Annotated in this window: 80 protein-coding genes, 1 tRNA gene and 1 pseudogene (1 of these 82 running past the window's edge); 62 read left to right on the top strand and 20 right to left on the bottom strand. The window is 57.8% G+C overall.

Annotated elements, in window-relative coordinates; genetic code table 11:
• The 12 genes from ACFU4Z_RS05650 to ACFU4Z_RS05595 all read left to right on the top strand — a co-directional run.
• A protein-coding gene (locus ACFU4Z_RS05650; protein ID WP_379060021.1) for a hypothetical protein crosses the window boundary here: on the top strand, positions 1-175 show its 3' portion. 104 nt of this gene lie to the left of the window's left edge; 175 of the gene's 279 nt are visible here — the last part of the coding sequence; its start codon lies beyond the left edge, outside the window; its stop codon occupies positions 173-175.
• Positions 176-241: 66 nt separating this feature from the next.
• Positions 242-5050 (top strand): transglycosylase SLT domain-containing protein, encoded by a 4809-nt coding sequence (locus ACFU4Z_RS05645; RefSeq protein WP_379060019.1) that lies wholly within the window; start codon positions 242-244, stop codon positions 5048-5050.
• Positions 5051-5126: 76 nt separating this feature from the next.
• Positions 5127-6068 carry a hypothetical protein gene (locus ACFU4Z_RS05640; protein WP_379060018.1) on the top strand — a complete coding sequence of 314 codons (942 nt, stop codon included), beginning with the start codon at positions 5127-5129 and terminating at the stop codon, positions 6066-6068.
• A gap of 13 nt (positions 6069-6081) precedes the next feature.
• Positions 6082-7179, top strand: coding sequence for a hypothetical protein (locus ACFU4Z_RS05635; protein ID WP_379060016.1), 1098 nt, complete (start codon positions 6082-6084; stop codon positions 7177-7179).
• Between the two features lie 9 nt (positions 7180-7188).
• Positions 7189-7770 (top strand): hypothetical protein, encoded by a 582-nt coding sequence (locus tag ACFU4Z_RS05630; RefSeq protein WP_379060015.1) that lies wholly within the window; start codon positions 7189-7191, stop codon positions 7768-7770.
• Between the two features lie 106 nt (positions 7771-7876).
• Complete coding sequence (locus ACFU4Z_RS05625; protein ID WP_379060013.1) at positions 7877-8365, top strand: DUF2744 domain-containing protein; 489 nt, start codon at positions 7877-7879, stop codon at positions 8363-8365.
• Positions 8362-9210 carry a hypothetical protein gene (locus ACFU4Z_RS05620; protein WP_379060011.1) on the top strand — a complete coding sequence of 283 codons (849 nt, stop codon included), beginning with the start codon at positions 8362-8364 and terminating at the stop codon, positions 9208-9210. The genes ACFU4Z_RS05625 and ACFU4Z_RS05620 overlap by 4 nt, the downstream gene beginning before the upstream one ends.
• Positions 9211-9213: 3 nt before the next feature.
• On the top strand, positions 9214-9735 hold the full coding sequence (locus tag ACFU4Z_RS05615) for a hypothetical protein (RefSeq protein ID WP_379060009.1): 522 nt from the start codon (positions 9214-9216) through the stop codon (positions 9733-9735).
• A 10-nt stretch (positions 9736-9745) separates the two neighbouring features.
• A complete protein-coding gene (locus tag ACFU4Z_RS05610; protein WP_379060007.1) occupies positions 9746-10813 on the top strand; it encodes an N-acetylmuramoyl-L-alanine amidase in 1068 nt (355 codons plus the stop codon).
• Positions 10814-10825: 12 nt separating this feature from the next.
• Complete coding sequence (locus ACFU4Z_RS05605) at positions 10826-11074, top strand: hypothetical protein (protein ID WP_379060006.1); 249 nt, start codon at positions 10826-10828, stop codon at positions 11072-11074.
• Positions 11071-11358, top strand: a complete 288-nt coding sequence (locus ACFU4Z_RS05600) for a hypothetical protein (protein WP_379060005.1) — start codon at positions 11071-11073, stop codon at positions 11356-11358. Before ACFU4Z_RS05605 ends, ACFU4Z_RS05600 begins: the two co-directional genes overlap by 4 nt.
• Before the next feature lie 513 nt (positions 11359-11871).
• Positions 11872-11940: transfer RNA gene (locus ACFU4Z_RS05595), tRNA-Pro, on the top strand.
• Between the two features lie 97 nt (positions 11941-12037).
• Here ACFU4Z_RS05595 and ACFU4Z_RS05590 read toward each other — a convergent pair.
• Entirely contained in the window at positions 12038-12244 is a 207-nt protein-coding gene (locus ACFU4Z_RS05590; protein ID WP_379060004.1) for a DUF397 domain-containing protein, read from the bottom strand.
• Positions 12241-13125 carry a helix-turn-helix domain-containing protein gene (locus ACFU4Z_RS05585; RefSeq protein ID WP_379060002.1) on the bottom strand — a complete coding sequence of 295 codons (885 nt, stop codon included), beginning with the start codon at positions 13123-13125 and terminating at the stop codon, positions 12241-12243. The genes ACFU4Z_RS05590 and ACFU4Z_RS05585 overlap by 4 nt, the downstream gene beginning before the upstream one ends.
• 463 nt (positions 13126-13588) lie before the next feature.
• Here ACFU4Z_RS05585 and ACFU4Z_RS05580 point away from each other — a divergent pair, with 463 nt between their 5' ends.
• Positions 13589-13840, top strand: coding sequence for a hypothetical protein (locus tag ACFU4Z_RS05580; protein ID WP_379060001.1), 252 nt, complete (start codon positions 13589-13591; stop codon positions 13838-13840).
• Positions 13841-14558: 718 nt separating this feature from the next.
• On the opposite strand, the gene ACFU4Z_RS05575 is transcribed toward ACFU4Z_RS05580, so the two are convergent.
• Positions 14559-15155, bottom strand: coding sequence for a hypothetical protein (locus ACFU4Z_RS05575; RefSeq protein ID WP_379059999.1), 597 nt, complete (start codon positions 15153-15155; stop codon positions 14559-14561).
• A gap of 175 nt (positions 15156-15330) precedes the next feature.
• Between ACFU4Z_RS05575 and ACFU4Z_RS05570 the strand changes: the two genes are divergently transcribed.
• The 46 genes from ACFU4Z_RS05570 to ACFU4Z_RS05345 all read left to right on the top strand — a co-directional run bounded on the left by ACFU4Z_RS05570 (position 15331) and on the right by ACFU4Z_RS05345 (position 38110).
• Positions 15331-15612 carry a helix-turn-helix domain-containing protein gene (locus ACFU4Z_RS05570; protein WP_379059998.1) on the top strand — a complete coding sequence of 94 codons (282 nt, stop codon included), beginning with the start codon at positions 15331-15333 and terminating at the stop codon, positions 15610-15612.
• 79 nt (positions 15613-15691) lie between these two features.
• Positions 15692-15985 carry a WhiB family transcriptional regulator gene (locus ACFU4Z_RS05565; protein WP_379059996.1) on the top strand — a complete coding sequence of 98 codons (294 nt, stop codon included), beginning with the start codon at positions 15692-15694 and terminating at the stop codon, positions 15983-15985.
• Positions 15982-16341, top strand: coding sequence for a hypothetical protein (locus ACFU4Z_RS05560; RefSeq protein WP_379059995.1), 360 nt, complete (start codon positions 15982-15984; stop codon positions 16339-16341). Before ACFU4Z_RS05565 ends, ACFU4Z_RS05560 begins: the two co-directional genes overlap by 4 nt.
• Positions 16341-16667 carry a hypothetical protein gene (locus ACFU4Z_RS05555; protein WP_379059994.1) on the top strand — a complete coding sequence of 109 codons (327 nt, stop codon included), beginning with the start codon at positions 16341-16343 and terminating at the stop codon, positions 16665-16667. The genes ACFU4Z_RS05560 and ACFU4Z_RS05555 overlap by 1 nt, the downstream gene beginning before the upstream one ends.
• Positions 16664-16972 carry a hypothetical protein gene (locus ACFU4Z_RS05550; protein ID WP_379059992.1) on the top strand — a complete coding sequence of 103 codons (309 nt, stop codon included), beginning with the start codon at positions 16664-16666 and terminating at the stop codon, positions 16970-16972. The genes ACFU4Z_RS05555 and ACFU4Z_RS05550 overlap by 4 nt, the downstream gene beginning before the upstream one ends.
• Complete coding sequence (locus ACFU4Z_RS05545; protein ID WP_379059990.1) at positions 16969-17220, top strand: multiprotein-bridging factor 1 family protein; 252 nt, start codon at positions 16969-16971, stop codon at positions 17218-17220. The genes ACFU4Z_RS05550 and ACFU4Z_RS05545 overlap by 4 nt, the downstream gene beginning before the upstream one ends.
• A 12-nt stretch (positions 17221-17232) precedes the next feature.
• Complete coding sequence (locus ACFU4Z_RS05540) at positions 17233-17655, top strand: hypothetical protein (RefSeq protein ID WP_379059988.1); 423 nt, start codon at positions 17233-17235, stop codon at positions 17653-17655.
• A complete protein-coding gene (locus tag ACFU4Z_RS05535; RefSeq protein ID WP_379059987.1) occupies positions 17655-18179 on the top strand; it encodes a hypothetical protein in 525 nt (174 codons plus the stop codon). Before ACFU4Z_RS05540 ends, ACFU4Z_RS05535 begins: the two co-directional genes overlap by 1 nt.
• Positions 18176-18547, top strand: coding sequence for a hypothetical protein (locus ACFU4Z_RS05530; RefSeq protein WP_379059986.1), 372 nt, complete (start codon positions 18176-18178; stop codon positions 18545-18547). The genes ACFU4Z_RS05535 and ACFU4Z_RS05530 overlap by 4 nt, the downstream gene beginning before the upstream one ends.
• Positions 18544-18678 carry a hypothetical protein gene (locus ACFU4Z_RS05525; RefSeq protein ID WP_379059985.1) on the top strand — a complete coding sequence of 45 codons (135 nt, stop codon included), beginning with the start codon at positions 18544-18546 and terminating at the stop codon, positions 18676-18678. The genes ACFU4Z_RS05530 and ACFU4Z_RS05525 overlap by 4 nt, the downstream gene beginning before the upstream one ends.
• The gene (locus tag ACFU4Z_RS05520) at positions 18678-19010 is read left to right on the top strand and encodes a hypothetical protein (RefSeq protein WP_379059983.1); all 333 of its coding nucleotides are present in this window, start codon (positions 18678-18680) and stop codon (positions 19008-19010) included. Before ACFU4Z_RS05525 ends, ACFU4Z_RS05520 begins: the two co-directional genes overlap by 1 nt.
• Positions 19011-19447: 437 nt before the next feature.
• Positions 19448-19732, top strand: coding sequence for a hypothetical protein (locus ACFU4Z_RS05515; protein ID WP_379059981.1), 285 nt, complete (start codon positions 19448-19450; stop codon positions 19730-19732).
• Positions 19729-20061, top strand: a complete 333-nt coding sequence (locus tag ACFU4Z_RS05510; RefSeq protein WP_379059980.1) for a hypothetical protein — start codon at positions 19729-19731, stop codon at positions 20059-20061. Before ACFU4Z_RS05515 ends, ACFU4Z_RS05510 begins: the two co-directional genes overlap by 4 nt.
• Positions 20058-20369 carry a hypothetical protein gene (locus ACFU4Z_RS05505; RefSeq protein ID WP_379059978.1) on the top strand — a complete coding sequence of 104 codons (312 nt, stop codon included), beginning with the start codon at positions 20058-20060 and terminating at the stop codon, positions 20367-20369. Before ACFU4Z_RS05510 ends, ACFU4Z_RS05505 begins: the two co-directional genes overlap by 4 nt.
• Entirely contained in the window at positions 20366-20548 is a 183-nt protein-coding gene (locus ACFU4Z_RS05500) for a hypothetical protein (protein ID WP_379059977.1), read from the top strand. Before ACFU4Z_RS05505 ends, ACFU4Z_RS05500 begins: the two co-directional genes overlap by 4 nt.
• On the top strand, positions 20548-20829 hold the full coding sequence (locus ACFU4Z_RS05495) for a hypothetical protein (RefSeq protein ID WP_379059975.1): 282 nt from the start codon (positions 20548-20550) through the stop codon (positions 20827-20829). Before ACFU4Z_RS05500 ends, ACFU4Z_RS05495 begins: the two co-directional genes overlap by 1 nt.
• Positions 20826-21239, top strand: a complete 414-nt coding sequence (locus ACFU4Z_RS05490; protein ID WP_379059974.1) for a hypothetical protein — start codon at positions 20826-20828, stop codon at positions 21237-21239. Before ACFU4Z_RS05495 ends, ACFU4Z_RS05490 begins: the two co-directional genes overlap by 4 nt.
• Positions 21236-21550, top strand: a complete 315-nt coding sequence (locus tag ACFU4Z_RS05485) for a hypothetical protein (protein ID WP_379059972.1) — start codon at positions 21236-21238, stop codon at positions 21548-21550. Before ACFU4Z_RS05490 ends, ACFU4Z_RS05485 begins: the two co-directional genes overlap by 4 nt.
• Positions 21551-21561: 11 nt before the next feature.
• The gene (locus ACFU4Z_RS05480; protein ID WP_379059970.1) at positions 21562-21864 is read left to right on the top strand and encodes a hypothetical protein; all 303 of its coding nucleotides are present in this window, start codon (positions 21562-21564) and stop codon (positions 21862-21864) included.
• The gene (locus ACFU4Z_RS05475) at positions 21851-22138 is read left to right on the top strand and encodes a hypothetical protein (RefSeq protein ID WP_379059969.1); all 288 of its coding nucleotides are present in this window, start codon (positions 21851-21853) and stop codon (positions 22136-22138) included. Before ACFU4Z_RS05480 ends, ACFU4Z_RS05475 begins: the two co-directional genes overlap by 14 nt.
• A gap of 219 nt (positions 22139-22357) precedes the next feature.
• Positions 22358-23146 (top strand): hypothetical protein, encoded by a 789-nt coding sequence (locus ACFU4Z_RS05470; protein WP_379059968.1) that lies wholly within the window; start codon positions 22358-22360, stop codon positions 23144-23146.
• 4 nt (positions 23147-23150) lie between these two features.
• Positions 23151-23555, top strand: a complete 405-nt coding sequence (locus ACFU4Z_RS05465; RefSeq protein WP_379059966.1) for a DUF6915 family protein — start codon at positions 23151-23153, stop codon at positions 23553-23555.
• Complete coding sequence (locus ACFU4Z_RS05460) at positions 23552-24031, top strand: hypothetical protein (RefSeq protein ID WP_379059964.1); 480 nt, start codon at positions 23552-23554, stop codon at positions 24029-24031. Before ACFU4Z_RS05465 ends, ACFU4Z_RS05460 begins: the two co-directional genes overlap by 4 nt.
• 116 nt (positions 24032-24147) lie before the next feature.
• Positions 24148-24345, top strand: coding sequence for a hypothetical protein (locus tag ACFU4Z_RS05455; protein ID WP_379059962.1), 198 nt, complete (start codon positions 24148-24150; stop codon positions 24343-24345).
• Between the two features lie 202 nt (positions 24346-24547).
• The gene (locus tag ACFU4Z_RS05450) at positions 24548-24919 is read left to right on the top strand and encodes a hypothetical protein (protein WP_379059961.1); all 372 of its coding nucleotides are present in this window, start codon (positions 24548-24550) and stop codon (positions 24917-24919) included.
• Positions 24920-24991: 72 nt separating this feature from the next.
• Positions 24992-25585, top strand: a complete 594-nt coding sequence (locus ACFU4Z_RS05445; protein ID WP_379059959.1) for a hypothetical protein — start codon at positions 24992-24994, stop codon at positions 25583-25585.
• A gap of 124 nt (positions 25586-25709) precedes the next feature.
• Positions 25710-25943: a hypothetical protein gene (locus ACFU4Z_RS05440; RefSeq protein ID WP_379059958.1), complete on the top strand. Its 234-nt coding sequence runs from the start codon at positions 25710-25712 to the stop codon at positions 25941-25943.
• A gap of 249 nt (positions 25944-26192) precedes the next feature.
• Entirely contained in the window at positions 26193-26849 is a 657-nt protein-coding gene (locus tag ACFU4Z_RS05435; RefSeq protein ID WP_379059956.1) for a dATP/dGTP diphosphohydrolase domain-containing protein, read from the top strand.
• Positions 26846-27214 (top strand): hypothetical protein, encoded by a 369-nt coding sequence (locus tag ACFU4Z_RS05430; RefSeq protein WP_379059955.1) that lies wholly within the window; start codon positions 26846-26848, stop codon positions 27212-27214. The genes ACFU4Z_RS05435 and ACFU4Z_RS05430 overlap by 4 nt, the downstream gene beginning before the upstream one ends.
• 232 nt (positions 27215-27446) lie before the next feature.
• On the top strand, positions 27447-27821 hold the full coding sequence (locus ACFU4Z_RS05425) for a hypothetical protein (protein ID WP_379059953.1): 375 nt from the start codon (positions 27447-27449) through the stop codon (positions 27819-27821).
• Complete coding sequence (locus ACFU4Z_RS05420; RefSeq protein WP_379059951.1) at positions 27818-28150, top strand: glutaredoxin family protein; 333 nt, start codon at positions 27818-27820, stop codon at positions 28148-28150. The genes ACFU4Z_RS05425 and ACFU4Z_RS05420 overlap by 4 nt, the downstream gene beginning before the upstream one ends.
• A gap of 2 nt (positions 28151-28152) precedes the next feature.
• A complete protein-coding gene (locus tag ACFU4Z_RS05415) occupies positions 28153-28521 on the top strand; it encodes a hypothetical protein (RefSeq protein WP_379059950.1) in 369 nt (122 codons plus the stop codon).
• Between the two features lie 20 nt (positions 28522-28541).
• Positions 28542-28904 (top strand): hypothetical protein, encoded by a 363-nt coding sequence (locus ACFU4Z_RS05410; RefSeq protein WP_379059948.1) that lies wholly within the window; start codon positions 28542-28544, stop codon positions 28902-28904.
• 4 nt (positions 28905-28908) lie between these two features.
• Positions 28909-29253, top strand: coding sequence for a WhiB family transcriptional regulator (locus ACFU4Z_RS05405; protein WP_379059946.1), 345 nt, complete (start codon positions 28909-28911; stop codon positions 29251-29253).
• 34 nt (positions 29254-29287) lie between these two features.
• On the top strand, positions 29288-29587 hold the full coding sequence (locus ACFU4Z_RS05400) for a hypothetical protein (protein WP_379059945.1): 300 nt from the start codon (positions 29288-29290) through the stop codon (positions 29585-29587).
• A complete protein-coding gene (locus ACFU4Z_RS05395; RefSeq protein WP_379059943.1) occupies positions 29577-30080 on the top strand; it encodes a hypothetical protein in 504 nt (167 codons plus the stop codon). The genes ACFU4Z_RS05400 and ACFU4Z_RS05395 overlap by 11 nt, the downstream gene beginning before the upstream one ends.
• Complete coding sequence (locus ACFU4Z_RS05390; RefSeq protein ID WP_379059941.1) at positions 30077-30343, top strand: hypothetical protein; 267 nt, start codon at positions 30077-30079, stop codon at positions 30341-30343. Before ACFU4Z_RS05395 ends, ACFU4Z_RS05390 begins: the two co-directional genes overlap by 4 nt.
• Complete coding sequence (locus ACFU4Z_RS05385; RefSeq protein ID WP_379059940.1) at positions 30340-30900, top strand: hypothetical protein; 561 nt, start codon at positions 30340-30342, stop codon at positions 30898-30900. The genes ACFU4Z_RS05390 and ACFU4Z_RS05385 overlap by 4 nt, the downstream gene beginning before the upstream one ends.
• Entirely contained in the window at positions 30897-31220 is a 324-nt protein-coding gene (locus ACFU4Z_RS05380) for a hypothetical protein (protein ID WP_379059938.1), read from the top strand. The genes ACFU4Z_RS05385 and ACFU4Z_RS05380 overlap by 4 nt, the downstream gene beginning before the upstream one ends.
• Entirely contained in the window at positions 31213-31548 is a 336-nt protein-coding gene (locus ACFU4Z_RS05375; protein WP_379059937.1) for a hypothetical protein, read from the top strand. The genes ACFU4Z_RS05380 and ACFU4Z_RS05375 overlap by 8 nt, the downstream gene beginning before the upstream one ends.
• 205 nt (positions 31549-31753) lie before the next feature.
• A complete protein-coding gene (locus ACFU4Z_RS05370) occupies positions 31754-34069 on the top strand; it encodes a bifunctional DNA primase/polymerase (RefSeq protein ID WP_379059935.1) in 2316 nt (771 codons plus the stop codon).
• A 1040-nt stretch (positions 34070-35109) separates the two neighbouring features.
• Positions 35110-35544, top strand: a complete 435-nt coding sequence (locus tag ACFU4Z_RS05365) for an endonuclease VII domain-containing protein (RefSeq protein WP_379059933.1) — start codon at positions 35110-35112, stop codon at positions 35542-35544.
• Positions 35541-36152, top strand: a complete 612-nt coding sequence (locus ACFU4Z_RS05360) for a metallophosphoesterase (RefSeq protein WP_379059931.1) — start codon at positions 35541-35543, stop codon at positions 36150-36152. Before ACFU4Z_RS05365 ends, ACFU4Z_RS05360 begins: the two co-directional genes overlap by 4 nt.
• The gene (locus ACFU4Z_RS05355; RefSeq protein WP_379059930.1) at positions 36149-36397 is read left to right on the top strand and encodes a hypothetical protein; all 249 of its coding nucleotides are present in this window, start codon (positions 36149-36151) and stop codon (positions 36395-36397) included. The genes ACFU4Z_RS05360 and ACFU4Z_RS05355 overlap by 4 nt, the downstream gene beginning before the upstream one ends.
• Positions 36398-36620: 223 nt before the next feature.
• Positions 36621-36866, top strand: coding sequence for a hypothetical protein (locus tag ACFU4Z_RS05350; RefSeq protein WP_379059928.1), 246 nt, complete (start codon positions 36621-36623; stop codon positions 36864-36866).
• A 485-nt stretch (positions 36867-37351) separates the two neighbouring features.
• Entirely contained in the window at positions 37352-38110 is a 759-nt protein-coding gene (locus ACFU4Z_RS05345) for a hypothetical protein (protein ID WP_379059926.1), read from the top strand.
• On the opposite strand, the gene ACFU4Z_RS05340 is transcribed toward ACFU4Z_RS05345, so the two are convergent.
• From ACFU4Z_RS05340 to ACFU4Z_RS05260, 17 genes are all read right to left on the bottom strand, one after another.
• On the bottom strand, positions 38100-38594 hold the full coding sequence (locus ACFU4Z_RS05340; RefSeq protein ID WP_379059924.1) for a hypothetical protein: 495 nt from the start codon (positions 38592-38594) through the stop codon (positions 38100-38102). The two genes, ACFU4Z_RS05345 and ACFU4Z_RS05340, sit on opposite strands and share 11 nt — an antisense overlap.
• 772 nt (positions 38595-39366) lie before the next feature.
• Positions 39367-39873, bottom strand: coding sequence for a hypothetical protein (locus ACFU4Z_RS05335; protein ID WP_379059922.1), 507 nt, complete (start codon positions 39871-39873; stop codon positions 39367-39369).
• A gap of 28 nt (positions 39874-39901) precedes the next feature.
• On the bottom strand, positions 39902-40138 hold the full coding sequence (locus ACFU4Z_RS05330; RefSeq protein WP_379059921.1) for a hypothetical protein: 237 nt from the start codon (positions 40136-40138) through the stop codon (positions 39902-39904).
• A gap of 245 nt (positions 40139-40383) precedes the next feature.
• Complete coding sequence (locus ACFU4Z_RS05325) at positions 40384-40542, bottom strand: hypothetical protein (protein ID WP_379059919.1); 159 nt, start codon at positions 40540-40542, stop codon at positions 40384-40386.
• 480 nt (positions 40543-41022) lie between these two features.
• Complete coding sequence (locus ACFU4Z_RS05320; protein WP_379059917.1) at positions 41023-41283, bottom strand: hypothetical protein; 261 nt, start codon at positions 41281-41283, stop codon at positions 41023-41025.
• Positions 41284-41567: 284 nt separating this feature from the next.
• Positions 41568-41765 (bottom strand): hypothetical protein, encoded by a 198-nt coding sequence (locus ACFU4Z_RS05315; RefSeq protein ID WP_379059914.1) that lies wholly within the window; start codon positions 41763-41765, stop codon positions 41568-41570.
• Positions 41766-42209: 444 nt separating this feature from the next.
• Positions 42210-42443: a cold-shock protein gene (locus ACFU4Z_RS05310; RefSeq protein ID WP_379059913.1), complete on the bottom strand. Its 234-nt coding sequence runs from the start codon at positions 42441-42443 to the stop codon at positions 42210-42212.
• Positions 42440-42745, bottom strand: coding sequence for a hypothetical protein (locus ACFU4Z_RS05305; RefSeq protein WP_379059911.1), 306 nt, complete (start codon positions 42743-42745; stop codon positions 42440-42442). The genes ACFU4Z_RS05310 and ACFU4Z_RS05305 overlap by 4 nt, the downstream gene beginning before the upstream one ends.
• Positions 42745-42906 carry a hypothetical protein gene (locus tag ACFU4Z_RS05300; protein WP_379059909.1) on the bottom strand — a complete coding sequence of 54 codons (162 nt, stop codon included), beginning with the start codon at positions 42904-42906 and terminating at the stop codon, positions 42745-42747. The genes ACFU4Z_RS05305 and ACFU4Z_RS05300 overlap by 1 nt, the downstream gene beginning before the upstream one ends.
• A gap of 276 nt (positions 42907-43182) precedes the next feature.
• Positions 43183-43578, bottom strand: coding sequence for a hypothetical protein (locus ACFU4Z_RS05295; protein ID WP_379059907.1), 396 nt, complete (start codon positions 43576-43578; stop codon positions 43183-43185).
• A gap of 23 nt (positions 43579-43601) precedes the next feature.
• The gene (locus ACFU4Z_RS05290) at positions 43602-43859 is read right to left on the bottom strand and encodes a hypothetical protein (protein ID WP_379059905.1); all 258 of its coding nucleotides are present in this window, start codon (positions 43857-43859) and stop codon (positions 43602-43604) included.
• Positions 43860-44677: 818 nt separating this feature from the next.
• Positions 44678-44968 carry a hypothetical protein gene (locus ACFU4Z_RS05285; protein WP_379059904.1) on the bottom strand — a complete coding sequence of 97 codons (291 nt, stop codon included), beginning with the start codon at positions 44966-44968 and terminating at the stop codon, positions 44678-44680.
• A gap of 931 nt (positions 44969-45899) precedes the next feature.
• Positions 45900-46670 carry a hypothetical protein gene (locus ACFU4Z_RS05280; protein WP_379059903.1) on the bottom strand — a complete coding sequence of 257 codons (771 nt, stop codon included), beginning with the start codon at positions 46668-46670 and terminating at the stop codon, positions 45900-45902.
• A gap of 4 nt (positions 46671-46674) precedes the next feature.
• Positions 46675-46878, bottom strand: coding sequence for a hypothetical protein (locus ACFU4Z_RS05275; RefSeq protein ID WP_379059901.1), 204 nt, complete (start codon positions 46876-46878; stop codon positions 46675-46677).
• 89 nt (positions 46879-46967) lie between these two features.
• Positions 46968-47210: a hypothetical protein gene (locus ACFU4Z_RS05270; RefSeq protein ID WP_379059900.1), complete on the bottom strand. Its 243-nt coding sequence runs from the start codon at positions 47208-47210 to the stop codon at positions 46968-46970.
• Between the two features lie 3 nt (positions 47211-47213).
• On the bottom strand, positions 47214-47372 hold the full coding sequence (locus tag ACFU4Z_RS05265) for a hypothetical protein (RefSeq protein WP_379059898.1): 159 nt from the start codon (positions 47370-47372) through the stop codon (positions 47214-47216).
• Positions 47373-47756: 384 nt separating this feature from the next.
• Positions 47757-48371 (bottom strand): hypothetical protein, encoded by a 615-nt coding sequence (locus ACFU4Z_RS05260; protein ID WP_379059897.1) that lies wholly within the window; start codon positions 48369-48371, stop codon positions 47757-47759.
• 734 nt (positions 48372-49105) lie between these two features.
• Here ACFU4Z_RS05260 and ACFU4Z_RS05255 point away from each other — a divergent pair.
• The 3 genes and pseudogenes from ACFU4Z_RS05255 to ACFU4Z_RS05245 form a co-directional block, all read left to right on the top strand.
• Complete coding sequence (locus ACFU4Z_RS05255) at positions 49106-49873, top strand: recombinase family protein (protein ID WP_379059895.1); 768 nt, start codon at positions 49106-49108, stop codon at positions 49871-49873.
• Positions 49870-50223, top strand: coding sequence for a hypothetical protein (locus ACFU4Z_RS05250; protein ID WP_379059894.1), 354 nt, complete (start codon positions 49870-49872; stop codon positions 50221-50223). Before ACFU4Z_RS05255 ends, ACFU4Z_RS05250 begins: the two co-directional genes overlap by 4 nt.
• Positions 50224-50247: 24 nt before the next feature.
• Positions 50248-51321, top strand: a pseudogene (locus ACFU4Z_RS05245) (glycosyl transferase); the annotation flags it as partial.
• Positions 51322-51498 lie beyond the last annotated feature (177 nt).

The raw sequence follows: 51498 nt of genomic DNA, 5'->3' as shown, positions 1-51498 counted from the left end.
TGTCTTGGCGAGCATTCTCGAAGCGCTCCATACCAATACCTTTGTCGCAGGATTGCAGTACGACCCGAACCCGGTCCCTGAACCGAAGCGTGTCCCCCGGCCTCCCGAGGTCATGCAAGGGGAAGAGGTCCAGTTCGGGTTCGACGCGCTCGGTGATGCATTGCCCGGCGGATGATCGGCGCACCAGGCCCCTAGTTGTCTTAATCCACAGCTAGGGGCTTTCTTTTTTGGGGAGGTTGCCGTGGCGACGATTACGCGGCTCAAGTTCGATATCGATTCGAAGTACAACCCGGCAGGTATCAACGCGGCTCGGGCCGATATTCGTGCTTTCAACGAAGAACTTCGCCGGATGTCCAACAAGGCCGTGAAAGTCAAGGTTGAAACCGAGGTCGATCCAGATTTCGGCACCGATTTCCAGGCCCGTCTTAACGCGATCGCCATTACTCGCAACTACCACATCACCTTGCCCGTCGACCTTGACGAAGCCCATGCACGCGCCGCTCTTGAGGAGTTTGCCCGGGAGCGCCGTCGAGTCACGGTCAACGTAGATGCCGACACAGCAGCTGCACGAGCCAACATCGACACGGCCGCGCGTAACCGTCAAGCACACATCGATGTTGATACCGACCTGGGCATTATGCGGCTCGTCCAGCTGACCCGGGCTAGTCGGTACGCCGCGATCGGTGTGGCTGGTGTCGCTGCCGCGTTCTACCTGATCGGCCCTGCTGCCGCCGTTGCTGGTGCTGCCGTGATGACCGCCATGACTGGTGGTGTTATCGCTGCCGGTATCGCGGCCATCGTCATCAACGACAAGCTGACCGCGAGCCACCAAAAGGCCACCACAGCAGCACTTCGACAGGCCGATTCAGCCAAGACCGCGCTGGGCAACGCCTACACCAATGTGACTCAGGTTGCTGCCGATGGTGCCGCTCGTATTACGCAGGCGGAGAAGCAGGTTGAGCAGGCTACCCGGTCCAGCAAGCAGGCGCGCGATGCACTGACCGAGGCTTACAGGTCGGCTGGGCGCGAGTACGAGGACATGGTTCTCAAGCTCAAGGGCGCACCAATCGATGAGCGTGGCGCTGTCCTAGCTATCGAGCGTGCACGTCAGCGCCTCCGTGAGCTGGGCAAGAACGGTGAGTCGTTCAACTGGATCGATGTCGCTGAAGCTCAGAACAACGTTGATCAGGCTATTCAGAGCCTGGAAGAGATCCGAGTCCGGAACCGTCGTCTCGCTGAGGATTTCGTTGATTCCGACGAGAAAGGCATCGAGGGCAGCAAGAAGGTTGTCGATGCCAAACAGAACATCATCGACGCTGAGGATCGCGAAAAGGATTCGATCACTGCCCTGACCAAGGCTCGTAACGACGCAGCTGAGGCCAATCGTCGTGCCGCCGAAGAAGTCACTCAAGCTCAGATGCGCGTGGCCGAAGCTCAGGAAGCCGTCAATGAAGCGCTGAAAAAGCAGAACGGTCTCGCGGCTCAGGCGGCGAAGTTCTTCTCGGACATGGCTGCTCCGATGCGCGGTGAACTGGCGGCGGCGATGGACAAGATTCGCGCCAAGATGAACGACTTGGCTCCACTGCTCCAAGACACATTCCGGAATGCGACACCCCTGGTCCAGCCCTACGCGGATTCGTTGTTGCGGCTCACCGAGAACGTCCTGCCCGGCATGAACAACGGCATCAAAAAGAGCCAGCCGATCGTTCTCGGTTTCTCGGATGGACTTGCCACGTTTGGCACCCGGCTCGGCAACATGTTCGATTTGATGGGCGATGGAGCCGAGGGCCTGGGCAATACCTGGCGCGTTGTCGGCGATGAAGTTGGCCGCTGGTTCGAGCTTATCGGTGGTGGCGCTGCCCGAATGAGCCAGACAGGTTCGGAGTCGCTTCGCCTATTCTTGGGCGGGCTCAACAACCTGTGGGCCGGAATGATCGATGGCGCTGCTCCCGCGATGGAGGCCATGGCTGGTCGGACCTCGATCCTGAATTCCATCTTCTCGGAACTCGGTAATTTCTTCCGCATCGCGGGTCCGGCTATCGGGCAATTCACGGAGGCTATCTCCGGCGCGCTCGACCCGGCTATTCGTGCGATTGCTCCAGCCCTGGCCAGCGTGCTCGGCGCGTTTCTCCAGAGCATTACTCCGATTATCATTGCGGTGACCCCGGCCATTGTCGCCATATCGAACGGTTTCGCCACCCTGGTCCAGCAACTGAACCCGATCATGCCAGTTTTGGGTCCGGTCATCGCTGGTGTTTGGGCGCTCAACGTCGCATTGGCGGCGAACCCGATCGGATTGGTCGTTGTCGCGGTTGCCGCACTGGCTGGCGGGATCACTTATCTCGCGACGAAGACCCAGTTCTTCCAGAATATGTGGGCCAACTTCGCGCCGGATGGAATGAAGAATTTCTTCAAAGCGGGCGAGGACGGTACCAGCGGATTCTCTCGGGCACTGGATACGGTGGTCGGCTGGGGCAAGAAATTGTGGGAGCTTTTCGGTCCTTCTATTTCTCGCATTGGCGATGCCCTCAAAGGTGCCTGGTCCGCCATCACTGAACAATGGAATAACAGCCTCCGCCCAGCACTGGAACAGCTCGGCGAAAAGATCGGCCCTTTGCTAGAGGTACTGAAACCGATCGGCGCTGTTATCGGCGGAATCATTCTCGCGCTGGTTAATTCCATCCTGGGAATCGTTGAGCATCTGATCAAGCCGGTCGTGAATTTCGTCATGGAATTCGTCACTGCGATTATCAACGCGATCTCCTCTTTGATCCAATTCATCACCGGTTTTATCGGCGGACTGATGAAGATGATCGAGATAGTCGTAGCCGCCGGTAAAGTGCTCTTCGAATTCGTCGATGGCATTTTCACGGGTGACTTCTCCGGGCTGTGGGAGAGTCTGCGCAATCTCGGTAGTAAAATTGTCGAGCTGATCACCGGCCCTCTCAAGACCATGGGTGAAGGAATCCTCGGAATCGTCAACGCCCTGTGGGATGCGGTGTTTGCGATTTTCCGTGGCGTGTTCGGCGTTATTCACGGAATTGTGCGTGGCTTCATTCAGGGAATCATCGGATTCTTTCAATGGCTCTTTGACGTGCTGGTCGGACATTCCATCGTGCCCGACCTGATCGACAAAATCCACGAACTGTTCATGTGGCTGCCACGAAAAGTGATCGCGCTTGTTCAGGGCCTCGTCGAAGGAGTGGTCAAGCTCTGGGACTTCCTGAAGAACAAGTGGGAATCCTACCTTGACGGCATCAAAGTCATTCTCGAGAATGTGTCCACGATTATTCAGGCCATCTGGGAGAAATTCTGGAACAAGGTCAAGGAGATCGGCACATCCATCTGGGATTCGATCAAGTCCGCGTTCACCAATTTCTCGGAGGGCGTGAAGTCCACCCTGGAAGGCGTCGTCCATATAGCGGAAAACGTCTGGAATGGGATCAAGGGAATCTTTGCTCGTCCGATCAACGCGGTCATTGGATTCTGGAATGACACCATCGCCGACAAGATCGGTTTGGGTGACAAAAAGATCCCGGTCATTCCCGGATATCGCGATGGCGGTCCCATCTCGGGCGCTGGTGGTGGTCGGCAAGACGCGATCAATGCCAATCTGAGCCACGGTGAATACGTCGTCAATGCAAGGGCCGCGTTCCTTAACCGGCGCATCTTGGACCGTATGAACTTTGGCGGCGAAGTTGTTCCGGCGTATGCGGATGGCGGGCCCGTTGAATGGATGAAAGGCTGGGTTTCCCAGAACCATCCGGCGATGCAGGTCACCTCGGATTACCGCGATTCCAACGACTACCACGGCATTGGCAGGGCTGTGGACTTTGCCGCTTCCATGCAAGAAATGATGTCCACCGCAACCGACATCGCGTCCACGTGGGGCAAGAACTCCTTGGAACTGATCCACGGCAACGGCTTCCAGCACAACATCAAGGATGGCCGCGACGTCGGAGACGGAATGTCGGTCTACAAACCTGGCACGATGGCGGAGCACAACAACCATCTGCACTGGGCCGTCGATAAGGCGCTCGGGGAAGACGATGCCGGTCAGGGCTTTTTCGGCCGGATCGGGGACGCGGTCAGTGGTGTCGTCAGTGGCGCTCGGGAACTGGTCTCGGGATTGTTTAGCAGGTTCACCGATCCACTCCTGAGCAAGATCCCAGATCCGTTCGCGGGTGGCATGGGTGGCCCGATGGGTTCTATGCCCAAGGGTGCGGCCACCAAGGTTCGTGACAACATCGCCGATCTGATCCGGGGCAAGGAAAGCACTGCTGGCGGGGTCGGTGATATCGGTGGGGTTGTGCCAGACGGAGATCGTCTCAGGATTATCGATGAGGCGCTGAAGATCACCAACACGCCTCCACCGGAAACCTTGGATGCGTGGCGGCGCGGTCTCAATACCCTGATCGGTAGAGAGTCCGGCTGGAACGCGGGTGCTGTCAACGACTGGGACGTCAACGCCAGAAACGGGGTTCCCTCCAAGGGCCTTGCTCAGGTGATTCCGCCGACGTTCCAGACCCACAAGGTTCCGGGTTACGACAATATCCTTGACCCGGTGTCCAACGTTGCAGCGAGCGTGAACTACATCAAGGCACGGTACGGCACCATCTCAAAGGTTCAGCAGGCAAACGAGAATCTGCCACCCCAGGGATACGCAGACGGCACCGATTACGCCAAGCCAGGCTGGAACTTGGTCGGCGAAAACGGGCCCGAAATGGTGAAGTTCCGTGGCGGCGAAGAAGTTCACAGCTTCGACGAGATCATCGAGCGCATCAAGAGCGTGAACGTGGAAGGCCGGACGCAGCAGGCTGTTCAAGGCGCTGTGAAGTCCACCCTGGATACGTTCATGTCGGACTTGACCGGTGGTTCCGTGGGTGATGGCTTCCTCGGTCAGTTGTTGCAGCAATCCGTTGACTATGGCGGCAAATTGGCGAACTGGTCCGCTAGTAAGGGCGACACCCATTACCACGTGTCCAGCGCCGAAGAGCTTATCCGCCTGGAAAAGCAGAAACGACGCGAGCAGTCCATAGGCTTCGACTAGCCACTAAATAGAGAACGAGCCGGGGCATCGGTGGGAGCAATCCTGCTGGTGCCCCGGCTTTTTCGGAGGTGCATAAATGGCGACCCCTCGTGAAGACATGTCCATCACATACGAAGGCTGGAACGGGGTCTTCTACGACATCTGTGGCGGCGACAACGAAGGACTTCAAGGGGTCAGGCTCGCCACGGATTCTCACGGTACCGCCTGGGAAGACTTGTATGAGGCGCAGATCGAAACCATCTACAACTCAACGGCTTTCGAGATCGGTGGGCGTTACGGCGGACTTCGCGAGCACATGATGGAGTTCACGCTCGCCTTCCACATCAAAGCCACCCACGATCGGCCGTGGCGCATCAATGACAGCCGGTTCCGTAAGGCCATGAGCTTCAAGAAGGAATCGAAGCTTCGCGTCAAAATCAAGGAACAGTCCGAGCGCTGGCTCAACGTGAGGCTCAAGTCAACGCCCAAGCTCAAGGTTCAGGTCGATCCCAACGGATTGAAGTATGGCCTGCTCCTGGTGCCGTTCGTAGCTGCTTACCCGCGCTGGGTCGAGGACGACTTCACCCAGACCCTCACCACCGCAACGAATACGACCGTCACGGGCACTGAAACGCTGTGGTTCAACCTGAGCAATCCCACCAACAATGAAGTGTGGGTCCGCTGGGTGCTACAGGCCGGTAACGCGGGGATCATCTACACCTTGCCCGATTGGTCTTTGGGTGACGACCGGTTCGACCTGGCAGAAGAGCACGACGACCGCATGATCATCATGCCCCCATTGCTTCTGAATGAGCACGTCGTTGTCGACACAGACGAGATGACAATGCAGGGCCAGGTCAATTCGAGCCTGGACACCCAGATTTATCAGCGCATGAACAGCAAAGAGTTCCTGTACCCACTTCCCGCGTATATGGAAGAGGTTGTTTCGGTGCCGGTCATGGTCACTGAGGCGGATATCGGGAACGTGGTTCAGCTGAGAATTCCGCGCAGTTGGTCAAGGCCATGGGGCCTAGAATAGCCGAGGAGGTGACATGGCAGTCACTTCAATTGATCCGGACGTCGAATTCTTCAATATTGTCAACCGGATCAAAGATGAGCGAGACAAACGGGTACGTCAGCCCGTAGTAAGGCTTCACGACGGCAACTGGGTCCTGCGCGGCAGAGCGGCTCATCTTTACGAAGCCAGTTTCTCGGAAATCGAGAACGAGACCGGTGTGGGCACAATTGAGATGCCCTATGAGTATTACCTGTCTCAATGGATCGTCGACCACGACAACCGCGACACCAAGAACGTCCACATCTCGGTAGAGAAAGATGGTGTTCGTTGGACCGGTCGAATGTGGCAATACGAGATCGACCGAAACGCCGAAGGCAAAACAATTGTCCGGGCAATCTTCAAACACGACTATGAGGAATTCAAGCACATCCTCTGTTGGGCAAATCCGTTCTTGCCCGCCGAAGTGCAGTTCCCCAGGTTATGGTTACTCTTCGGAACAGCAAAATGGTGCCTTAAAACCACCCTTTTCGTCAATATTCTCCGGCTAGAGGCATCGCTCTGGTCTTTGCCCGATGATCCGATGGATGCCAGCCAATGGTTCGATCTGAATCAGGCGAACTGGAGTATGGTTGTCGCGCCCGACTCGGGTGTAGATCATTCTCCGCTCGCGGTGGTTCACAGTCGATTCAAGGACTTTCACAGCGTCCAAAAGAGTGTTGCCGAAGATGCGCAGCTCACACCTGTTTTCCGGCGCTGGTTCGAGGGCGATGATGCCCCCTGGGTCGGTGCCGACCTACGCCATGGCTGCCTCATCATCGATTACGAGGATAAATCGGCCTGGACCGAGGGTACGTCGTTTGGTGGCTCCATCTTTACGGGCCTTATTCACGCGCTCATCGGTATCGGAAGCGATGGTCTCACTCAAGATGTAGACGTTCTTCCAGATCCGATCTTCCCGGATGAGTACTTCGAACCCGGATACAAAGGCACCACCGCTAAGGTCCCCTCGATTCTTTATCGAGAAGGCGAACACACAGGTATCCAGACCTCGCTATTCATTGGAAGCCCGGCGAAAGATGCTCGGCACGTGACCGGTGGACATTCGATGCCGGGGGTCGTTTCGCCCCGTTGAGTTAATAGCTTGGCGGGGCGGAACGATCTACATTTCAATGAATTAATTTCGGCCACAATTCAAATGGCCGGGGACCTGATCGCCATGATGATTGGTGTTCCCCCTATTGGCGGTGCTGTTGATGCAGTACTGCGTCCGCTGTATACAGATGTGTTCCTGGCATTTATGTCGTGGAGCGATCCGGGGCGTGCGACAAGTCTTGGCTTCTCGCATTACCATGAACGATTCGCATCCGGCGCAGATCGGGCCTATACCTTAAAAGCCTTGATTGCTCTCCGAGCTTCTATCTGGGCAACTCGGGAAACTTTCACACATAAACTCACCGTTGCAGACGGAATGCCCTGGCTCATTGGTCAGCGCGGTAAAGGTCACTTCTACCTGGGCGATAGAATCGGTTCGACAGTTCGGGGTGCGCCGAAAGGCAAGATCTATGTAGACCGGGTTTCCGAGATCACTCTCACCTGGAACCGCACCACTTCTCCTACATGGAAAATCACCATTGGTCAGCGCAAGCAAGAGGACCCGGTTCTCAAGGCGCTGGAAAAGATCCAGGAATTGTTCGGCATTGCCCGCGATCTGGGCGTTCTGTGATCCATTGGCCCACAACTGAATAGAACAAACAGAAAGGCCCGCAACTGTTTGGAATTTCCGAATGGTTCGGGCCTTTCTGTGTTTCTTCCCCGCAAAGGAGCACGGCATGGACGATTCGGCGCAACGGTTTCCGCAGCAAAAAGATTGCGACCCCACCGACCCGGAACAGCACTTTCTCTGGGCATTGACTCAGATTCCCTACAACCACCAAGTGACTCAGCCGGTTCAGCCGCGCATCGCCCGAGTCATGTCGAAGCATCTCTACGAGCTCGGGTTCCGGCACCACCCACAGCTCCAGAGCAAGAAGCTGCAAATGCCTTATCGGGGACAGCAACACACGCTGAACGGCATGTCGGTGTGGGTGCCGATGGATTCCGAAGCCCCCGAGCCTCCGCCCCAGCACAACGTGAAAGCGATGACGCGCGAAGAGCAGGAAGTCCTCAAGAAGGAACTCGAAGACGTCGGACTGATTCAGCCGCCACAACGTCATCTCGGCAGGACGGCGGAAATCGTCTCTTACAAGCAGCTCAAGTCTGATCACGTCGTTCGGGCGCGCGACATCCTCTTGGGTGAGAATGGGGGCACGGAGGAATGACAACCCCGCATCAGACTCGCCCTGATGACGCGTATGAAGAGGGCAGTGTCGACGGGTCGCAGGACTGGACTGAGTCGACGATCAAGGCCGTTCTCAAAGGCGCGCCTATCGGGTCCTTCATGAATGCGCAGGACACGCACAACTCCGAAGTCAAAGATCCTCTCAACGCGAAACCCGACGTCCAAGAGATCCCGATCAATTCCGCAATGTGGAACACGATGGATCAGAGGGAGCAGCCGACTTTCCCGCGCACCCAGCTCATTAGCGGCACCGCTTCAGGCACGGCGAGTGGTGGTGCCGGAGATGGCTCGCACACCCACAGCCTGAACCGAATTCCTGATTACCAGCCGTCTGGTAACGGCAATGACTATCTTGAGATCGGGTTTATCCGAATTCAGAAGAACTGCACCTTTACTCACGCCGGATTCATCACAGGCGATTCAGCAACTTTCGCTGGCGTCAACGGATGCTACCTGGGGGTTTACAGGATGCAGTCGAATGGCGACCTAACGTTGCTGAACACTTCATCTGCAACATCGAACCTCCAATCATCCATCACGACACAAAATACTGAGCACATCTTCAACCTGGGGATTACTCGGAACGCCCTCCAAGACGAAATCTATGCGGTCGGCATACTCCAGGACACCGGCCTCTTCCAAACTGCTGCGAGCTTGATGTGCACTCGCGTAACCGACCTGAGCCGTCCAACATCAGGGCTTTATCCGCGAAAAGCGTACGCATACGCAGGCATCTATTCCGCGATGCCGTCTTCCATCTCCGAGGCCAGTTTGAACTATAGCGGCTCAACCAAGTTGCCCTTCTTCTATCTTCGCGAGGTGTGAACAATGGATCGCCTTGCTAATGTGAAGCAGTTTTTCTGGTCGCTCGCCCTGGACGGTTTCGGTATTCGGCGGCACCTGGGTTTGGATGCCCTCGGTCATGATGTGAAGTTCGTGCACAACCGTGTAGTGCCAGCGCTTTATCAGGCCATCAAGTCCGAAGATCCCGGTTACGACCCCGAAGCATTTCATCTGCGCGGCGAGCCGACAACCCAGGCCAATGGCACTGGTGCGATCAGATGGTTTGTCGAGCTGATGGAAGCGCACAAGGCATTTCAAGCGCTCATCGAACCGACCGGCGATCTATACGTCCGGCTCTACAAGGAGGATGGGCAGCACGGCTGCTTTCTCGATGACCTGCGCAACGCCTTGATGAAAGACGATCCGGAGTGGCGGGGGCCGTACATGGCACCTCGAGGGCCTATGCCCGCTACATGGACCGAACCGGAGCCGGAGCCGCAAAAGCCGGAATTCTCTGGCGGCCTCGATTACGACCCTGACGTTATTCCCATTTACGACAAGAAGTGAGAGGTATCTTGTGGTAAGTCCACCTTATTACGACGAGCGTGACGATTTCGGCAATTCGAGCTCTAGCCGATGGGGCAGCCGAATCACCAACGTCCTCTTCCACACCCAGGAGGGCAGTGGCACCGCGCAAAGCCTGGCCGACTACCTGAACAACTCGGGCAATGGTGCCAGCTATCACCGCACGATCCGTGATGGCGTGGTTGTCAACGTGGTTCCGCTCAACCGGGCGAGCTGGTCGGTGCTCGATGCCAACTCGTACACCATCAACTATTGCTTCGCCGGTAGTCGCGCTTCTTGGTCTCGGGATGAGTGGCTCGAGATCGAAGACGACATCAAGATTGCGTGCTGGCTAGCCGTTCAGGATTGCGCGTGGGCGGGGATCGATACAGCCGTTATTGCACCTCCATATGAGTACCGTGACGGCATTTCTGACCATCGATATGTGACGGATTGTCTCGGTATCGGCACTCACACCGATGTCGGGCGGAATTTCCCGTGGGACGTTGTCCGGTACTGGGTGGATCAATACGTCAATGGCGGCACCGCGATCGCGATCATCAACGAAATCGACGCGAAAGCCGACATCTCGCCGTGGCTGGGCAAGCGAATCACCCAGGGCGAGAACATCACCCCAGACGGCGTTGGTCGTTGGGCGGAGTTCGAGCACGGCTACATCTACTGGTCCCCCGCGACTGGCGCACACCCAATCCCGATGAGCACGTTCGAGAAGTGGGCTGAGACCGGCTGGGAACGTGGACCTCTCGGATACCCGGTCACCGATCACACCGAGCTTGACAGCGCCACCGGGCATGGCGAAGTCCAGGGGTTCCATAACGGAGCCATATACCGGCGGTTCGGTAAGCCTGGCGCTTATATGCACGGTGAAATCCGAAATCGCTGGAATCGCAGTGGATTCGAGAATGGTCAGCTGGGTTGGCCGGTCAGCGATGAAATCGAGTTCGACGGCGGCACCTACCAAAAGTTCGATAACGGCACCATCTACTGGCCTGGTCGGCGGTCCACGGTGGCGCTCCTGCACGACGACGGTCCGGGCAATCCGGTAGCCGACAAAGATTGAGAAGAGAGAATTATGAAGGCGACTATTGCTTACCACCTGCACCGGCTTGGCGAGTACAACAAGTACCTCGTGGCTCAGGTCGGCGCGGTCGGTGCTGCCACTAGTGCATTGCTGGGCCTGCGAGACGTCTTGCCCGCGAACGTGAGCGCGATCCTGGTCATCGCTTCGGCCCAGGTCGCAGCGGTCGGTGTCTACCTGGCGACCAACCAGGAACGCATCGATGACCTGGGCGACCAGCTCGGAAACATCCTCGAGCGGTGATCACGGCGGCGCTCGTCACGGCGGCACTGGGCTCCCCGGTCTTTTCCGCGCTGGTGGCGTGGATGAGTGGCCGGGGCAAGTCCAGAGCGGAGACAGCGGAGAAGCTTGTGGCGAGTGCCATGGTCCGTATGGACAGATCCGATGCCCGGGTCGACAAGCTCGAGGCCAAAATCGAGGACGTTCGGGTCGCCATCTTCCCGCACCAACAGTGGGACGTACAAGCACACCGGAAAGCCCTTGAGGTCGACCCGAACTTCCCGCCACCGCCGGTACTGCACATCTAGCACCCCTGACCCCCAGTCCTCCCGAGGTTCATCGCCCCGGAGGACTGGGGGTCCTTTTTGCGTCCATGGGGGCGGTGACCTCAGGTTTCTCGGCAGATCGCTCGGCGCAGGCCGATAAGTGGATGTAAACTGCCTTTGTTGTCCAGTCCTGGGAGGGACGAGACGCGCCAGAAGGCCCCTGGAGTTCACTGCGGATTTCCAGGGGCCTTTTGTCGACTATTGACCACGTGGCAAAGGGTACTGTACCGTTTACCACATCGCGGCTCAGAGTAGTCCGATAGCACCCCCCACGGCAGCGTTTGGTCCCGGTACCGTGGGGCGGTGCTCCCAAAGGCATTGTAGCTCAATGGTGGAGCCGCAGCAGTCGTCTGTGACGGAGGTTCGATTCCCCTCTTTGCCACGTCATTTCGGTGACTGAGCCAGGCTTGCGCGTACAGGGACACTGTGAAGGCGGAGTAGGCAAGAGGCACGTTCGGCTCGTGGAGTAACCATGGATCGCGAGCATCGAGTGTCAGCACGGTAGCTCAATGGCAGAGCACCTCGGCGGACGAGGGGATGCGGGTTCAAGTCCCGTCCGTGCACGCAATGCTCCAAAGTCGCCCTCGGGCCATGAGGAGCATCCATGAAAAAGCCCCCTGACTGCCGGTAAATGCCGAGGTCAGGGGGCTTTTTTGCTATTTCAGGGTCGGTCGAACTCGCCATCCCTGGCACCGGCGGTGAAGGCGTCCCACTCGCTCGGGGTGAAGACAAGCGCCGGGCCGGTCGGGTTCTTGGAGTCCCGGACACCGACCAGACCTTCGGCCAAGTGCGCGACCTCCACGCAATCCTTTGACCCAGTGCTGCGGCTGGACTTGAACCACACAGCGCCGGACAGGTCAACATTCACGGGGCATACTCCTCTGCGATTTTCAGGATTAGGGAACGGCTGTCCGTCTCATCCAGCGCCAAACGGTCTATGTTGGCGCAAGCCTCACGATACTGCCGAACCTCATCGGGCTTCTCAAGGTACAGGTCCCCCAGATAGCCCTGGGCATAGACCATTGGTGGCATGGTCAGCTCCGCAGTCGGGTGCGGCGGAAACTCCAACATCACGAACGCGCCGACCATGAGCCCACGATAGGCTCCGACCGTGGCCGGGACCACTCGGATACTGACGTTTGGCAGCCGACCCACATCCGCGAGGTGCCTCAACTGGTCCACCATCACTTGGGCACCGCCGGTTGTGCGACGCAAAGCGGACTCATCTACGTAGATGCTCAGGGCGATCGCGTTCTCTTCATCGGTCAGACGAGCCTGCCGTTTCATGCCGACCGCGAGCATCCGTTCCACATCCTGGATGGGCTTGTTCGGAAACTCGATCCAGATCAGCTGACGTCGGTACTCCTCGGTGTGTAGCAGGCCGGGCAGGAATGTCGTCTGGTAGGACGTGATCTTGTCGGCAGCATCCTCGAAGCTCACGAACAGCTCGAAGTCCTTCGGTATCTCGTCATCGGTGAACGCCTGCCACCACCCCTTGGCCCCTCCCTTGGCTTCATCCGCAAGAGCGAGGACGACCCGAGTTTCCTTCTTTGACGCGTCATAGAGGCTGCACAACCGCTCCAGGAGAACGGGATTCAGCCTGACCGGTTGCCCCGTCTCCATCTTCCAGACAGTGGAACGAGCGACCGAGATCGCGGCGGCTGCGGCTTCGCGGGTGATGTCCGCGCGCTCCCTCAGGTTTTCGAGCTGGATGCTCAGGAGCCTCCGCGCGATGGTCGAATCAGACATCAATCCTCCGGTAGTTGGTTTGTACTCAAACAAGAATGCCAAGCCAAGACAAACGACGCTAGATTTTCGCAAACGTTTGTGTCCAAACAGTGTCGCATCGGCTCGATGAGTGGTGTTCTGGTTGAGCGCCCGGTGCGGGACAGCCCCAATTGCCTTTGGGGACATCGTCGCCAGTCCGGAGTACTGCAACGCGATGGCCTGGGAATCTCGGATGCCCCCACACCCCTCCCAGACCCCGCACCGGGCGCGCACCAAAGTCTAGGAGAGCTCGATGGCGCAGCAGGTCCATCCACAGAACTCGGTACTACTGATGCACGAGGCACCTCCCCCCGGCCATGCATGGACCCCCACTGAGGCAAGCATGGCGGCGCAGGTCCACGGCAAGTGCCCCATCACCATTTGTCCGGCCAGGCGGCACGCGAAATACGTTCTGGCACAAGCGAATCGACAGGGAGGAAGTTAGATGGAAATCTTCTGGACCGGCGTAGCCACCATTGCAGTCCTGCTGATCATCTTCGTCGTGCTGCCCGCCATGATCGACTCTCCCACTAAATGCCACGAGCCCCCTCTGGTGCGGTACACGCCTGAGCAGGCCCACCGGGTGACGCAGAAGCTCAAGAACTGCGACGTCGGCATGTGTGAGGCCAAGGCGTGCGCGTTCCGAACCCTTTGCCAGGCCGGTCGCACAGTCCCAGCGCCTATGGCGAAGTGGTAAGGGGATGACCTTGACCGTGGTAGGCGATTCATCCTCCTGGATCAACGATTACTGCACTGACAGCAACTCCCCCGATGACGAAGCCCACGCCTGGGGACTGCTCGATCTCCACTCCCCCTGCACACCACCGTGTCCGCGTAAAGAGGCGGCACTCAAATTTCTTGACCGAGAGAAGGGCGGAGCCACGTGTTGACCCTTAGCGATCAGCTCGTCTTGGGCGCGCTTTCCGATGGGAGGCAGGCGTTCAGCGTGTTGCGTGCCAGGACCGGACTGACCGGTGGTGCGCTGCGCCGAGCGCTAGAAGGTCTCCGCCAAAAACGACTAGCGCGGTGCGGTCGTACCGACGACTGGTCAGTGACCGCACGAGGCGGAGCGTTATTCAGATGATGGAAGGAGGTGTAACCATGGCAGACATCAAAAACCCGGGACCGGACGGCAATAACCACGATCTGTGGAATCAGGACCCCCGAGAAGATCTGGCTGACGACCAGATTCGCCCGTGGGGCCGCTAACGCCCTGAGCTCGGTCGACCCCGTGCGTTACCTCTGAGATACCAAGAGCCCCGAATCTACCTCCGTGCGTGAGGCGGATTCGGGGCTCTTTTGGGTTATCGGCCCGGCGTGAGAGCCGGATTGTTTTTCCATACTGGAGAGTACGGGATGCCTTGCTATCAGGCCGATCAGGGCGGGTCCGGGGTTTAGAGGGCGACTTTCCGGTTTTATCGGCCAAAACGAAGCGAGACCCCCGATTCATCAGAACCAGAGGTCTCGCGGGTCTCCCCGGGCTGTCTGAACTGGTCCAATAAGAGGTCCACCTGGATAGCCTGAGCCTCCGTTACCGTCTCCTGTATGGCCCGTGCAGCCGCGCTGGTAGGCAGGTCTCGCATCTGCTGGCCAATGGTCTGCACCTTCTCGATCAGCGCACGCAAGAGACCGGCGTCCACCGTGAAGGTATCGGCCATGACAGCCCTTTCGCGTGGCATACGGTTGGCCAGGTTCTTGGTCAGATCTTTGGCCAGATCCTGAGTTGCCGCCGCTACTCCGCCTTCGATGGTTGCGCCTTCGAGGATGCTCGCCAGGGTGCGAGGGGGTACTTCGAAGGCGAGCTCGTATTTGCGCACTACATCGGCATAAAAGCTCGGGTTGAGCGGTACATCGCCAGCCTCGTACTTGGACTGGACTGGTCGCGACGGCCCCCCACGCTTGGTCACGTCGCGGTAGCTCAGCTTCTGTTCATCCCGTAGTGCGCGGACAGCCTTTGCCAGCTGGTCGGCACGGGGATGTCTCGCCGCGTTCGGATGGGTGTCGGTTGCCATGGTCCTCAGAGTAAGTGGTCAACAGAGATAGGGCAACCTTATGCCACAAATTTACGGGGGCTTTACCCATCTGACCTGGGCAGATCTTGTTGAAACATGTACTAGAACATAGTGGTCAACAGTTGCCCAAGTTTTGCGCTTGGATTGGACAACTCTTTGCCATAGAGTGTGTTCCATGAGCACAGCAGCCCGGGAGCTACCCGATCGCTACGCAGCCGCAGAGCAGCGGCACAGGTGGAACAGCAACCGCAAAGTGGTCGATGCTCCCACGCTCACGGCACCCATCGCCTTGATTCGCAGCGGGCTTGGCATCTCGCTTGACCAGATGGCAGCAAAGGTCGGCGTGAGCCGTAGCTATCTCTGTCGAGTCGAAACCGGGTCTCGCACACCCACGCCCGAGCTGCTCGCGGCAATCGAGACATTCCTGCTGGACCAGCTCCGGTTCCGCAAGAAGTAGTCACACGCCCTAGTCAAGGGGCATTCACCTTCCAACCCAGTGAATTCAGAGGTGTATTTGCCATGCCTAAAAGCAGCCCATGAGAGTAGTCACCCCTGAGCCATGGATGGCAGAGGCCAAGTGCGTGGGGCGTGACCCGAATCTGTACGAGACCAAGAAGATTCGCGTCAACAAACGAGTCCCCGGATCACTTCGGCAGCAGGCGTACTACCTGTGCAGGGGATGTCCGGTCATGGCGGAATGCGCGGATTACGCGCTGCGCTGGAAACAGACCGGTGTCGTCCACGCAGGGGTTCCGCTCGGATTAGCGGGCGAAAACGCACAGCAATACGCGGAACTCGACAGCATTCGCAAGAAAGGCAAACCACGGTGAAACCCGTAGATAAGACCACCACCCAAGACGTCACAGAGAAGCGGCACTGGGTCAACATCCTCCGGGATGCTAGGGCGCAGATCGCCCACTTCAAGCGTGTCGAGGCAGAGGCCAAGGGAGAGGTGACAGATGGATTCACCGGCGAAACAGCCCTTGTTGACGACAGGCCGGTGTTCCAGTGGCTTCGCAAGCGCTCGTTCAACGCGGATACCTTCGCCTCCAAATACCCGGCCGCGCACAAGGATTGCCAAAAGACCGTTCTCGACACCGAGAAGGCGCGTGAGCTCTACCCCGACGAGTACGCCGACTGCATAGAGATCACGGACACCAGGTCCCTCACGCTCGTGGAGGAATGATGTCGGCGATCCATGAACAGCTCGACGAGTACATTGCCGACATCCTGAAGTGGGCGGCAGTACTGGACAGCAACTCGCCCGGAAATCTGTTGCGGGTCCAGGTTTTTCAGCTCCTGCGCGACCTCAGCTTCATCTCCCTGAGTCCAGATCCGGTGCCCGGGCTTGTCGACTTGGTGAACAACCTTCGCTCCACAGTGATCGGCCGAGTCCTCGCGGATTCCTATGACGGCACCCCGGCCGGGCAGATCGTCTTTCGATACCAGTCCCAGGTGGCCAAGGACTTGGAAGTCGTGCTGGCGCGGTGCGGTGAAGAGGTGCTGCCATGACGGCGCAGGTCCGGGCCTACCAGACGATTCCGATGCACGTAGAAGCGATCAAATGGGGCCCCACCTGGGCCGACATGAAAGTCGCGGCGCTGTGGCTTGGCAGCTGTGGAGTCCCGTTCAGGTTCACGGCGATACCTGGACTCCGGCCCGATGTGACCGATGGGTTACCGCCCTTGTTTCTTTTCGACCACAACTGGGACGCCCATGAAGTCCGGATCGGCTGGTACCTCGTGAAATTCGGGCAACGCGATGTCCGTCCTTACCCGCCAGGAACATTCGAGAAGGAACTCAAGGAGATCGCGTGAGGTCACTCATCCTCAAGGAACGGGCATTGGCGACAACCCTGGCTCAGCAGGAAATCCGGTTTCGCACCAACCTCATCCACTACCGCGAAAAAGCCGGTCTCACGATCGACGACGTCGCCAACAAGCTGGGCCTGGACCGGAAATGGGTCGAAGAGATCGAGGACTTGGAGGTGCAGCCCACATTGAGTCAGTTGCGCCACTACATGCTCGCGATCGGCGTCTACACCACATTTCTCATTCACGGATAAGGAAATCAATCAATGCCTTACGTCAAGAATTGGCCGCTCCTGGTCAGCGCCATCGAACAGATCATCAACCACCCCGAAACCTGGAACCAAGGCACTTGGGGGAAAAAGAACGAGTGCGGCACTGCTTATTGCGTGGCCGGTTGGGTTCTCAAGTTGAGCGAGAACGTGATCGACAAATTCGTGTGGGATGACTACTACTTCGGGTCCGAACTGGACCTGGTCATCATCAACGGCGCAAAAATGGAACCCGAGAATGCGGCGAGTAAGTTGCTCGGATTGGGCTCCTGGGCAGATGAATGGTCCCTGTACTCGCCGGGCAACTCACTCCAGAGGGTCCTCAATGTTGTCGTCGACTGGGCCAATCGCGACGGCTACGAACTCCCCGCACTGATCACCGACGCCCACGCTGTTCTTCTCGCCAAGGAGAGTGTGTAATGCCAAACATCAAGAATTGGCCACTCATGGTCGACGTGTTGCGCCAAATCATCGACCACCCCGAAACCTGGGACCAAACCGTCTGGGTTACCCATTGCGGCACCAAAGCCTGTGTTGCGGGGTGGGCGGCCCAGCTCGGCGGATATATCCCTATCACCGTTCCGTCCTATAGCGGCATCGCTTCACCCGTGTTCACCGGGGGGTTCGAACATCGAAACAATTTCAAGATGCCATCCAAGGAATCCAAGGAAGGCGTTTTCAAGGTTCCTGTCGTCGAGAATGGGACCTGGCCACAAGTCAACAGATTGCACTTGGCTGCGATACAAGACTCGATCGATGCCAGTGGTGCCGCCATTGAGGCCCTCGGGATTGACGACGACAACATCATTTATGACGGCGAAGTCCAACTGTTCTCGGCCGACAACGAAATCCGAGACATTTTCGCGATTGTCGCTGAATGGGCCGAACAAGACGGATTCGAACTCCCCGAAGACATTCGCAAAGCAATGGAGGAACTGCCGTGAAGCAGGACATCAAGGATCAGTGGGTCGCGGCACTTCGTTCGGGTGATTATGCACAGACGAGGGGCTATCTGCGCGACAACAGCGGATTTTGCTGCCTCGGTGTGCTCTGCGATATTGCCGCTAAATCAGGAGTTGTCGTAGGGAGCTATACCGGCATTCTTGGCTCGTATCAGTACGGCGCCAACTACGAAGATCTCGTGCTGCCCCCAGAAGTGCAGGAATGGGCCGGTATAAGAGTCGGCAGCCCCCGCATAGGCGAATACACCTGGCCTGATGGCGGAACAAATGACGACATCGAGCTGTCCGAGCTCAATGACGAAGGCGTGTCTTTCTCGGAAATCGCCGATCTCATCGAGGAGCGCATGTGAACGAGATCGTGGACGACCTGGCATTGATCGTGGTCTGGAAAGCAATCCTGGAGGACAAGCCGATCCCCCTTATCGCGCTCCGGGAACTGGAAGAAGTCATGGCAGTCGCAGCAGCGAAGGACGGATTCTGATGAAGGCCGATATCAAACAGAAATGGGTCGACGCGCTTCGCTCGGGTGAATACAGGCAGGGGAAGGAATATCTGCAATTTGATGGAAACTACTGCTGCCTCGGTGTGCTCTGCGATATCGCGATCAGGGATGGGCTGCTCCTGAAGGTCGAACACGATGCCGGTGCGGGTTGGTACGACTACGACACGGCAACTCTTCCGGATCGGGTCCGGGAATGGGCGGGTCTGGACAGCTGTGACCCCGTAGTGGCCGGTGAAAGGCTTTCTGCGTGGAATGACAACGAAGACAAGAGCTTCGAGCAGATCGCGGACCTGATCCAGGAGCATCTGTGACTACGGCGTGCTGGGGCAGGATTCACCAGATCGAAGGCATGGGAGACCCGCCACCGGCTGAATTCGTCGCCGATTTCCATGGCTGCAAAGAGATCCCTATGTGCGAGTCCTGCCTGGATATGAGCATTGATGTAGTTGCCAGCCCCCGAGTGCAGATGGTGTGCAGTAAATGTGGCTCCCTGCATTTCCCGACACCGGAATCGTATTTCACCTGGAAGGTGTTGAAATGAGCGATCTCATCGAACTGGCCTTCTGGTCGGTGGTCATGCTTCTCGCGTACGCATTGGAGAGGTTTCAGGAATGAGCGATCAATGCCCTGAGCGGGTCTATGTACTAAAAATCAACACGGTGGTTGGATGCATACTCAGCCACGGTCACCACGGCCAACACCTGTCGAAAAACGAAGACGGATCGTTCAGCTTGTGGGAGATGGCGAAATGATCGATAACTGGCTCGGCCAAACAATCAAGCCCGGGACCATTGTCGGTAGAGGCGCGAGAGACGGCAACACCTCGTCCTTCAAGGTCGGCAAGGTCATTTCTGTCGACGCGGAGAAACGCACAGCCAGGATCGAGTGGCTCTTGTATCCGGCGTATCGGCCGGGAAGTGAAGTCACCTGGGAAAGGTTCCGATCCGAGCATCGAGGCACTCCGGCGGTCGACACACTATTCGTCTTGGATCACAAAACTTTTGGATTCGACTTTTACAAGGAAGCGCGATGAAGTTCAGGCAGCTCACCGAGATCAATGAGAACGAAGGCGAAACCTGGCACTACTGGCTTCAAGTCAATGGCAATGAGGTGGCGCTGGGCCATCTGGAGGACTTCCTTGAAGAGACCGCCAACGAAATGGACCAGCATCATCCCGAATTTGCTTTTGAAGGCCGGATCATGAGTGAGCAAGAAGTAGACGTCCTTATCAAGCACGCCGACCACGGTTACATGCCCACCCATCAGAAGTTCACCGGGAAGATCGTACTGCCCGACGACTTGGAGATCCTGGGGCCGTTCGACCTGCTTTACAAAGGCGCTGTGGAGGATTTGTTCGAATGACTGACCCAACGATCGCCAGGTCCATCGAGGTCCTGAAATCAGCTAAGGCATTGCTGGTACTGGATGGATGGACCCAGGGATCTTACCTGAATGACGAAGGTCGCATGTGCGCTAACGGTGCGTTGTACTGGGTAGAGGGGCACTACTACTCCGGGTCTGGAAAACATCTCATCGAAACCGTCCGAGAAATCACGAACGATCAATACATAGGTGTCGAGAGTTGGAATGACCAGCCGGGCCGCACCGTAGAAGAGGTTCTCGATATGTACGACAAAACCATTGCGAGGCTGGAGGGGATGATCGAATGAAAGTGGAGATCAAGCTGGCAGGCTATGTGGACGGATCTCGAAGCGATGATATCGAGGTGTCTTTCTCGGGCGCGGATGTCCAGCTCGAATTCCATGTCCTGAATAGCAACGACTACTTTGAGCATCACACAATCAGGATCGCCAAGCAGGACTGGCATGCGATTGCGAGCCTGGTCTGATGTATGACGTTCAAATCTTCGACCATCGCGGCTGGATCGTCCACACCGCAGTCATCAAGACTGTGGCGCTAGACGACAACTTGCGATTCGTGACGAAGCATATCAACTCCGAAACCGATCTAGCCTCATGTCTGCCCAGCTCAGACGAAACCGGACATTGGTTCTGCACGGTCGACCAGGGTGGCGGGGCGAAATTCATTGCCAGGTTGCACGAATACGAGGTCCGCAAATGCGAGTGCGAACAGGTGCTGATCGTGATGACCTGGAGAGTGCTTGAGTGATCTACACAGACCTAACGGGCCGCACAGTTGAGGGCTCCGTCTGGTCAGCAGGACCGAAAGACAAGACCATCTGGGTAATAGGACCGGATGGCGAAGCAGTAGTAGTTAATCCAACCAAGGCGGAGCAGGTCGAATACACGGCCCCGCATTACCTACCCCCCGTGCCCGATAGCGCGATAGAAGTGGCACAGGAAATCTTGGACCGGTACCGATCCGATATGGACATGCTCCGGCCAATCCTCGGGAATACCACACCGGTCTCACCGGATTACAAGGTCGCCGCAGAAATCATCAAGATGGCCGAGGCGGCAGAGGCTTCCCGAAAACCATTCATCGAAGCTCATGGCGGCCGAAAACCCATATCGGACGAACGGCTCCGCCAAATAGCAGCAAAGGAGATACAAGGATGAAGCAACTCACCACGTTGGAGATTCTCAAGCAGGGGCTCGACAACATCGAAACGTACGGCTGGCGTCGAGACGAATACGGAGATGTCGATACGGGCTACTGCGCCTATGGAGCTTGCTATGCGGCAGCCGGAGTCAACATCGGGCTCGACGAATTTGTCACCACCCCTGACTTGCACGCCGCCTTCACCCTCCTGCGCAAGCAGATCAGCACACCCATGCTTGCTACCTGGAACGACGATCCGCTGCGCACCAAGGCAGACGTAGTCGCGATTTACAAGCGGGCCATCGCACAGTTGGAGCAGGCGAAGTGAACGTCGGTCCGGTGCAAATCATCGAAGAAGCCATCAAGCGCCTCAACACACACGGATGGATTCAGGGCAGCTACGGAAGTCGGCGAGAAGGATATTGCATGCTCGGTGCCTTGTCGGATTCCAGTGCCATCGCGGTCCTTTCCGATCTCGGCGATGCACCGTTCCAGGCTGGGCGAGCGGTTCGGGCAGTGCTGGAGCGGAACTATAACTATCACAAGCTCGAGTCATTCAACGACACACCGGGGCGCACCAAGGAGGAAGTCGTGAATGTGCTGCGCCTCGCAATCGAGGAGGTGAACAGTGGGCGAGTATGACGGCGTCGATTGGGACAACCTGCCAAAACCCAATTTCGATTTCGAAAACTATGAGCCTTACGAGTCGAAGGAGCAGGTTCTTGACAGTCTCAAAGACTCCGGCCAGATTACGCGCCAGCTAGCCGCCCAGGATCGTGAAGTGGTTGCTATCACCATGGCGTCCCTCCTCGAAATGGCGTTGCTTTACGGCGGATTCAGTTCGGTGCCTTTCGGGAACGTCGCAGCCATCATCCTTTGCGATGAAGGTGGCTTTCATAGGCGACACCAATGCTGAGAGTTGGGGCCATCCTTTACGGCTACTGCTACGGAACCTTTGGGGATTCCTATTCTGATAAGCGCGTCGAAGCGATCGGTGTCGACTGGGTAGTCGTTCGGTGCGACAGCAAGTATGAAGGGGTGCGGCTCTACTTGGGCAATCCAGAAGACCTGTTGGAGTATGCCGTCGAACCTAATGAGGAATGGCCTGATGAACACGACCGGTGAAAGGGTATAGGTGAATGTTGATGATCTCCTTGATGTAGAAGGCATCCCGGATAGAGAGCTGCTCGAGGATCTCAAACAGGTAATCCTCCAAGCAGATGCACTGAAACCACGATCACTGCAAAAGGCGCTCGGGCCATCCGAGGTGGGACACCCCTGTGAAAGGCGATTGGCATATGGAACCGTAGCGGCCCGCAAAAACAACCTGGCCCCCATGGAGAGAGGACTGAACCGATTCAACGACCCGTTGGCCGCGATTATCGGCACCGCCATGCACACCTGGCTGGAAGAGGCGGTCAGGCTGGCCAACGAGGCTTTGGGGCGGGTGCGCTGGATACCGGAACAGAAGGTAGAGATCCGACCGGGCCTGAGTGGTACCTGCGACCTCTACGACGTGGACACCCGATCCGTGCTCGACTGGAAAGTTCCCGGGGCTGATCGGCACAAGCACTACGTAACCTACGGCCCAGGGGAAGTCTACGAAGCGCAAGCCCACCTGTACGGGGCCGGTTATATCCAGCAGTACGGGTTGCCAGTCGAGAAGGTTGGGATCGTCTTTCTCTCCAGGACTGGCGGACTCAGGAACACCCATCTGTGGCGGGCCGACTACAACCCGGCACTGGTGCAAAAGGTTCTGGACAAGCTGGACCGGGTCGATGGCCATATCGAGAAGCTGAACCTGATGGCAAATCCCAATGGGTTCCAGTATGTCGACATTGCCCCGAACAAGGATTGCAGTTACTGCCCCTGGTTTTCGCCGAAGCCCGAAGGCGCATATCAGTGCAATGCCGGAAGGGGCTGAGTAAGTGGCGCAGTCTTGGTTGCACGCCAAAGCATCGGCCCGTCATTTCGGAGGAGCGCCAGAGGACTACATCGCCATCCACGAATGGATAGATGCATTCAAGGCAATGGTCGGAGACGTCACTCATCGGCAGTACCGGCACAACTCACATGGCCCCTGGATGGCGCAGGAGGTCTTCGGTCGGAACATCACCAATAGCGACGGTAAAAAGATCCTGGTACGGGACATTGCCGAAAACCACATTGTAGAAGACCTTGGTTGGCTGCCATCGCCCGCTGATTGGTCTGCCTGCCTCACTTGCAAAGTCTGGATGGGCGGAAAACGAAACAAGTTCATCGGTCGCGAAGAGCTACTCGAATCGGCTTTACCGCACCCGAACAAGGCACACGCAACACAGGAGAAGGAATGACGGACAACACCATCGCGGGTCGGCCGATTAGCGGCACCATCAGTCACTACGGCTCCACGCTGAGAGAGCAGCAGCCCCTTGAAGAGCTGATCTCGGCCTTGGATGCGGTATTCGCCTTTCCTGAGGTGGGATCGATTCAATGGACCCAGTACACGCCCTACTTCAACGATGGCGACGCCTGCATCTTCTCCACCAATGATCCGCGTATTCGTGTCAGGGGCGTTGGCAGTGAAGAAGGCGACAACGAAGACGGCTACCTGACCGAATGGGACATCGTGTACGGAAACGACCCCAAGTATTCCAAAACGCCCAAGTACCCACAGGTCAGTGACGAACTGCTGACGGCACTGCAAAAGCTCGAATCAGCTCTCGAAAGCGGTGCCCATGACGTCAAATTGCGCCAGTACTTCGGAGACCCGGCCGAGGTGACAGCTACGCGTGAGGGCTTCGACGTCGAATTCTACGACCATGAGTGAAAGCGAGCACAAACACACGATGGTCCGGGTTGTCAGCGCCGACGGGGAACGCGAGAAATTTACCCGCTCATTGTGCGCCAAAACTGGGTGCGACCATGAAGAGAAGGACTACTGGGGTGGCACAGAAGAAGAAACCGAAGGCGAAGAAGCTCCTCAAGACACTGGAGCTGGAACGTGACGAATTCCGCGCCCGCCTGGAAAGGATCTACACATGGAATCAGGAAACCCTGGGTCGCCACTCGGCCTTCCTTTCGGGGGAACTGAAAAACCTTGTGCTGAACGAAAAGGATCAGCCTCAGATCGGGTTCCATTGAAGTCAGACGCCTGGGCCAATGAACCTCCATGGTGTCCGTGGTGGGAGGTTCCGGTGGTGAAGACCGATGCCGATACCGCCCTATAACCGCGACAGCGATTGCCCCACGTGTCAGGACTGGCCGTACTGGGGGTGGATTCAGCGGTTCTGCTGGGGCTGTTCACTCGAAGTCAAATATTGCAATTGCAGGAAGGAGAAAAAGGATGAATCCTGATATCAAGGAGAAATGGGTAACGGCGCTTCGCTCGGGTGAGTTCAAGCAGGGCAGGGCGATGCTGCGCAGCAAAAACGATCAGTACTGCTGCCTCGGCGTGTTGTCCGAGTTGGCGGCAAAGGAGGGCGTTGTCTCTAGGGCGTTGGACATAAACGAGTATGGATACAGATACGGCTCCAATTCGTGGAGCACTCTCCCTAGCGCGGTAGCAAGTTGGGCGGGCCTCCCATGGTCTGATGACATCGGAATGCTCCCCGAAAAGGCCGCTGAGCGGTACGGGCACCCCTGCCTCGCGGAATTGAACGACAGTGGCCACTACTCGTTCCCCGTGATCGCGGATGTCATCGAAGAGTGGCTGTAACTAATCAGCCTTCGCATTCCGGCTTGCAGGGCCGATCCCCATGTAAGAAAACCGGAAGAGGATTACACAGATATGACACAGCCGAACCAGAACCGTTCCGCCGACGATCTCCTTTTTGGTGGTGGCGCGCCCAGCGTCTCGTTCCGCAATATCGGCGATTCGATCGAGGGCACCGTTGTAGTCAAGGACACGGCCCACAAGACCACGTTCGGAACCCGGGACCTGGAGTACTACGAAGACGGTTCCCCCAAGCTCCAGGTGGTTCTCACTCTTCAGACGACCCTTCGCGACCCGGAGAAGGTCAGTGACGACGGACAGCGGCGACTCTTCTTTCCCCCCCAGATGAAGAACGAGCTGGGCCGGGTCCTGCGTGAGATGGGTGTCAAGTCTTTGCCGCTCGGCACGTGGATTCGAGTCACCCACACCCACCAGACGCCCTCCAAGGGGCAGCCGCGCAAGGAGTACAAGGTCGAGGTGCGGCTCCCCGCCGATAACGCCATCGCAGAGGCAGTCTCGACCCCGGCACCTCAGGTTCAGCAGGCACCGGTCACTGTGCCGACCCCTCCTGCACCGACACCTGATGCGGCAACCGCACTGAGCGGGATCAGTCCTGAGCTGTTGGCAGTGATGCAGCAGATGGCTCAGGCGCAGCAGGCACAGAAGTAATTCACACCCCCGGCATCGCAGATTTTGTGCGGCGCAGACTCACGATCTAGCCGGGGGGCAAAAGCAAACAACCAATTCCTCACACAGGAGATCTATGTCTACGTTACTGAACCCCTACGAGCTGATGAAGTCGTACACCAATGGCGATGAAACCGGCTGGGCGGCCGAATTCGAATTCCTATGGACGCGCGATAGAGAACGGACGCTCAAGATTATGGATTCGGTCTTGGATCGCGGCTACGACCATCCGGTGCTCCTGGGCGACGACGGGCGCGTATGGGACGGGCACCACCGAATCGCCGTGGCAGTAGCCCTGAATCTGTCACAAATTCCGACAATCGCGAAGAACCGCCGATGAACTGCCCCAAGTGTGGGCGTGACGTTGTTCAGGCGAAGTTGCCCAATGGCCAGGAGCAGCTGTTCAACGCCAATCCCGATCAATCCAACGGACAAGCGCTCATCCTCGGCGACAACGCAATGTACTTGGACGGGAACGTTTTGGCCGAAGCTCGCCGGGCCGGTCTACCCACATACGCACGACACGGAATCCACTGCCCGAAATTCTGGAAGAGAGAAGAGGAATGAAAGCGAACGGACCCGACAACTCATGATCAACGAAAACGGCCGATACGTCAGAATCTCGGATCGGCAATGGGAGGCACTCAACCCTCCGGCGCGCACGCACCGATGCCCGGGCTTGCCGAACTGGGTGTACTCCAACAAGAAATGTCCTGGCGCAGATAAGTGGACTCATGATGATGGCAGCTTCTTCGAACTTCTCCCGAACGGGCAATGGGCGTTCAACAAGGCGGAGGAAAGCGAGCTCGACTGGAAAACACATGGTAAGCCGACATACTCACGACCAGAGTATAGCCAATATAGAACCTCCAGGGCTGCTACGGCACCGGCGTCGGGTGAAGTTCGCACGACCAGCTCTACTGGCGGGCAAAAGGGCGTAAAGCCTCAACGGTATTCGCTGATCCCACCTGCGGCCTTGAACGCCATCGCCATGCATTTCGGCAAAGGTGCTGAGAAGTATGACGATCACCAGTGGCGCAAAGGCTACGAGTGGAGCAAGTCCTTTGACGCGATGATGCGCCACGCCTGGGCGTTTTGGGAGGGGCAGGACGACGACCCCGAAACCGGAACTCCCCACTTGGCCGCTGTCGTCTTTCACGCAATGGTTTTGCTGACCTTTGTGGACGAACACCCCGATTTCGACGACCGACCTAGCCGCATTAGCGAACCAAGGACAAGCGAATGAACAAGGCAGTACAAAACCTGAAAACCGCCCTGGAAACTCTTGAGAACGGAAACAGGTGGACCCGATACACCATGAAACGAACGGGGCGGCGCGGCGAACTCCACTACTGTGCGCTCGGAGCAATGGCCGTAGCTGAATACGGAGGAGATTCTGAGTCAAACTTCCAGCGAACACAGGTCGAGGCTATTCCGGGCATTGAAGAGCTGGGTCGCGCCGCCAAGTTGGAAGCACGGGAGGGCGAATTCGCTCTTGACCCATGCGCGGTCGGTGCAATCGCCAATTTTAACGACAACGTAGCCGCCGGTTTCAGTGACATCGAAGCGGTTTTTCTGAAGGCAATCGAGTACGCAGGAGAAGGCAAGTGACACGCGAAAAGAGTGGGCCCGCCAAGAAGTGGGTTTGGCTGCTGACCCAGGACGGCAAAGACGTTGGAGCATTCCACTGGGTGAACAACTGCCAAGGCTTTGTCCGAAAGCTGACCGGTTCAGAGCAGGATTGGCGAAACGTCGATGGCAGGTCGGACAAGCTCGCTACAGCGGATGGCATTTGGGAAGCGCGGAAGGTTGCGTGGATGCCATGGATCGGAGAGGTAAGCGCATGAATAAGACACGAGAGAATCTCGCGATCGCACTCGACCTGATCAACACCGAGGGATGGACGATTGCGGAGCTCTGGGATAGGGATTCCGGTGGCTACTGCCTGCTCGGTGCCATTTATGCGGCACGTACCGGTGCGCGACGCTTTGATCCCAAGGAGGTAGAGGTCGCCGCCTATCAGGATTCTTCGGAGGTTGAGGCGGTTGCTGTCGCACTTCGAGACGAGGGGCACGTGGACGAAGAACAGCTGAATGAATTCCGAGAGGACGGCGAGCTGCACGCCCTGGTCTACACCTTCAATGACATGACTGGTCGCCAGAAAGAGGAAGTGATCGACGTGCTTTCACGGGCTATCGAGGCAGCAGGGCAGGCATGAGCAGCGAAAACCCGATCGAAATCCTGGTGTACAGCAAACCGGATTGTCAGCAGTGCCTCATGACTATGCGCCATCTCGACAAGTTGGGCCTGCCCTACCGGTACTTCGACGTCACTAAAGATGAGCGCGCCTATGACGCCGTGACACTCCTCGGATATCGACAGTTGCCCGTTGTGGCGGTGGGTGATCTTCACTGGTCGGGATATCGGGACGCGAAGCTTGATCGACTCGCCGAAATCTATTCCACGGCAGCGAATATCACGAACCTCGAAGCGACAGCTGTGCAGTACCTCACGGACGAAGACGCGGCCCTGGAATCGGAGACTTAGCAATGAATAAGACACGAGAGAACCTCGCCATAGCCTTGGACCTCATCAAGACCGAGGGGTGGGCGGTTGCCAATCTCCAAGACAAAGAATCCGGAGGTTATTGCCTGCTCGGTGCCATTTATGCAGCACGCACCGGCAAGCGAGACCTCGAGAATTTTACAGAGGACGGCTATCAGGATTCCCCAGAGGTTGATGCGGTTGCCGTCGTGCTCCGGAACATCGGGCAAGTGAATGAAGATCGGCTTAATCGGTTCCGCGAGGATGGCGAGCTGTACGCATTGGTCTACGGCTTCAACGACATGACTGGTCGCCGGATAGAGGAAGTAATCGACGTTCTGTCCAAGGCTATCGAGGCGGCCGGGCAGGCATGAACGAAGGACTCCCGCTGTGGATGCGCAATCCCGAAGGCGTGATCGACCCATTCCTCGATAACGAAGGCGTGGACCGGCGCGAGCTGCGAATTCGCGAGATGAAGTTTCCACCCGAGATGCGCATGAGTGGTTCCAGGCAGTCTCTCCGGGATGCGTATCTCGGCCGGATGATGCTGAACTCCGCGATTCAACGACCACGTATCGCGGGCATCGGTGCCATGTGGGATGTCGCTACTCGCGAGAACGGTCGAGCCCAGCTGAACCGGCTCATCTTGGAGCTTGAATCGAAGCTCGGCCCCGAAGAGTCACAGAAATGCAGGGACGTCGCAGTGGAGATCTTCTCGTGGGTCATCAACGAGCGCCGTAACGGCCGAACCGGGTGAACAAATGAAGCAGGCCCATCTGGAGCTGGCCCAATGTCGGGAAATCGGACTCGAAGCCTTTTGCGGCTATGAAGTGACTCGGGGCAATCGTGAGCTCGGTCGTTACGCACGAGGTCTTTGCGGAGGCTGTCCCGTTATCACCGAATGCGCCAATGAAGCCCTGGACCTGGAAGACGTCGGCACCATCCGCGCTGGAGTGGCTATCGGCGATCAACAAACCTGGCGGGCTCGGGCGGCACTCGAATTCTGTGCGGCTCACGGCTATCCGGCGACCAGTCTCGACGTGGCGGTGCAGTGGGGATTGAAGTACGGAGTTCGCCCTCGCTCGAATGCTGGACCCCGGGATTGACAACTCGTATGACACAAATGGAAGGGAGACGAAAATGATTGGAACCACAATCGCAATGCTGGTCGGAAGCTTTTCGGGGGCACTGCTCGCCGCTTGGGCTATCGAGGTGAAAGAGGATTTGCGGCACCGCCTGGAAGAGCGTCGAGCCAAGAAGGCGGCCCTGCATTTCCACAACGGTGGCCGTGTTGATATCAGCGCGGAGGATGGGAGTGTCGCGGCTCAGCATATCGGTTCGGTGTCAATGCCAACCGCGACAGTAACCGACCTGTCTTCACGAATGCACGGAATGGGATGGCGCTACAAAGACCAGAAGGACGAGGACCGTGGAGTTTAAGAACGTCTACCTGGTCGTCCGGATCGACTATGAAGACCAAGAAGTAGTTCGAGCATTCCTGGATCGTGAAGAGGCCGAGGAGTTCGCCGCCACCTATACCCAGCACGAGAATTGGGTCGAGGTCGAGGAAATGGCCATCTCCTACACGGCCCCTGATGCTGATGCGTGGTGGGAGGCTCGTGCAACGCAATACAAGACCGGCTTCCATCCTCCTTATACAAATATCAACAAGAAGGTGTTCTGGAGCGATGAGCAGCACTCCCCCTATCCAGAATCTGATCCGGCGATTCAGGTGACCGGCGACGAGCATTCCCATTATTCGTCCATCACTGTTTGGTCGCGCGACAAAATGACCGCCGAATCGATCTTGTCGAACAAGGTGGCGCAGCTGTGGGGCAATGAAGCCGAGGATGCTGCCATCGCCGAACGAAAGCGCAAGGCCATGGAATTCGGTGCAATGTTCGGATCTCTGCTGGGAAGGATTCAGGAATGAACGACAATTATCAGCAGGCATTTGGTCAAGCATTGACAGCCCTGGGCGAACTCATGCGAACAGGCACGCCGGAAGAGCTTTTCAACAACGGTAAAGACGCCACCCAAGGTTTGACCGATGAAGGCGAGCGTCGATACATGGAGCTTCTCCACGAAGTCTATCCGGACCTGGCAAAGGGTATCGCCCATCAAGTGGATTCGACGCCAAGCGGATGGTCTCACCCTCAGCGCCAGTACTGGACCCGGCCGAAAGAAGAGAAGTGAAGTCTAAGCCGCGCATCCGAAACCTGAATTCCAACTTCAGTGCGAACAACCCATACCGATTCACTTTCCCGTGGGCGGTCTCGTTCGGCACCAGAACGCATCTCTTTATGACCTTCGAAGAGGCCAAGGAGGGACTTGCTCTCTTGCTCTCCGAAGAAGCGGCCCCCACGCCCCCCTCCGCCCCGCCCGGATACATGAAAATGGCCGAGAAGCTGGACCGATACAGGGGTGACATCACCGGCGCGGATTCCAGCCATCCGGTGAGATTGAACCTGGAAACAGCCGACAAGCTCGAAGACGCAAATTTGGTATCGAGCAAGGTTCGGGACAGCGAAGACCGCCACATCCTCGCACTCGATATCGACTTTCCGGCAATGCTGGTTCCATCGTCCACACCGGGCCATCACCACCTTTACATCGACAAAGAGATGTCGTGGCCGCAACTAGAGCTAGTACTTCAAACCCTGTCGTACGCGGGAATTATCGAAGAAGGTTATGCGGCGGCATCCATCGAGCGTCATCAAACCAACTTGAGGACCCCCTGGGAGCGCAAATGACTACCGCACACGACGTACTCGGCAAGGCCATCGAATCCATCGAGAAGCGCGGCTGGACGCGAGGCATGATGTACGACTACGACAGCGGCACTGCTTGCGCATTGGGGCATATCGGCCTCGCCCTGATCGACCTGCACGTGACCGGAGAAGAGGCGAAGACCCTGCACGACCAGGCTGAGCGGCTCCTTCTCCGGCAGGTGACCGACCCCCACGACCCGTTCTGTGGATCGATCCCGTTCTTCAATGACGGGAAAGGGCGAACCAAAGAGGACGTCGTGCTCGCGTTCAAGCATGCAATGGAAGCGGCGGCCAATGAGTGATGACGAACTCTTCGCAAAACTGGTCGCGCATCACTGGATCAAAGTCGATTTCCGAGACCTGCGCGAATGTGGGTGTGGTGCCAGGTTCGAGGGCGAGAATGCCCCATCCGACATTCGTCAGCACTTCCTGTCCGAGCTTTTCTCGCTGTGGTCGGCTCATGATGAACGAGGACAAATTCTCGAGGATCGGCGGGCCCAGGTGGACTATTCACTGCTGACCCACGACGAAGACAGTCCGGAATGGCTTTACGCGCTGGGACAGATGGACGTCATCGAAGAAAATATGGCATACGCAATGAACGAACTGTGGGATAGGTACTTGGCATGACGAAACAGGCCCGCCCCTCTTTTTCGACAAAGGTCCGTAAATACGACGGCGTCTGGTGGGTGCTAACCCGCAAAAGGGTCGATCACAGCCTGATATTGGGGCGGGCCTGTTACCCAACCTGGAGGATGGCATTCGATGCGGCCCACCAGGAGGTCCAGTCGGCGCAGCGGCTCGAAAGGATCTTGAAAAAGACGGGGGCGTGGGAATGAGCGACGAACAAGGATATGCGTCGGCGGCACCGCTGTACTGGTCTGCTGGCTGGAAAGGTATTTTGCCGCTGCCTTCCGGTGCCAAGTATCCACCGCCGAAAGACACGACCGGCTACAAAGGCTATTACCCCAGCTGGCCCGACATCATGGCCTGGAGCGACGAACAGCCATCGGGGAACATCGGGCTGCGCCTGCCAAACTCCGTGGTCGGTATCGATGTGGACCACTACTCGGACAAGCGTGGTGGCGACACCCTGGCCAGGGCTGAATCACTGTGGGGCACACTGCCTCCCACGGTTCGATCTACCTCGCGCATCGACGGCAAATCTGGGATCAGGCTTTACCATGTCGAACCGGGTACTCAGCTGGAAACGCTGATCCAGTTCCCCGAGCTCGGTCTTGGCGGTATCGAGGTTGTGCAATTCTTCCACCGCTACTGTGTCGTCTGGCCTTCGCTGCACCCAGGGACTGATCGGCGCTACCGGTGGCTCGATGCGGACGGCAACATCACTGGAGACATCCCTAGGCCCGCGTCATTGCCGCTACTGCCCCAGGGGTGGGTCGATGGTCTGAAGCGCCAAGAAAGTGCGGCTATCACGACCACTGCCGACGTCAACAAGGCGCTCCAGTCTTTGCCTTCGGGACGCTTGTCGCAGCGCGTGAAAGATGCTGTGACCGCTGCCAAGACGGACCTCCTGGCCAATCCCGGCACCCGGCATGACACGACGCTCAAGCATGTCTTGAGGTTGTTGCGCCTCGCCGAGCAGGGTGAACCGGGAATCCAAGACGCGCTTCACCAGCTCGAGGATGAGTTCGTCAAGGTCATCACCAAGGATGGCTCCAGGGATGTCGAGTCTGCGCGTTCCGAGTATCGGCGAATGGTGGCGGGGCAGCGCGGGCACAACCTCATTGCCAGCACCCCCACGGTGGATGAGTACGAGCTTGTCGGCATCCCCAAGCCTGGCGGTGGATTTGGCCAGTCGGTCACCTACGCGGGGTCGGAGCCATCACGGGAGATTCCTGAACGGGCGGTAGTCAACGCCTGCTCAGACGTCGAAGCCGCCTGGATCGAGCACCTGTCAACTGAAGACGGGAACGAATTCGATCGCCTCTTGTTCGCTGATGATGACGAGCCAGCTGCACCCGGCCCCGCTGATGATTGGGCGCAGGACGATTTCGACTTCCTCTTGTTCGCTGATGATGAGCCGGAAGAGGTTGGGCGCACTGGGTTTCGGACGAGCTGGGGCCCGGTGGATATGGAAGCGGTGCTTTCGGGTGATCTGAGCCCTGAAGATCCCGCGTACCTCTACCGCGCTGACGGCAAACCCCTGTTCTACAAGGGCCGGGTAAATTCCCTGGTCGGTCCTCCCGAGTCGGCGAAGTCCTGGGTAGCGCTCATCGCTTGTGTGCAGGCCATCTTGGCGGGTGAGAACGTATTGATCCTGGATTTCGAGGACACGGCAAAGTCCATTGCGGCGCGGTTTCTGGCTATGCAACTTCAGCCGTCGCAGTTGGTGCGCCACCTCGCCTATGCGGAGCCCGATGCAGCCCTGGACAGTGATGCCCAAGAGGACATTGCCGAAGTCTTGGACACGCTGAAGCCCGGGATTGTCGTGGTGGATGGCGTCAATGCGGCTATGACGACCATGGGAATGGACCTTGGAAACAACGTCGATGCCACCAAATTTCACCAGCTCGTATTGAAACCACTTACCCGGGCGAATAGCGCGGTTATTACTATCGACCATGTAACAAAGGACTCCGAAGGGCGCGGAAGTTATGCCATTGGAGCCCAGGCGAAAAAGGCTATGACGGACGGAGCGATGATTGGAGTAAGGCCGATCCATCAATTCGGAAGAGGGCGTCTCGGCGAGTCTGAATTGATTGTTTTGAAAGACAAACCGGGTGGAGTCAGGGCCATTGCGGAGCGCCGAGGAAAGGCCGGATTGGATTATTTGGCGTCAGTAATTTTGGACGCGAGAATCGAGGGAAGAATGGACACACAAGTAATCTTCCGCGAAGCCGAGGAAAATGATGCAACCTCTTCTCCGGAGCGGGCCCTGATCGTCAAGATGATCGAGGTTTCGAAATTCATGGAGACCGAAGATCCGGAAAAGAAAGGGCTCACTTTGCGCGCGATAACAAATGGTGTCCCGGGGCGGAGAATCGATGTGGAAGGTGCGCTTCACCAGCTCGTCCAGATCCATCACGTAGGGGTCGAAACCGGGCCTCGCAGCGCCAAGATTCACACCCTCAGGAGCGCCTACAACGGCCCCGACGCGGACCAGATCTTGGGCTTGGGGGGTGATTGAACGACCGTGTCCCACCGTGTCCCGACTGTGTCCCGCACCGCTTCGGTGACTGTGTCCCGACCGTGTCCCGACTGTGTCCCAGGGCCGATTTTGGACTGTGTCCGAGGGCTGGTGGGCACTACACCCCCCGCTTGGCCGAGTGAGTGTGTCCGGCACTATCCCCCCCCCTTTAGGGGGGTAGTGGCGGGACACGGTCATCGAGGCGGAGGTGTGCCGGGCAAAATCAAAGTTCAGATCGAGAGGTTTCGAGTGTGTCCCAGCGGCGCTCCTGAAGGTGTGGCTGGCGCTCCAGAGGTCCCGGCTGGCGCTCCCAAGCCACGGCGCTCCAAGAAGACCGGACCTCAACCGCGCTACAGGTACCCAGGCCATCTGCGGAACACCAAGCCGAAGCGAGCCCACTGCCACCAATGCGGACTCCAGGTTTTATCAGCGATCTATTCCGCGCTCCCAATACTCCTGGACCCACCGCCTCTTTCGCAATTAGGAGAATTGAATGCGCTTCTACTGAAAAAGAAAACTTGGTTCATTGTCGGCGACAATCTTTACAAAAGAAACACCTGGACAATCAGGACCAGCCCCACCGGACTTGGCGGTTCCATCCACCAGGACCACACCTGCGGGATCGCCCAGCCAACCGGACCCCTCACGAGCTTCCCGCCACCACCACCCACGGAACCGGACTTCTGAGCGATCGGAACCCCCTTCCGGCACCCGACACACCCACACGCCTCGCACGGGCCCCCACCAAGAACAGCGGACCCAGAAACGAGGCCCCCAGTGTCAGCCATCCTCACCCCTCGCGAGATCAACGCGGGCTGGTGGACCGTCAACTGCTGCCAAGGCAAGTACAGAGGCAGCCTGACCAGTCATTGCACCGTTTGCCACCACGCCTTTACCAGCCCGAGCGGCTTCGACAAGCACAGGTACTACGGAAAGTGCCTCGATCCAGCCACAGCCACGGACCGTAGCGGAAAACTGACATTCCGACTCACCAACCGCGAATATCCGTGCTGGGAGCGCAACGAGGATCGCAATTACTGATGGAACGAATTTGCAAGGACTGCGATCCGAATATCAGAAAGCCCAGACCTGCACCCCACCCCGGACCACGATGCGAAACTCATAAACGGGCAAAAGCTAAAGCCGATAAAGCACGCAAGCGCGACCTGGAAATACAAAGGACCTACGGAATATCGGGTGACGACTACCGAGCCATTCTGGAGGCCCAGGGTGGTAAATGCTTTATATGCAGTCGCGCCACCGGGGCCACCAAGAGTTTGTCCGTAGACCACGACCATAAATGCTGCCCCGAAAGAAAGTCGTGCGGCAACTGCGTCCGAGCAATCATCTGCGGAGCCTGCAACCGTGGCGTGCTCGGACACCTGCGAGACGACTCAGACGCACTGCTCCGCGCCATAGAAGTGGTTGTCGCTCACCCGGCGCAGAAGGTACTAGAAGAGAGGAGGGGCCGGTGAGTGGCATTTGGTTCACTTCCGACCTGCATATCGGCCATGCCACGGTGGCCACCACCCGAGGTTTCGACGACGTCTCCAGGCATGACGAGGTCTTGGCCATCCATTGGGACGCGGCGGTCCGGCCGGGCGATCAAGTGTGGGTGCTCGGCGACATCTGCATGAGTAGTCGTGGCAGATCCGATGCCGAAGATCGTGCGCTCGAATGGATCAGCGAGCGTCCCGGCATCAAGCACCTCATCGCGGGTAACCACGACGGCTGCCATCCGATGCATCGAGAAGCCCACAAGTCTCAGCGGAGATTCCTTGAGGTCTTCGAGAGCGTCCAACAGTCCGGGGTTCGGAAGATCGCGGGAGAGCGCGTCAAGCTGTCCCACTTCCCGTTCGATCGAGACCACACCACAGAGATTCGCTATCCGGAGTGGCGCTTCCTTGACGACGGCGGCGTCCTGATTCATGGCCACACCCACGGTGAGATGCAGGTCCACTACAGCGAGTCCACCAAGTCGCTTCAGTTGCACGTAGGAGTCGACGCCCATGGATTGCGCCCGGTACCGCTGAGCTGGGTCGAGCAAGAGATCACTGACTTCTCCGAAATGAGGGGCCGGTGAAGCAGCTCAGCAGGCAAGCAATCGAAGAGGTCGTCGGTCCGGTCGGAGATTGGCAGTGGGCCCTCCTGCGCACCTTGATGACCGATCCGAATGCCAAGCCGATCTACATAGCGAACAGTCGGGGCTACGTGAAGCGCCGGACCGAACGCCTGTTTCTCGAGGGCTATCGATCCATGGGTTATCGCGTTGAAGAGGTACCGGGCGTGGGCCATCGCATTTACCTGCCCGGGGAGGAATCGAAATGAGTAGCGGACAAAAGCCACGTTGGCCCGAGTACTTCCCGCGAATGAAGCGGCGCGGCCAGCATAAGAAGCGTGGGGTCCGGATCGTTTTGTGGACTTCGAATTGGGGCCCGGTTTGGCCGCCCGTCGTACATGTCGATGGTTTTGACTACGACTTGAGGAAAGGCACCCTGACTGTCAACGACAGAACGCTGAATCGTGCCACGGGATACTGGGAGGACCAGTCATGATCAAGGGTAGAACCGGCTGGACCCTCATCATCGGGTTGGTAGCGCTCATCGACTTCACCGCGAAGCCTGGCGAGACACTGTCCGAGGCTCTGTTTCGCGCTCGCCATAAACATCCGGTCTTGGTGACAGCAGCCATCGCGGTAACGGTCTATCACTTCATGGCGGGCGATCACGCAACCCTGAGCCGATACGACTCTTACAAGCTCTTCACGGTACTTCGCGCGATCCACCATGACGGATGAGACGAAACGGTGCACCCGATGCGATAAGGATTTCCCGCTCGAGCGGTTTTCGCGCGGCAAGAACGGTCGTGGCGACAACTTTATCCGGAGCAGCTGCAAAACGTGCGAAAGAATCCCCCGATCGGTGTCACCTCGCACAGTTGCGCCCGGCAAGAGTTATCGGTGCTGCAAATGCACGAAGACGAAGCCGCTAGAGCAGTTCGACATCCAGGGCCGCTCGAATACGGTCCGATCCAGGTGCAAGCCTTGCCAGAAAGAGTGGAATCGCCAGCACTACCTGAGATACGAGGGGGCCGCCCGGAAAAAGGTGCGTGACAGTCTCGCGTATGACTATGCCTTCGCTCGGGACGTTTTGCGGTTCAGTAAGGAAAGGATCGAGGAGTGGCTCAGTGCGGGATATAAGGATCTAGCGCCGGAATCAGTTGCAATGTACAAGCTGCACAATTCGCCGCCATGGCAGCCAGACCCATTGAAAGGAGGAGAAGATGAGCAACCAGACTGACCAGTGTCAAAAATGCGGTGGGGGTTCGGAGTGGCCGCTGTGCTGGTCGTGTGTTCCGAAGCTGCGCCGCCTCCTACTCGACATCTTGGACGTGATCGACGAGTTGGAGATCCAGGTGACCAGACAAAGTGTTGGTGCCAGGAGTGTCGGCTCATCTGGCCATGATGAGCAACCAGTCTTGTTCGACGAGGCGGCGCAGGACGCACTTGATCACCTGCTCGAGACTCTGAAGCCCTGGTGCGTCGAAGTGACCGAGCATCGATTCACAATTTCGGGGAGTATTGACAGGTCCAGCCTTGGCCGGTTCTTCGTCAAATTGTTACTCCACAGTGTTGTTCAACTGTCCAGGAACGAGCGTGCGGGAACCGCCTTCCAAGAGCTTCGCCTCGCGCACAGCAAAGCCTTGGCCGCCGTTGATCGTCAGCGCCAGAAGATCGCTCTGGGTACGTGCGGGTGTGGCAGGCCGGTCCATGCCAGGGAGGGTGCGCTAATCGTCACGTGTAGTTGTGGGCGTGAGTTCGACGTCCAAGGCAGTCGAGAACAGACCCGAGCGTGGACGGAGGACTACCTGATCACGGCGAATCAGGCTGTGGACCTGGGCGAGATCGGGAGTAAGAGGTTCAACGCGAGCACCATACGAAGCTGGGTCCGTCGCCAGCGCCTGAATGCACGGGGGACGGACCCAACGAGCGGGGAAGCCCTGTATCGGTACGGTGACCTGCTCGGCCTGCTCAGCCAGTAGTGGGGATTTGCGCCTTCTCCACACTGAGCGTGAGCGTGCGCTGGAGCAGCCTTATTGCATCGACCGACAAAGGCCGTGGTAACCCATCGGAGTCTCGGCTGGTAAAGATGACCGGGCCGTAGATGACCGGGACTCCGAGGGGCGACCTCAGGTGCTGGACCAGCCACATAGCCCCGAAATTCATCTGGGGGTCATCGGCCAAGACGGCACCGAGGTCGCGCCACAGGTCAATGCCCCCGTCTAAGTGGTCGACCTCTACCTCAGTCGCTGCCAGGAGCCTCTTGATGTGGACGACCGGGCATTCTCGTGCCATCGCCTTGACATGGTCGACCGGCATGAAGAGGCTCATTGCCCTGATCTGGTCATCTGACAGCCCGGGGGACAGGTCCGTGTACCGCACGTCGGACGTAGCGGTCAAGATCAGCGCGTCATACATCGGTGGTGGGTCGGGCGCTTCCGTTTCCTGGGAGGGACGGTTCTTCATGGGTGCTTCATCCTTCACTGGGAGGTAACCCGGTCTGTTTCAAATCGCATGCCCAGTTCGCTCGTTACATGCCCGGAACAGACCGGATAACCCTCTTTACGCTAACGTTTCAAACCCCCTAGCCAGTCACCGAGACCCGATCGTTATCTTTCTGGGTGGAAGTTGATACATCACCAAAAACAGTCTCGGGGTTGGGTTTTCCCCTACTACTAGGGAGTAAGTGTCGGGTCCGCTGACTTTTTATGACTGATCGGATGATCTTGAATGCGATGTCCAGGTCCATGATCAATTCCGGCGGGCCCCATCCGACGACAGCGGCTTCTTTCATGCTGGACGGTCTGGTTAGGATCACGCACCACTGATTGGTCGGCCGATATCTGAACCAGCACATTTTCCGGACACCCGATCTGGTCCGAATCTGGACAACCGATCGCCCGTCCAGTCTGTTAGGTGTCGGCATCCCAACCTCCCAGCATCTCAGCTGCGTCCCAGGCTCCCGTGGGTGTATCGGTCGCCCAGGTCGGCGAGGGGGGTCCGGCGTACACAGGTCCGGGGCGCGAGATGGTCAGCTGTAGTGAGTGCCTCTCGGCCAGTGCGGCCCGGATCATCGCAAGAGCCTGCGGATCGCTCTCGATGACGGCTAGGGCCGCGAGCACTTCATTGCTGTCGTGAGCGATGTGCACCAAAATTTGTTGCCGGTGCTGCTCCGCCTTCTTTCGTTGCCATATGAATCTCATGGCTCATTCGTTTTCCTTTCCTTTTTTGTGCCGGGCTAGATGAATTCTTCGAACTTGATTCCGAACAGGTACTCAAGATCCTTGATTTTGTCGCGAAGCTCCCCAGCCCACCCAACCATTTCTTCGCGGGCATAGGCGCGGTCGTCCTTGTCTTGATCCTCGTCCAGCCAGGTTTCGGAGTGGTCCTCGAAGGACCCCCATGTGCTCGCAAAGTCCGACAGGCTCGAGTCGATCTCCTCAGCCTTCTCGTGTGCCGCACGGATCGTCTCAATCGCTTCAGTGATCACGACAAAGGGATTTTCACGCGGGCCGTTCGGGTCTGCTGGGTCGACTGGAGTCGAGAAGACTTCGAGCGGCTCAGTATCTATATCGAGGTCCATATCGTAGATGGATGTGAGATTCTCCCGGAGCTCGTCCGCCTTCTCCGCCCATGATGCGATCTCTTCGCGCAGTTCCTCCACTTCCGCGCGTGAAAAACGACCGTCATCCGCGATGGAATTCAAGACCTGCGTTGTCGTACGTGGCTTTCGCGTGGTAGTCATTTCTGATCTCCTGTTCTTTTACCGGGGCCTAGTCGAGTGCCAGGCGCTTACGAAGTGCTGAGGGGCCGTCATCTTCGACGCTGATAATCGTCGCGAGAACGTCGTACCCATTTTCCTTCGGGTTCGGCCTCAACACTTCACCCCAGCGATGATTGTTTGGGTCGGCCGTGTGTTTCGGATACGCCTTCTTGCCGTACTGGGTGCGAATAACGCTTTCGACCGAGCGTCCGCGAAATTCTCCGTGGTTGGTGCGCACCGTGATCATTGTCGAAACTCCTTCGGGTTGGTATACGGGTCGAGAAATTCACTCGGGGGTTATTTCGATCCATGTGACGGATTTGCCGACCGGGGCGCAGAGATAGCGTTTCTCACAGGTTCGACAGGCCCGTTCGTATTGCCCGTACAGGTCGAGACGCACTTGAGAGCTACAGCACGGCGTATGAGTCAGTACGGTCTCTTGACTCCCCCACGGCCGGGCCCGAGTAACCAATGCGGTCATGACTCACTCCTCTACCAACAGGTCCAGATTTTCGGGGCCCAGTGCGCGCGCAGGTCGTTCTTGGCTTTCCATTTCGCATCGGCCCGGATGTCCGCGAGGCTTTCAATGCCGTAGTTCATGCGCCACGACTCGGGATCAATGTCCAGCGTGAATTCGATCTTTACTTTCATTTCACCGCAACCTTTCAATGTGAGAGTATTCAATAATCTTGCGGACCGTTCGCGCCATCGGGGGCCCACTAGGTATCTGACCGATCTTGCGCGCCACCAGTGGAGATCCGACCGCCCTGCAAAACGCGATGGCAAGCCCTTTCACGACCATCCACAGCGTTCGCAGGATCACGAAGGACACTAGCGCCATCGCGGCGGTTACCAGTCTGATCACGGATTCTGCTGTGGAAATCCAAGGGGGCTCGGGTTCCGCAGTGTCGGCAGGGCTGGTCGGCTCCGACTCGGGCTCTGGCTCTTCGGGTTCAGCTACGGATTCCGGCCCGCTGTCATCGCCATTGGCAGGCTCGGAATCCGCAACCGACTCTGGGAGACGCTCCCCAGGCTCTGGTCCCTCTACGGGCTCATCAGGCACCAAATCCGCTGCGCCTGCCTCGATTACCTCAGGACTGCCACGCGCGTGACCTATCCAGACTCGGGTGGTCATGACGGGCCGCAATCGTCGAGCGTGGCAACGGCTTCCGTCCGGTCGTGGTGTTCGCGGATAACTGCTTCGGCTGCGTCGCGGGCATCGTCCTCATTGGAGGCTTTACCATTCCCGATGTCCACACCTGTCCAATCCGCTATCCACATATAGCCCTCTGTCAGCATGTATATGTTGGCGGTGTACTCCTGGATATGAAGGAATTTGTCGCCGTTGGGCCGGTGCTGCCATTCTCTGTTGTACGTGTATGTGAGTTTCATGATTTGCCCTCTCCAGGCGAGTTGCTTATTGAATAGTTATGACTGTCGCCGCAAGTGACTGAGTCCGCTGTTCACGAGTTCTTGAATTGCTTGCTCGCGACTAATCCCATGGAGCTTGGCGTATTCTTCAATCTCGGAGAGCCTTGCCCAGGTGGAGACGTCTATGATTATCGGGTCCATTGTGGTGCACCTTTCTCGACTGGCTGTTGCAGTGCCCTAGTGACCTATGACGGTCCACGCCTACGCGCTAGGGCTGGAAAATCACTGAGGGTTCGCGATCGGACTCATTTGCCTTGCAAGCTAGAAAGCAACTTCGCTGGCGTGAGTCCCGATATTTGAATTCCGACCTCCATTTCATCGATATATGCGGTAACCCACAGACCATCCTCATCAATCAATTCGACGGATGACAGTTTCGCCTCGATGCTTCGCGCCCATCCATCACCATCAATGAGAATGTCTTTGCCTTGATATTCCTGCATTTCTGTTCCTCCAATCGGTTCAAGTCGACAAGGTTGCGAATAGTCACTTAGAGTGCAGCGTGAAAACGACCGTGTATTCCACCTTGCCTGGCGCTGTTGTGTGCCCGTTTTGTGCTGTAAATGCACATGAGGCCATCAGGCGATATTGAGTGTCCAGCTGCAAATCCTGTACGACCGAATGCCATTGGTAGTTGGACGGGATTATTGGATGACTGTCCGCGTAGTTCTTTTTCCCCTCCACGTACGCGCCACACGCCATGTCGCCAAGGACAACCGCCCGTACCGACTCTGACAGCCGAAGTGACCAGAACAATTTGTTTCCGGCGGGATCGTAAATGGCATCCCCCGTGAAAATGCCGTGCTCTCCGTCGTATCGGTACGAGGTTGCCGTAGGTGTGAAATCCGCGACCCCTGGCTTTGCTGACGCGGGACCAGCGAATGCGGTCAGGATTGCCAGGACACCGGCAGTGACAGCTGAATGCGTGAAGCGCGGCATAGGAATTCCCCCTGTGGTGTGTGATCAATGTCGACGTCGACAGGTACGCCCTCGGCAATGTCATTGAATTCGGCGTTGTCGAATGCGGATAAATGGAACCAGACGAGAGTTTCATCCGGTAGCTTGATGACACCAGTGCCCTTTGCTGGATTCCAGCGCCAGATGGTGCCTTGAGAGGTCATTGATGTACTCCTTTCATTCCCACGCCTTCATTGGAAACTCCTTCGGGGGTCGCGTTGATGGCATCGTTCAGGGCGTCCGTGCCCGCTTCCGTTCTGTAGTAAAGCGGCGCTTCGGGGCGATCGGAATAGCGGCTCGCGATGTAGCGGTTCGCGTACCCTTTGCGCACCGCCCTGTAAAGAACGTCTCGCGATCCTCCGGCCTGTACGATTTCTCCGGCGGTAGTGCCTGGGTGAATAATCCCCTCGTATTCGTACAGCGCGTTCAGGACGGTTCGCATTTGTGAAGTCATTTTTCGTGCCATTACTCAAGCTCCTCGGCGAGGTTGACCAGTTCTCGCAAAGCGGGCAAAGCTTCCCCGAGATCCGACGCGATATCTTTCGGGTTGTCGCCCGTGGCAATATCCTTGATGAGCTTGACCAGATCACTCGCTACGGCCTGGGCATTGGTAATGGTGTCATTCATTCGGAAATCCTTCGGGGGTATGTAGTCGATTGGTTGTACATGGTTCCAGCTATCGGAGGTGCCATCATCTTTGAGTACGCGGTACTCGAATGAGCCATCGTTGTACGCCCCGGCTAGATTCACGATGGTCGCAGTGCCCTCTGTGTATGCATGAGGAAAACGCTCGCTCCATCGGCGCACTCGGGTACCGGCCGGAAGTGGTCCGTGGTCGCGAGAGTCGTAGGCGTTTACTTCAAAACTCCTTCGGGGGTCGAAATATGTGGTGCCCGAGATTTCTCAGCGCAGTTGATTGAGAGCCGTAAATAGGTTGGCCAGGAATTCGTTAGGCACTACCAATGGGCCGGACCAGTGCGACGGCGTAACCCGGACTGAGACATTCCCTTCGCCAATCGAGTCACCTTGATCGAGAGTCGAATCTTTGTCCTCGTCATACCAGGTTGCATCCCCGTGCTTCCAACCATCTTTCCAGAGGATATGGTCGAGGTCGTCAATGGTCAGTGGGTCGCCTGGTTCGTACGGGGAATCGCTACCTGGCGCGAAGAAATCCATCGGGAGCGACTTCACCTCCACCGTTTGATTGAACCCGGTAATCGTCACTCTAGCCTTTATGGATATAGCTTCCGGGTTGTACGGGTCGAATTCCGCGTAGAACACGGCACTGTCAGAACTCACTTCAAAACTCCTTCGGGGGTCGATTAATCCTTGAATTCGGGCAGTTCGATTCCGATGATGGCAAGCTCGCGAGGATCGAAGTCACACAGCGCGGCCCTGATGTCCTCGATTCCCTCCTCTGCCGCTTCGCGCCTATGCTGTGCATCCGTGAGTTCTACCGCCGCGTGCCTCTCGTCCCTCATGGCGGTAGCGTGCTGCTGCTTAAGGGTTTCTAGTCGCGAACGTAGGCGATTGAGCATGGCCACTCGTTCGTTCTGCGTCATATCAATTAGCCGCTTCATTGCGCTCCTTGGTTAGCCGCTCCCAGTCCCTCCGAATAGCTCGCCCTTCCGCTCTGGTGTCCTCATCCATCCCCGAATCGGTGAACAAATCGGCGTAGGATTCCATGTGATCCAAGAGCGCCTTAACGGAGACATCTACCAAATCTCCGAAGTCCGCTCGATACCCACCGCCCCATCGCTTCATATCAGGCTCGGGAATCTCAGGGCATTCGTTGTAGAACTCGGTTGCCGATGGGTCGAGGCATGCCCAGAATGTTTTGCCGCTTACGTAAACCCTCACGACTTTGCCTCCCATGGCTCCCATTTGCCACGCCCTGGCTGTTCTACGGACCTCACGGCAATGAGCGGGCCAGGCCATCCATTCGCGGAATCGTATATGAAGGACCTCTGGAATCCATCTGGTTCCGGTACGAGTTGTACTGCGCGACGGCCGGTTTTATGAATGTCGGTTATATGCATTTCCTGGTGAGATCCGCTGCCAACGATTTGTATGCTGATACCGTCCGTGCTGCGACATATCCACCAACGTGCGCCCGATTCGTCCTTCACGGCATAACCTCTCGTGCAGCGTCGTTGATCGGGTCAATTGCAGTGAAGGTGACTGCGTCCGTGCCATACTTGCGCCTAAATGCTTTGCGAGCGGCCATGGCGAGTGGTGTCTGATCGGACTCGGCAATACTGAACTCGATAGATCCATCGGGCCCGCTCGCACGGTATCGTTCGGTCATGCTCGGCTCTTTTCTATCCGTTACGGGTTGTTGTCGTGGCCCTAGTTGCCTATGACGACGTACGGCTAAAACCGCTAGGGCCTAAAATAATTAGAATGTGGCGCGAAGCGCGTTTGCTACTTCCATCCAATCGACACGGTTGTAATCGTTGTAAGCCATCTCTTGGCGAACTTCCCCCGCGAGAGCCATGGGGCCCCAACTTCCACCGGATTTGATGATCGGTTCTACGAACCTCCGAAGAGCCTCCATATCATCACTTTTTGCCAACTCTGCCGCGTGTTCGGCTATGCGCACCTGGCGGTCTTCGATTGTGATATATTCCCCTTCGCTGACGAGCCAGGTAGCTATCATGTTGGTAACGTACTTTTCGCGATCGTTCATTGCTGTTCCTTTTCGTTGCGGGAGGTTGTTGTCGTGCCCTAGTTGCCTTTGACGACGTACGGCTAAAACCGCTAGGGCCTTAAATCACTCGGGGTTCGCGTGCTCGTGGGACGGCCAATTTCTCATTGCCTCTTGATGTATGAGCCGCCAGAATTTTGATGGATTACGCGGCCTCCATCCGGCCGAGATTGCATCTTTTTCGGATGAGCGGTCGATTAGCGACTCCTTGAATCGCTTCGCCCCGCGCTGGCCATCTTTGCGGATGTTGGTCCCCCACAGAATCGCCGAGTCCAGAAACCAATCCTGACTCCCGCGTCGCGAGTAGGTTAGGTAGATTGTCCGAGGAAGCCAGCCATCAAGCCCTTCGGGTTGCGCAAGGACTACCGTGATCCTCCGTGTTGACACCAGTACTGTCGTGTCTTCTACCGTGACACCATTCATGGCTGAGATCCTTCGTTGCTTGGCGAGTACCCGAATTCGAACAGGCTGTTTCCGTCCCACCAAACATCCCGTGCGGGCACGTCGGCCCAAACGACGGGAAGGTCTAGGGATTCGTTCGTGGGGTGCGCGCCTTCTCCTCGGGCATAGTTCTCTGACAGGCTCACCCAGTCACCGGGATTAATTGCTTCTACACCATCGGGAACCGATCGATAGATGCGAACGATCTGATCAGGGTTGCCACGTGCCGCTGTGATGGCCCGTGCGGTTGGCGCGTTCTCTCCTCCGTGATGGAGGTCCGGTCTCTCGTAAACGTCGGCCGTATGAGCGTTCAGGTCCCACAGAGGTACGGCGTAGCCATCATTGGATGTTGGTGCGGTGTGCTGTATCCGATAGTCATTCATTACCAAAGGGCCTCTCTATGTGTTCGTGATCAATTGCTAGTGCCCTAGTGACCTATGACGGTCGTACGCCTACACGCTAGGGCTGGTACCTACTCCGCTGCTGCACTCTCGCCGAGGATGTCCGAGATGATCTCCGCGAGCCGATCAGAATCTACAGACCAGGAGTCGCCATCGAATTCTGGGGAGTCGTTTTTGTACATCCGCTCCAGAGCTTGTCCGAGTACGCCGTTTTCTTGATCAACCGAGAGTTCTATCCACTTGTTTTCGACTTCGTCAGAGAACTTATCAACGACGTCGCTTCGCACGAAACTATCCCAGTCCTTCTCGATAGTCTCTTGCTCGATTACCCCGCGTGTGTCGCCATCATCGATATAGCCGTGTTCGATCAGTGTGTCGACACAATCCACCAATGCATCCGACACCAACATATCCAGGCCGATACCATTGCTTCCCTTGAATATCGGCACATATACCGACCGGCTGAACTGTGTATCGAACACTCGAATTTTGGAATTGTCTGCCCAGTACCCCTTGCTGTCGTATGATCCGTAGTTCTCGATAATGTGCCGTGCATTGACTTCGTCGCCCAGAGAGCCATTCCTGGTACGCTCGTCATGCACGGTGTGCGGAACCTCTACCCAAAGCTGAACGCGTCGTGCAATGTCTTCCTCGGCCATCTCTGCGAGCATTTCGCGCAATGCGTCCAAGCCCATTCCCTTGCGCGTTTCACGGATATAGTCGAGCACCTTGTTTTCCCACCGCCACACAATCGAGTAGTCATCCCCGAGCGCGGTGATTTTCAGGTCTGCTCCAGCTGGTGAATCTGCCAGCATTTCGTAGAGCTCGGCTCCTGTTGTCATGGTCTTACTTCCCCTCTTGTGCGTTCTCCAGGGTGAATTGCAGACGTTTCGGTGTGACAATTTCGTAGGAGACATGCTCTGGCACGCGATCGTAGAAATCGAGGTCGCTTGCTTTCCAGTCCGAGATGATCTCGTTGGCATGGTCGAAACTGGTCGCCTCGATATCCATGTCCACGCTGCCGTCTACGCGTCGAATTGCCCTGATCATTGGTCTACCCCTATCGGTTGGCGGTTTGTCGGTTGTTGGTGCCTTGGCGGCCTATGAGACCACGCCACGTACGCGCCAGGGCTAGATGATTAGTCACGCCACGCTGGGCCGTTGGGAATCCACACAACTGGCTCACCGTTGATATACCGATGCCAGGCGACTTGCTGGTCGATACGCTCGGCCTCGGTCCGGTTGTTCCGCAACATCTCCGCCACGGCATCATCAATACCCGGGTCGGTGCCGATTACGTCCAGCCATCGCGTACAGATTCGGTCATTGACCTCGCGCAAATGGCTTGCGCGCTTGTCGAGTTGTTCCAGATATGTACTCATCAGTCACTCACTCTCGACGGGTTCAACAGATTCTTGCGTCGCCCGTTCGCGTTCGATCAATTCCGGATTTAGGTACGCCTCTGCGATCTTTTTCCAGAAATCTCGATCATGTTCCAGCTTGGTGTAGAGCTTGTTCAGTTCATTCAGTCTGCGGTAGCTCATCAGGTGCCCTCCTCGTGGTCCATTTGCTGGTCTAGCGGATCGCGCCCTAGTGACCTATGACGGTCGCACGCCTACGCGCTAGGGCTGTGAGTCATCCTCGGCTGGCTACGCGGCAGTGGTCGAACAGGTAGCTGGTCCCGTCTGGCGTGGCGAATCCTCCGAGTGAGTAGTCGACGAGTGCGCCTGGATACCGAGCTTCGATCGCGTCGGGAATGTCCTGCCCGCTCGGGCAATCGATCACCAGGTCTGGCACGTCGTTGTGAGGTCTGCGGACAACCAATACGTAGGACATGGTCATTTCCCCATCGTTCGTTGCTGGTTTATCGGGTAGCGCCCTGGCGACGTTGCGAGCGTCCACACCTGAGAGTGCCAGGGCCGTACAGGTCAGTAGTGTTGGCCAGCCTCCTTGCTGACAATGGTGCGCGCAAGCGAGTCTGACATGGCCGGTCGGATGATGGACCGGAGCGCGTACAGCTGAGGGAAGCTCAATGCCCACAAGGCATTCACGAACGTTGTCCGGCGTATGTACGCGTCGGCGTCTGCCAGGGGTCCGCTGTCGAGGAGGCCATCGTGGATGTCTGCGTAGTGGCCGAAAGAGTCATGGTGGCCAGTCAGTTTGGCAGACTCGCACGCCCGGTCCAACGCTTCCAGCCGGTAGCCCAGTGGCTTGTCCAGCGAGACTCGTGCGCCCGGTCGGTAGGTGAAGTCTTGGCCACCGGTACGTACCTCGATGGCGGCAGGCTGAACCACGATGAAGTGCAGCCGTGTCCAGTCGTTGGCAAATGCGCCCGTCTCGAGCAAGCGCGCTGGTCCGTCGTAGCGAGCCACGCTGTACCGACGCTCACCGTTGGGCATGAGGATCGCAATAAAACTGAAGAGCTTTCCGTTCAGCCGACGTGTCCAGCTACGGGTGGAGCCGTGTCCCGCCATAGGCGCAGGTTGATGCGTGATTGTTCCGCGCGGCCCAAAAGCAGGCACTTTCGTCTCGGTAGTGTCCATTTCGGGTGCCTCCTGAGTGGCTGTTCGTTTCTTGCTTGACCACCAAACTACGCCCCTGCACCGCCTTGGCAACACTCTTTTAGATAACAGATAGATAACGATGCTTGCACCTCACATACCACTGACCTGCACCAGATACAGCCATGCATCCACACGCATGCCTTCCTATGCACACGCACAGCACAGCACTGCATACACACAGCTCACAGCCACACACGCACGCCATAGCCACGCACTGCACACCTACTGACCACACGCACACCACAGCCACGTACAGAGCCAGCTAGGACAGCCGCACAGCCCATGCCAAACGCGTTTGTGCAGCTCAACAGGTGTTTCAACATGATTCGTGTACGTTCGTACCACATGACACTCAGTGCCAAGTCATGGTGTGATGCCTGTTTCCCCAGCTTGCACGCCGATTATTTGTACGATCGCACCATTTCTACTGATCAGTAACTAGATGTGAGAGCAATGAGCATGAGAAGCACGGTAGGACGTGACAGAATTTGCCCAGTTCAACAGTCCATTTGTGGTACGACCGTACAGACACGGGGGGGTGGCACTCGGTGTCATTAGGCTCCCCTAAGCACGACCCCGCCTCGCGCCATTTCTCTCTCAAGGATGGAAATTCCAAGACTTAGTGCCCTGACCTGCGGTTATTGGATACACCATGAGTAGAATTTCGCAAAATCTGTTGTAACTTTCGCATTCTTGGCGTACCGTTTTAGGCTATGACGAGCGAAAATCAGACGGACCTTCCTTCCCGCCGATCTGCGCTCCCTAAATCTCCCGGGCGTGTCGCCTACGGATATCGCACAACCCCTGATGGTAAGCGCATCCCGGCACCCGGCGAGGCTGAGGTTGTGCGCGAGTTGATCACCCGGGTCGCAGCGCGGGAATCACTGGTCGGGGTGGTCCGGGAGTTCGAAGCGAGGGGCCTGGTCGGGCGTAGCGGGAAACCTATTAGCCGGGTGTCGGCGGCTGCCATAGTCAGGAATGAGACATACGCGGGGCATCGCCCGGAAATAGCGCCAGCGCTGGTCGACGAAGAGACATTCGGTGCGGCACAAAAGGAGCTGGACTCAAAGAAGCGGCACGGAGAAGGCGGGGACTCCGGGGCGAAGTACTTGCTGACCGGGATAGCGCGGTGCGGGGAATGCGGGCGAACTCTTCAGCACACGACCATTGCGAGCGCTGGAGTAGTCAAGGACCATTACCGCTGTTTTGTCCGGGGGGACCACACGATCGCCAGGTCTCAGGCGTGGCTGGACAACATGGTGATAGACGAGCTCATGCGAATGTTGCCGGACGCCAAGCCGGGGCAGCTCCTCTATGATTTGGCGCGCGATCCACGACCACGAGAAGTCTGGGCAAGGCTGCCTTTGTCGCGTCGCCGTGCGATCATTTTGGAGTCGCTCACCGTGGAAATCCTCCGGGTAGGCCGTGGAAAGTCCGGGAGCGCCGAGGGGATTCGCCTCACCAGGAGGGTGGCAACATGAGCACGATCCAGATCACCAAGGCTCCAGTCGATCTCGCACGTGGGGTTGTTCGCTGGTGGAGTCTCAAGTCGTCGGCAACGCTCGGCAAGTGGCGATCCCAGGTGCGCGACCTCCGCTGGTCCAACTACGCCCGCAAAACCTACTGGGCCTGGATGCCCGGAGTGATGATCATGGTCCGCATAGCGGTAGGTCTTTATCACCTGACCAAGCTGGCACTGATGACCGTAGGCGTGCTGGTGGCCCTGCTCTTCCTTCTTGAGTGGACCGCGCTCGCGCTGGTGGTGTCGCTCGTGCTGATGGCGATTCAGGCGTTTACGCGAGGTCGAGCCGGGGCAGCCGCTTCCTCCTGATCTGCTGTCCGGAGTGTTGTGTAGTACCAGTACTACACGGTTGCCCTCGCTCCGGCCGTCGCCGCATCGGCCGGTGCGGGCGCGGTGCTGCTCTGGCGAGGTCGGCACCGATTGTGGGTGCGACTGGCCTCAGCGCTGGCCGTTGGACTCACCACGACGACTGCGTGGATGTTGTTGTCGCGCAGTGCGAGCTTCGTGCCATGGCTGAGATGGGCCGTGCTGGTCGTCGGCGTGATCGCGACAATCGCCGTCGCGTTCCCCGCGCCCCGGAAGCTCGCGATCGCGTCGGCTTTGGCTGTCGCGTTCGTCGGGCTGGCGGGGCCGGTCGCTTACACCGTCGACACTATCGCGACGGGGCATGCGGGGGCGATTCCCTCCGCAGGGCCCAATGTCGGCATGGGCGGGCATCGTCCACCGTGGGGTGAGGGAGCATTCGGGATGAACGGTCCGGACGGCGGCGCGATGCCGGGCGCGGACGGGCGGAGCTCGCAGCCCAACAGCCGGATTCCGAATGGTGGTGGGCGGACCGACGGCGGATCTGCCGCCGGACCGAACGGTGCGCCGGGGATGCGTGGGGGCGACACCACACCGGATGGCGGCGCACCCGGCGGCGGCACCGCACCCAGCGGCGGCGCACCCGGCGGCACCGCACCCGGCGGCGGCATGCCCAGCGGCACCGCACCCGGCGGAGGCGTACCCGCCATGCAAGGCGGCCGAGGCCAGGACGGCGGGCCCGGCAATATGCTCATGGCCAGCAAGCCGAGCGATCAGGTGGTCGCGAAGCTGGAACAGAACGGAAGCGACTACACCTGGGTCGCCGCCGCGGTCGGTTCCAACAGCGCGGCTGGGTTCCAGCTGGCCACCGAACTGCCGGTGATGCCGGTCGGCGGCTTCAACGGCAGCGACCCGTCACCCACCCTCGAACAGTTTCGACAGTATGTGGCCGAGGGAAAGATCCACTACTTCATCGGCGGCGGCCGCGGACCGGGTTCCTCCGGCACGTCGACCAGCGCCCAGATCGCGCAGTGGGTGCAGGAGAACTTCACTGCTGTCGATATAGACGGCGTCACGATGTATGACCTGACAGTCGTGCGCTGAAACACCGAGATCCGAGCGCACACGGGGTGATTCGCCCGCTGCCGCGGTCGTGTGTGCCGGGGGGGGGGGGGGGCCCCCCCCCCCGCCCCCGCCCCCCCCCCCGGGGGGGGGGAGACCCGGTCGTCGCGCGACGGGCGGGCGCGGGGGGGGAGGCCTGTCAGCTTCGCCGCGCCCCCA

The sequence above is a fragment of the Nocardia sp. NPDC057440 genome, from assembly GCF_042802915.1.
GTDB lineage: Bacteria > Actinomycetota > Actinomycetes > Mycobacteriales > Mycobacteriaceae > Nocardia.
Note: the sequence above shows the minus strand (reverse complement) of the source record. Positions and strands in the feature narration are given on the sequence as shown.

What these genes read in the sequence shown, in the direction of transcription:
- ACFU4Z_RS05325 (WP_379059919.1), bottom strand. Translation starts at nt 40,542, where the DNA reads ATGAAAGTAAAGATCGAATTCACGCTGGACATTGATCCCGAGTCGTGG.
- ACFU4Z_RS05605 (WP_379060006.1), top strand. Translation starts at nt 10,826, where the DNA reads ATGAAGGCGACTATTGCTTACCACCTGCACCGGCTTGGCGAGTACAAC.
- ACFU4Z_RS05410 (WP_379059948.1), top strand. Translation starts at nt 28,542, where the DNA reads ATGCGCAATCCCGAAGGCGTGATCGACCCATTCCTCGATAACGAAGGC.
- ACFU4Z_RS05540 (WP_379059988.1), top strand. Translation starts at nt 17,233, where the DNA reads ATGCCTTACGTCAAGAATTGGCCGCTCCTGGTCAGCGCCATCGAACAG.
- ACFU4Z_RS05415 (WP_379059950.1), top strand. Translation starts at nt 28,153, where the DNA reads ATGAATAAGACACGAGAGAACCTCGCCATAGCCTTGGACCTCATCAAG.
- ACFU4Z_RS05575 (WP_379059999.1), bottom strand. Translation starts at nt 15,155, where the DNA reads ATGGCAACCGACACCCATCCGAACGCGGCGAGACATCCCCGTGCCGAC.
- ACFU4Z_RS05280 (WP_379059903.1), bottom strand. Translation starts at nt 46,670, where the DNA reads ATGACAACAGGAGCCGAGCTCTACGAAATGCTGGCAGATTCACCAGCT.
- ACFU4Z_RS05390 (WP_379059941.1), top strand. Translation starts at nt 30,077, where the DNA reads ATGAACGACAATTATCAGCAGGCATTTGGTCAAGCATTGACAGCCCTG.
- ACFU4Z_RS05555 (WP_379059994.1), top strand. Translation starts at nt 16,341, where the DNA reads ATGTCGGCGATCCATGAACAGCTCGACGAGTACATTGCCGACATCCTG.
- ACFU4Z_RS05580 (WP_379060001.1), top strand. Translation starts at nt 13,589, where the DNA reads ATGGAAATCTTCTGGACCGGCGTAGCCACCATTGCAGTCCTGCTGATC.
- ACFU4Z_RS05260 (WP_379059897.1), bottom strand. Translation starts at nt 48,371, where the DNA reads ATGGACACTACCGAGACGAAAGTGCCTGCTTTTGGGCCGCGCGGAACA.
- ACFU4Z_RS05340 (WP_379059924.1), bottom strand. Translation starts at nt 38,594, where the DNA reads ATGAAGAACCGTCCCTCCCAGGAAACGGAAGCGCCCGACCCACCACCG.
- ACFU4Z_RS05445 (WP_379059959.1), top strand. Translation starts at nt 24,992, where the DNA reads ATGACACAGCCGAACCAGAACCGTTCCGCCGACGATCTCCTTTTTGGT.
- ACFU4Z_RS05500 (WP_379059977.1), top strand. Translation starts at nt 20,366, where the DNA reads ATGAAAGTGGAGATCAAGCTGGCAGGCTATGTGGACGGATCTCGAAGC.
- ACFU4Z_RS05515 (WP_379059981.1), top strand. Translation starts at nt 19,448, where the DNA reads ATGATCGATAACTGGCTCGGCCAAACAATCAAGCCCGGGACCATTGTC.
- ACFU4Z_RS05345 (WP_379059926.1), top strand. Translation starts at nt 37,352, where the DNA reads ATGAGCAACCAGACTGACCAGTGTCAAAAATGCGGTGGGGGTTCGGAG.
- ACFU4Z_RS05320 (WP_379059917.1), bottom strand. Translation starts at nt 41,283, where the DNA reads ATGAAACTCACATACACGTACAACAGAGAATGGCAGCACCGGCCCAAC.
- ACFU4Z_RS05550 (WP_379059992.1), top strand. Translation starts at nt 16,664, where the DNA reads ATGACGGCGCAGGTCCGGGCCTACCAGACGATTCCGATGCACGTAGAA.
- ACFU4Z_RS05440 (WP_379059958.1), top strand. Translation starts at nt 25,710, where the DNA reads ATGAAGTCGTACACCAATGGCGATGAAACCGGCTGGGCGGCCGAATTC.
- ACFU4Z_RS05625 (WP_379060013.1), top strand. Translation starts at nt 7,877, where the DNA reads ATGGACGATTCGGCGCAACGGTTTCCGCAGCAAAAAGATTGCGACCCC.
- ACFU4Z_RS05330 (WP_379059921.1), bottom strand. Translation starts at nt 40,138, where the DNA reads ATGATCACGGTGCGCACCAACCACGGAGAATTTCGCGGACGCTCGGTC.
- ACFU4Z_RS05510 (WP_379059980.1), top strand. Translation starts at nt 19,729, where the DNA reads ATGAAGTTCAGGCAGCTCACCGAGATCAATGAGAACGAAGGCGAAACC.
- ACFU4Z_RS05375 (WP_379059937.1), top strand. Translation starts at nt 31,213, where the DNA reads ATGAGTGATGACGAACTCTTCGCAAAACTGGTCGCGCATCACTGGATC.
- ACFU4Z_RS05335 (WP_379059922.1), bottom strand. Translation starts at nt 39,873, where the DNA reads ATGACTACCACGCGAAAGCCACGTACGACAACGCAGGTCTTGAATTCC.
- ACFU4Z_RS05290 (WP_379059905.1), bottom strand. Translation starts at nt 43,859, where the DNA reads ATGAAGCGGCTAATTGATATGACGCAGAACGAACGAGTGGCCATGCTC.
- ACFU4Z_RS05365 (WP_379059933.1), top strand. Translation starts at nt 35,110, where the DNA reads ATGGAACGAATTTGCAAGGACTGCGATCCGAATATCAGAAAGCCCAGA.
- ACFU4Z_RS05275 (WP_379059901.1), bottom strand. Translation starts at nt 46,878, where the DNA reads ATGATCAGGGCAATTCGACGCGTAGACGGCAGCGTGGACATGGATATC.
- ACFU4Z_RS05435 (WP_379059956.1), top strand. Translation starts at nt 26,193, where the DNA reads ATGATCAACGAAAACGGCCGATACGTCAGAATCTCGGATCGGCAATGG.
- ACFU4Z_RS05620 (WP_379060011.1), top strand. Translation starts at nt 8,362, where the DNA reads ATGACAACCCCGCATCAGACTCGCCCTGATGACGCGTATGAAGAGGGC.
- ACFU4Z_RS05430 (WP_379059955.1), top strand. Translation starts at nt 26,846, where the DNA reads ATGAACAAGGCAGTACAAAACCTGAAAACCGCCCTGGAAACTCTTGAG.
- ACFU4Z_RS05485 (WP_379059972.1), top strand. Translation starts at nt 21,236, where the DNA reads ATGAAGCAACTCACCACGTTGGAGATTCTCAAGCAGGGGCTCGACAAC.
- ACFU4Z_RS05255 (WP_379059895.1), top strand. Translation starts at nt 49,106, where the DNA reads ATGACGAGCGAAAATCAGACGGACCTTCCTTCCCGCCGATCTGCGCTC.
- ACFU4Z_RS05565 (WP_379059996.1), top strand. Translation starts at nt 15,692, where the DNA reads ATGAGAGTAGTCACCCCTGAGCCATGGATGGCAGAGGCCAAGTGCGTG.
- ACFU4Z_RS05570 (WP_379059998.1), top strand. Translation starts at nt 15,331, where the DNA reads ATGAGCACAGCAGCCCGGGAGCTACCCGATCGCTACGCAGCCGCAGAG.
- ACFU4Z_RS05495 (WP_379059975.1), top strand. Translation starts at nt 20,548, where the DNA reads ATGTATGACGTTCAAATCTTCGACCATCGCGGCTGGATCGTCCACACC.
- ACFU4Z_RS05585 (WP_379060002.1), bottom strand. Translation starts at nt 13,125, where the DNA reads ATGTCTGATTCGACCATCGCGCGGAGGCTCCTGAGCATCCAGCTCGAA.
- ACFU4Z_RS05460 (WP_379059964.1), top strand. Translation starts at nt 23,552, where the DNA reads ATGACGGACAACACCATCGCGGGTCGGCCGATTAGCGGCACCATCAGT.
- ACFU4Z_RS05615 (WP_379060009.1), top strand. Translation starts at nt 9,214, where the DNA reads ATGGATCGCCTTGCTAATGTGAAGCAGTTTTTCTGGTCGCTCGCCCTG.
- ACFU4Z_RS05450 (WP_379059961.1), top strand. Translation starts at nt 24,548, where the DNA reads ATGAATCCTGATATCAAGGAGAAATGGGTAACGGCGCTTCGCTCGGGT.
- ACFU4Z_RS05635 (WP_379060016.1), top strand. Translation starts at nt 6,082, where the DNA reads ATGGCAGTCACTTCAATTGATCCGGACGTCGAATTCTTCAATATTGTC.
- ACFU4Z_RS05285 (WP_379059904.1), bottom strand. Translation starts at nt 44,968, where the DNA reads ATGAACGATCGCGAAAAGTACGTTACCAACATGATAGCTACCTGGCTC.
- ACFU4Z_RS05505 (WP_379059978.1), top strand. Translation starts at nt 20,058, where the DNA reads ATGACTGACCCAACGATCGCCAGGTCCATCGAGGTCCTGAAATCAGCT.
- ACFU4Z_RS05265 (WP_379059898.1), bottom strand. Translation starts at nt 47,372, where the DNA reads ATGAGCTACCGCAGACTGAATGAACTGAACAAGCTCTACACCAAGCTG.
- ACFU4Z_RS05380 (WP_379059938.1), top strand. Translation starts at nt 30,897, where the DNA reads ATGACTACCGCACACGACGTACTCGGCAAGGCCATCGAATCCATCGAG.
- ACFU4Z_RS05535 (WP_379059987.1), top strand. Translation starts at nt 17,655, where the DNA reads ATGCCAAACATCAAGAATTGGCCACTCATGGTCGACGTGTTGCGCCAA.
- ACFU4Z_RS05315 (WP_379059914.1), bottom strand. Translation starts at nt 41,765, where the DNA reads ATGCAGGAATATCAAGGCAAAGACATTCTCATTGATGGTGATGGATGG.
- ACFU4Z_RS05270 (WP_379059900.1), bottom strand. Translation starts at nt 47,210, where the DNA reads ATGAGTACATATCTGGAACAACTCGACAAGCGCGCAAGCCATTTGCGC.
- ACFU4Z_RS05300 (WP_379059909.1), bottom strand. Translation starts at nt 42,906, where the DNA reads ATGAATGACACCATTACCAATGCCCAGGCCGTAGCGAGTGATCTGGTC.
- ACFU4Z_RS05420 (WP_379059951.1), top strand. Translation starts at nt 27,818, where the DNA reads ATGAGCAGCGAAAACCCGATCGAAATCCTGGTGTACAGCAAACCGGAT.
- ACFU4Z_RS05305 (WP_379059911.1), bottom strand. Translation starts at nt 42,745, where the DNA reads ATGGCACGAAAAATGACTTCACAAATGCGAACCGTCCTGAACGCGCTG.
- ACFU4Z_RS05640 (WP_379060018.1), top strand. Translation starts at nt 5,127, where the DNA reads ATGGCGACCCCTCGTGAAGACATGTCCATCACATACGAAGGCTGGAAC.
- ACFU4Z_RS05405 (WP_379059946.1), top strand. Translation starts at nt 28,909, where the DNA reads ATGAAGCAGGCCCATCTGGAGCTGGCCCAATGTCGGGAAATCGGACTC.
- ACFU4Z_RS05370 (WP_379059935.1), top strand. Translation starts at nt 31,754, where the DNA reads ATGAGCGACGAACAAGGATATGCGTCGGCGGCACCGCTGTACTGGTCT.
- ACFU4Z_RS05250 (WP_379059894.1), top strand. Translation starts at nt 49,870, where the DNA reads ATGAGCACGATCCAGATCACCAAGGCTCCAGTCGATCTCGCACGTGGG.
- ACFU4Z_RS05520 (WP_379059983.1), top strand. Translation starts at nt 18,678, where the DNA reads ATGAAGGCCGATATCAAACAGAAATGGGTCGACGCGCTTCGCTCGGGT.
- ACFU4Z_RS05425 (WP_379059953.1), top strand. Translation starts at nt 27,447, where the DNA reads ATGAATAAGACACGAGAGAATCTCGCGATCGCACTCGACCTGATCAAC.
- ACFU4Z_RS05350 (WP_379059928.1), top strand. Translation starts at nt 36,621, where the DNA reads ATGATCAAGGGTAGAACCGGCTGGACCCTCATCATCGGGTTGGTAGCG.
- ACFU4Z_RS05310 (WP_379059913.1), bottom strand. Translation starts at nt 42,443, where the DNA reads ATGACCTCTCAAGGCACCATCTGGCGCTGGAATCCAGCAAAGGGCACT.
- ACFU4Z_RS05400 (WP_379059945.1), top strand. Translation starts at nt 29,288, where the DNA reads ATGATTGGAACCACAATCGCAATGCTGGTCGGAAGCTTTTCGGGGGCA.